Origin of the sequence: Thauera sp. GDN1, assembly GCF_029223545.1 — a bacterium.
In the GTDB taxonomy this organism is placed as follows: Bacteria; Pseudomonadota; Gammaproteobacteria; order Burkholderiales; family Rhodocyclaceae; genus Thauera.
In genome coordinates this window covers 451,263-508,933 of sequence record NZ_CP097870.1, presented here as the reverse complement: position 1 = coordinate 508,933, position 57,671 = coordinate 451,263, and the positions used below count along the sequence as shown (strand labels likewise).

General features: G+C 68.3%; 47 protein-coding genes (2 of these 47 cut by a window edge). 18 read left to right on the top strand and 29 right to left on the bottom strand.

The genetic code is table 11. The features are described from left to right. The 8 genes from CKCBHOJB_RS02215 to glyA form a co-directional block, all read right to left on the bottom strand. Nucleotides 1–465, bottom strand: partial view of a 2-hydroxychromene-2-carboxylate isomerase gene (locus CKCBHOJB_RS02215; protein WP_281050409.1) — the 5' portion only. The gene continues 159 nt to the left of window position 1, outside the view; 465 of the gene's 624 nt are visible here — the first part of the coding sequence; the start codon lies at nt 463–465; its stop codon lies beyond the left edge, outside the window. 61 nt (nt 466–526) lie between these two features. After that, the gene (folB, locus tag CKCBHOJB_RS02210; protein ID WP_281050408.1) at nt 527–976 is read right to left on the bottom strand and encodes a dihydroneopterin aldolase; all 450 of its coding nucleotides are present in this window, start codon (nt 974–976) and stop codon (nt 527–529) included. A 91-nt stretch (nt 977–1,067) separates the two neighbouring features. Beyond that, nucleotides 1,068–1,706 carry a sarcosine oxidase subunit gamma family protein gene (gene soxG, locus CKCBHOJB_RS02205; protein ID WP_281050407.1) on the bottom strand — a complete coding sequence of 213 codons (639 nt, stop codon included), beginning with the start codon at nt 1,704–1,706 and terminating at the stop codon, nt 1,068–1,070. Next, nucleotides 1,699–4,725, bottom strand: coding sequence for a sarcosine oxidase subunit alpha family protein (locus tag CKCBHOJB_RS02200; RefSeq protein ID WP_281050406.1), 3,027 nt, complete (start codon nt 4,723–4,725; stop codon nt 1,699–1,701). The genes soxG and CKCBHOJB_RS02200 overlap by 8 nt, the downstream gene beginning before the upstream one ends. Beyond that, nucleotides 4,722–5,057 (bottom strand): sarcosine oxidase subunit delta, encoded by a 336-nt coding sequence (locus tag CKCBHOJB_RS02195; protein WP_281050405.1) that lies wholly within the window; start codon nt 5,055–5,057, stop codon nt 4,722–4,724. The genes CKCBHOJB_RS02200 and CKCBHOJB_RS02195 overlap by 4 nt, the downstream gene beginning before the upstream one ends. A 15-nt stretch (nt 5,058–5,072) precedes the next feature. Next, nucleotides 5,073–6,323, bottom strand: coding sequence for a sarcosine oxidase subunit beta family protein (locus tag CKCBHOJB_RS02190; RefSeq protein ID WP_281050404.1), 1,251 nt, complete (start codon nt 6,321–6,323; stop codon nt 5,073–5,075). A 32-nt stretch (nt 6,324–6,355) separates the two neighbouring features. After that, complete coding sequence (locus CKCBHOJB_RS02185) at nt 6,356–7,735, bottom strand: L-serine ammonia-lyase (RefSeq protein WP_281050403.1); 1,380 nt, start codon at nt 7,733–7,735, stop codon at nt 6,356–6,358. 22 nt (nt 7,736–7,757) lie between these two features. Next, on the bottom strand, nt 7,758–9,020 hold the full coding sequence (gene glyA, locus CKCBHOJB_RS02180) for a serine hydroxymethyltransferase (protein WP_281050402.1): 1,263 nt from the start codon (nt 9,018–9,020) through the stop codon (nt 7,758–7,760). A gap of 329 nt (nt 9,021–9,349) precedes the next feature. Here glyA and nhaC point away from each other — a divergent pair, with 329 nt between their 5' ends. Together nhaC and CKCBHOJB_RS02170 are read left to right on the top strand one after the other, a co-directional pair. Continuing rightward, complete coding sequence (gene nhaC / locus CKCBHOJB_RS02175) at nt 9,350–10,858, top strand: Na+/H+ antiporter NhaC (protein ID WP_281050401.1); 1,509 nt, start codon at nt 9,350–9,352, stop codon at nt 10,856–10,858. A 70-nt stretch (nt 10,859–10,928) separates the two neighbouring features. After that, nucleotides 10,929–12,011 (top strand): GlxA family transcriptional regulator, encoded by a 1,083-nt coding sequence (locus tag CKCBHOJB_RS02170; protein ID WP_281050400.1) that lies wholly within the window; start codon nt 10,929–10,931, stop codon nt 12,009–12,011. A gap of 19 nt (nt 12,012–12,030) precedes the next feature. Here CKCBHOJB_RS02170 and CKCBHOJB_RS02165 read toward each other — a convergent pair whose 3' ends face one another. The 17 genes from CKCBHOJB_RS02165 to CKCBHOJB_RS02085 all read right to left on the bottom strand — a co-directional run bounded on the left by CKCBHOJB_RS02165 (nt 12,031) and on the right by CKCBHOJB_RS02085 (nt 32,530). Further along, nucleotides 12,031–14,391, bottom strand: a complete 2,361-nt coding sequence (locus tag CKCBHOJB_RS02165) for an ATP-binding protein (protein ID WP_281050399.1) — start codon at nt 14,389–14,391, stop codon at nt 12,031–12,033. Next, on the bottom strand, nt 14,375–15,163 hold the full coding sequence (locus tag CKCBHOJB_RS02160) for a transporter substrate-binding domain-containing protein (RefSeq protein WP_281050398.1): 789 nt from the start codon (nt 15,161–15,163) through the stop codon (nt 14,375–14,377). The genes CKCBHOJB_RS02165 and CKCBHOJB_RS02160 overlap by 17 nt, the downstream gene beginning before the upstream one ends. Further along, nucleotides 15,160–15,885: a response regulator gene (locus CKCBHOJB_RS02155; protein ID WP_348634855.1), complete on the bottom strand. Its 726-nt coding sequence runs from the start codon at nt 15,883–15,885 to the stop codon at nt 15,160–15,162. Before CKCBHOJB_RS02155 ends, CKCBHOJB_RS02160 begins: the two co-directional genes overlap by 4 nt. A 286-nt stretch (nt 15,886–16,171) precedes the next feature. Further along, the gene (locus tag CKCBHOJB_RS02150) at nt 16,172–17,905 is read right to left on the bottom strand and encodes a BCCT family transporter (protein ID WP_281050396.1); all 1,734 of its coding nucleotides are present in this window, start codon (nt 17,903–17,905) and stop codon (nt 16,172–16,174) included. A gap of 307 nt (nt 17,906–18,212) precedes the next feature. Continuing rightward, the gene (locus CKCBHOJB_RS02145) at nt 18,213–19,034 is read right to left on the bottom strand and encodes a hypothetical protein (protein WP_281050395.1); all 822 of its coding nucleotides are present in this window, start codon (nt 19,032–19,034) and stop codon (nt 18,213–18,215) included. 516 nt (nt 19,035–19,550) lie between these two features. Then, nucleotides 19,551–20,495 carry a methylenetetrahydrofolate reductase gene (locus CKCBHOJB_RS02140; protein ID WP_281050394.1) on the bottom strand — a complete coding sequence of 315 codons (945 nt, stop codon included), beginning with the start codon at nt 20,493–20,495 and terminating at the stop codon, nt 19,551–19,553. 47 nt (nt 20,496–20,542) lie between these two features. Beyond that, complete coding sequence (locus CKCBHOJB_RS02135; protein ID WP_281050393.1) at nt 20,543–22,003, bottom strand: hypothetical protein; 1,461 nt, start codon at nt 22,001–22,003, stop codon at nt 20,543–20,545. Nucleotides 22,004–22,354: 351 nt separating this feature from the next. Then, a complete protein-coding gene (locus CKCBHOJB_RS02130) occupies nt 22,355–23,125 on the bottom strand; it encodes a creatininase (RefSeq protein ID WP_281050392.1) in 771 nt (256 codons plus the stop codon). 153 nt (nt 23,126–23,278) lie between these two features. Then, a complete protein-coding gene (locus CKCBHOJB_RS02125; RefSeq protein ID WP_281050391.1) occupies nt 23,279–24,523 on the bottom strand; it encodes a M24 family metallopeptidase in 1,245 nt (414 codons plus the stop codon). A gap of 225 nt (nt 24,524–24,748) precedes the next feature. After that, on the bottom strand, nt 24,749–25,855 hold the full coding sequence (locus tag CKCBHOJB_RS02120; protein ID WP_281050390.1) for a GlxA family transcriptional regulator: 1,107 nt from the start codon (nt 25,853–25,855) through the stop codon (nt 24,749–24,751). A 79-nt stretch (nt 25,856–25,934) separates the two neighbouring features. Then, entirely contained in the window at nt 25,935–26,798 is an 864-nt protein-coding gene (gene purU, locus CKCBHOJB_RS02115) for a formyltetrahydrofolate deformylase (protein WP_281050389.1), read from the bottom strand. A gap of 135 nt (nt 26,799–26,933) precedes the next feature. After that, the gene (locus CKCBHOJB_RS02110; RefSeq protein ID WP_281050388.1) at nt 26,934–27,827 is read right to left on the bottom strand and encodes a DMT family transporter; all 894 of its coding nucleotides are present in this window, start codon (nt 27,825–27,827) and stop codon (nt 26,934–26,936) included. Between the two features lie 36 nt (nt 27,828–27,863). Beyond that, nucleotides 27,864–28,571, bottom strand: coding sequence for a DUF1043 family protein (locus CKCBHOJB_RS02105; RefSeq protein WP_281050387.1), 708 nt, complete (start codon nt 28,569–28,571; stop codon nt 27,864–27,866). Nucleotides 28,572–28,594: 23 nt separating this feature from the next. After that, nucleotides 28,595–29,590 (bottom strand): FAD:protein FMN transferase, encoded by a 996-nt coding sequence (locus CKCBHOJB_RS02100; RefSeq protein WP_281050386.1) that lies wholly within the window; start codon nt 29,588–29,590, stop codon nt 28,595–28,597. 86 nt (nt 29,591–29,676) lie between these two features. Continuing rightward, nucleotides 29,677–30,633, bottom strand: coding sequence for a glutathione synthase (gene gshB / locus CKCBHOJB_RS02095; RefSeq protein WP_281050385.1), 957 nt, complete (start codon nt 30,631–30,633; stop codon nt 29,677–29,679). A gap of 18 nt (nt 30,634–30,651) precedes the next feature. Next, nucleotides 30,652–31,953, bottom strand: coding sequence for a glutamate--cysteine ligase (gene gshA, locus CKCBHOJB_RS02090; protein ID WP_281050384.1), 1,302 nt, complete (start codon nt 31,951–31,953; stop codon nt 30,652–30,654). A 112-nt stretch (nt 31,954–32,065) separates the two neighbouring features. Next, a complete protein-coding gene (locus CKCBHOJB_RS02085; RefSeq protein ID WP_281050383.1) occupies nt 32,066–32,530 on the bottom strand; it encodes an Lrp/AsnC ligand binding domain-containing protein in 465 nt (154 codons plus the stop codon). Between the two features lie 194 nt (nt 32,531–32,724). On the opposite strand from CKCBHOJB_RS02085, the gene putA reads away from it, so the two are divergent. The 7 genes from putA to CKCBHOJB_RS02050 all read left to right on the top strand — a co-directional run bounded on the left by putA (nt 32,725) and on the right by CKCBHOJB_RS02050 (nt 43,100). Continuing rightward, entirely contained in the window at nt 32,725–36,549 is a 3,825-nt protein-coding gene (putA, locus tag CKCBHOJB_RS02080; protein ID WP_281050382.1) for a trifunctional transcriptional regulator/proline dehydrogenase/L-glutamate gamma-semialdehyde dehydrogenase, read from the top strand. A 183-nt stretch (nt 36,550–36,732) separates the two neighbouring features. Continuing rightward, complete coding sequence (locus CKCBHOJB_RS02075) at nt 36,733–37,827, top strand: branched-chain amino acid ABC transporter substrate-binding protein (protein ID WP_281050381.1); 1,095 nt, start codon at nt 36,733–36,735, stop codon at nt 37,825–37,827. A 239-nt stretch (nt 37,828–38,066) separates the two neighbouring features. Continuing rightward, a complete protein-coding gene (locus tag CKCBHOJB_RS02070) occupies nt 38,067–38,981 on the top strand; it encodes a branched-chain amino acid transporter permease subunit LivH (protein ID WP_020687908.1) in 915 nt (304 codons plus the stop codon). Then, nucleotides 38,981–40,312 (top strand): high-affinity branched-chain amino acid ABC transporter permease LivM, encoded by a 1,332-nt coding sequence (gene livM / locus CKCBHOJB_RS02065; RefSeq protein ID WP_281050380.1) that lies wholly within the window; start codon nt 38,981–38,983, stop codon nt 40,310–40,312. Before CKCBHOJB_RS02070 ends, livM begins: the two co-directional genes overlap by 1 nt. After that, the gene (locus CKCBHOJB_RS02060; protein ID WP_281050379.1) at nt 40,309–41,142 is read left to right on the top strand and encodes an ATP-binding cassette domain-containing protein; all 834 of its coding nucleotides are present in this window, start codon (nt 40,309–40,311) and stop codon (nt 41,140–41,142) included. The genes livM and CKCBHOJB_RS02060 overlap by 4 nt, the downstream gene beginning before the upstream one ends. Further along, complete coding sequence (locus CKCBHOJB_RS02055; RefSeq protein ID WP_281051733.1) at nt 41,142–41,855, top strand: ABC transporter ATP-binding protein; 714 nt, start codon at nt 41,142–41,144, stop codon at nt 41,853–41,855. Before CKCBHOJB_RS02060 ends, CKCBHOJB_RS02055 begins: the two co-directional genes overlap by 1 nt. A 342-nt stretch (nt 41,856–42,197) precedes the next feature. Beyond that, nucleotides 42,198–43,100: a DMT family transporter gene (locus tag CKCBHOJB_RS02050; protein WP_281050378.1), complete on the top strand. Its 903-nt coding sequence runs from the start codon at nt 42,198–42,200 to the stop codon at nt 43,098–43,100. A gap of 84 nt (nt 43,101–43,184) precedes the next feature. Here the strand turns inward: CKCBHOJB_RS02050 and CKCBHOJB_RS02045 are convergent, their stop codons facing one another. Then, the gene (locus CKCBHOJB_RS02045; protein ID WP_281050377.1) at nt 43,185–43,985 is read right to left on the bottom strand and encodes a DUF3750 domain-containing protein; all 801 of its coding nucleotides are present in this window, start codon (nt 43,983–43,985) and stop codon (nt 43,185–43,187) included. 241 nt (nt 43,986–44,226) lie between these two features. On the opposite strand from CKCBHOJB_RS02045, the gene CKCBHOJB_RS02040 reads away from it, so the two are divergent. The 3 genes from CKCBHOJB_RS02040 to CKCBHOJB_RS02030 are packed head-to-tail and all read left to right on the top strand — an operon-like array spanning nt 44,227 to nt 46,606. Further along, complete coding sequence (locus CKCBHOJB_RS02040) at nt 44,227–45,219, top strand: rhodanese-like domain-containing protein (RefSeq protein ID WP_281050376.1); 993 nt, start codon at nt 44,227–44,229, stop codon at nt 45,217–45,219. A gap of 15 nt (nt 45,220–45,234) precedes the next feature. Beyond that, nucleotides 45,235–46,428 (top strand): YeeE/YedE family protein, encoded by a 1,194-nt coding sequence (locus tag CKCBHOJB_RS02035; protein ID WP_281050375.1) that lies wholly within the window; start codon nt 45,235–45,237, stop codon nt 46,426–46,428. Between the two features lie 10 nt (nt 46,429–46,438). Next, complete coding sequence (locus CKCBHOJB_RS02030) at nt 46,439–46,606, top strand: hypothetical protein (RefSeq protein WP_281050374.1); 168 nt, start codon at nt 46,439–46,441, stop codon at nt 46,604–46,606. A gap of 43 nt (nt 46,607–46,649) precedes the next feature. On the opposite strand, the gene CKCBHOJB_RS02025 is transcribed toward CKCBHOJB_RS02030, so the two are convergent. Beyond that, nucleotides 46,650–47,924: an MgtC/SapB family protein gene (locus CKCBHOJB_RS02025; protein WP_281050373.1), complete on the bottom strand. Its 1,275-nt coding sequence runs from the start codon at nt 47,922–47,924 to the stop codon at nt 46,650–46,652. A 197-nt stretch (nt 47,925–48,121) separates the two neighbouring features. On the opposite strand from CKCBHOJB_RS02025, the gene CKCBHOJB_RS02020 reads away from it, so the two are divergent. The 5 genes from CKCBHOJB_RS02020 (at nt 48,122) to CKCBHOJB_RS02000 (ending at nt 54,914) form a co-directional block, all read left to right on the top strand. Beyond that, entirely contained in the window at nt 48,122–49,423 is a 1,302-nt protein-coding gene (locus CKCBHOJB_RS02020; RefSeq protein WP_281050372.1) for a nitrate regulatory protein, read from the top strand. Nucleotides 49,424–49,823: 400 nt separating this feature from the next. Further along, nucleotides 49,824–52,313: a nitrite reductase large subunit NirB gene (gene nirB, locus CKCBHOJB_RS02015; RefSeq protein WP_281050371.1), complete on the top strand. Its 2,490-nt coding sequence runs from the start codon at nt 49,824–49,826 to the stop codon at nt 52,311–52,313. Between the two features lie 47 nt (nt 52,314–52,360). Next, nucleotides 52,361–52,672: a nitrite reductase small subunit NirD gene (gene nirD, locus CKCBHOJB_RS02010; RefSeq protein WP_281050370.1), complete on the top strand. Its 312-nt coding sequence runs from the start codon at nt 52,361–52,363 to the stop codon at nt 52,670–52,672. Between the two features lie 141 nt (nt 52,673–52,813). After that, complete coding sequence (locus CKCBHOJB_RS02005) at nt 52,814–53,482, top strand: response regulator transcription factor (RefSeq protein WP_281050369.1); 669 nt, start codon at nt 52,814–52,816, stop codon at nt 53,480–53,482. Beyond that, nucleotides 53,472–54,914, top strand: coding sequence for a sensor histidine kinase (locus tag CKCBHOJB_RS02000; RefSeq protein ID WP_281050368.1), 1,443 nt, complete (start codon nt 53,472–53,474; stop codon nt 54,912–54,914). The genes CKCBHOJB_RS02005 and CKCBHOJB_RS02000 overlap by 11 nt, the downstream gene beginning before the upstream one ends. A 111-nt stretch (nt 54,915–55,025) precedes the next feature. Here the strand turns inward: CKCBHOJB_RS02000 and CKCBHOJB_RS01995 are convergent, their stop codons facing one another. Further along, entirely contained in the window at nt 55,026–56,744 is a 1,719-nt protein-coding gene (locus CKCBHOJB_RS01995; protein WP_281050367.1) for a cation acetate symporter, read from the bottom strand. Next, on the bottom strand, nt 56,741–57,049 hold the full coding sequence (locus CKCBHOJB_RS01990) for a DUF485 domain-containing protein (protein ID WP_281050366.1): 309 nt from the start codon (nt 57,047–57,049) through the stop codon (nt 56,741–56,743). The genes CKCBHOJB_RS01995 and CKCBHOJB_RS01990 overlap by 4 nt, the downstream gene beginning before the upstream one ends. A 342-nt stretch (nt 57,050–57,391) precedes the next feature. On the opposite strand from CKCBHOJB_RS01990, the gene CKCBHOJB_RS01985 reads away from it, so the two are divergent. Then, on the top strand, nt 57,392–57,671 hold the beginning of the coding sequence (locus CKCBHOJB_RS01985; protein ID WP_281050365.1) for an ATP-binding protein. The gene runs 1,499 nt beyond the window's last position; 280 of the gene's 1,779 nt are visible here — the first part of the coding sequence; the start codon lies at nt 57,392–57,394; its stop codon lies beyond the right edge, outside the window.

Below are 57,671 nucleotides of genomic sequence, written 5' to 3'. Positions count from 1 at the left end.
CTTGTTGGCGTCGGCCTGCGCCCGCGCCAGCAGCTCGCCCGCCGGCAGCGACAGCGTGCTCAGGATGTCCTCGATCACCGCCGCCTCGCCGATCTCCCGATCCTCGGCGAAATTGGCCGTCATCACCGCACGCGCGAAGGGCGCCACCCAACCGTCCTCGACCCCGATCAGCGCCACCCGCGCGGCAAGCAGGCCGTTGCGCGGGAAACGGGTCGGCCGCCGGAAAGGCAAGCCCTCGCGCGCACACAGGCGCTCGAGGTCGCGCCACATGTAGCGCCCCTTGGGCGGGTAGATGTTGAACGGCGAATCGTTCCAGCCCAGCGCCAGGAACACCGGCCCGAGCAGGAAGGGCTTCCACGCCACCTCCACGCCGGCCGCCTGCGCCGCGCGCTCGATGCGCATCACCGACAGGTAGGAATAGGTGCTGGCGAACTCGAACCAGAACTCGACGACGGGACGGGACATGGCGACGCTCCTCGTGGCACTGGAGTACCACTATAGTCCAGCGGCCCGGCCATTGGCCTGATCAGGCCGCGCGCACCGCGTCGCGGGCACGACGGCGGATCGAGACGCCCACCTGGTCGGTGCCCTCCAGGATCCCGGGCTTGCTGATGTTCACCGCAACACCGTTGAGCGCGAAATCGTTGATCAAGGTGTCGGCAAGATCCTGTGCGAACGCCTCCAGCAGCAATCGCCGGTTGAACAGCGCCAGCCGGTGCACGGCGGCCACGACGGCGGCGTAATCGACCGCGTCGCCCAGGTCGTCGGTGTGGCAGCAACGCGAACCGTCGAGTTCGAGCTCGAGGTCGATCAGCAGCGGCTGGCGCTGCTGGCGCTCGTACTCGTACACGCCAATCAGGGCGTCAACGCGCAAGCCGCGAACGAAGATGCGGTCGTCTCCCACCGTGCGCGAGCGCCCAGCGTCCGTCGCACACACGGCAATGCGTTCGAGAAACTCGATCGATCCGGTATTCATGCAGGGTCTCCTCGGCCAGTCAGTGCCGAGTTGAAGGTTGTTCGGTGACCGGCACGGCCGGGGCGATCAATTCCACCCCGGCCCGAGCCGATCAGCGCGCGACGTAGACGCCGAACTCCTCGCTGGCGTCGAGCAGCCAGCGGTACAGGTAGTCGGCGAAGCTGCGGCGGATGATCAGCTCCCACTGCGTGTCGCCGGTGCGCCGGATCACCGCCGTGCTCTTGGCAAGCGTCGTGCTGATCCCCTTGCCGACCGGGAAGCTGCTCGGATGGAAGTCGTAACCCGCCGACTTCATCAGCACCTGGCGGGCGTCCGGGCCGCTCAGCTCGAGCAGGGTCTGCGCGCCGCTGACGGTGATCACCGCATAGTGCCCGCTCAGCGCGCCGCGCAGGCTCAGCTCGGTGGCGTGGTCCTGGCCCTCGGGCACGACCACGAGCCACTCGTCGGGCGACATCCACTGCACGCTGACGCCGCGCCCATCGTCGCGGGACACCGTCCCCATCTTCAGCGGCAGCGGCACGCCGAGCGCAAGCTCGACCCCGGCGCGGAAGGCCTCGTCCGCGGCATTGCCACGCAGGATCAGATGACCCAGCAGGGCGCGCTCGCGGATGCACACCCCCGCGCCCTGCGCAGAAGCCTGCACGGCCACGCCGACTCGGTTGAAAGCGAGCGGAGACTCGGCCCGGACTGCCACCGTCGGGTGGGCATTGAAAGTTGCGACCTCAGACATGATGACGGGCTCCTTGGGGATCGTAGAACACGGGGCTGACCACTTCGGCGGCATGTACCTTGCCGTCCGCCATCGGCAGATAGACGGTCTGGCCGATGCGCTGGCTGCCGCCCTTCAACAGGGCGAGCGCAAAGCCGTGGCCCAGGATGGGACTGAAATAGCTCGAGGTGACGTGGCCGACCATCGGCATCGGGATCCTGATTTCCTTCTCGAGCACGATCTGGGCGCCTTCCTGCAACACCAGCTCGGGATCGAGCGGCTTGAGGCCGACGAGCTGCTTGCGGTCGTCACGCTTGGTGTCAGGTCGGGTCAGCGCACGCCGGCCGATCCACGAGTAGGGCTTCTTGTAGCCCACGCACCACTGCATGCCGAGGTCTTCCGGCGTCACCGAACCATCGGTCTCCTGGCCGATGATGATGAAGCCCTTCTCCGCGCGCAGCACGTGCATGGTCTCGGTGCCGTAAGGCGTCAGGTCGTACTTGGCGCCCTTCTCGAACAGCGCCTTCCACACGTGCATCGCGTAGTTGGCCTGGACGTTGATCTCGAACGACAGCTCGCCGGTGAAGGAGATGCGGAAGATTCGCGCCGGAACGCCGGCGACCTTCGCTTCGCGCCAGTCCATGTAGCCGAAGGCCTCGGCCGAGACGTCGATGTCGGCCAGCTCGGCGAGCAGCAGGCGCGCCTTCGGCCCGGTCACCGTCATCGCCGCCCAGTGGTCGGTGGTGGAGTTGAAGTACACCTCGAGATCCGGCCACTCGGTCTGGTGCCACATCTCCATCCAGTCCAGCACGCCTGCGGCGCCGCCGGTGGTGGTGGTCATGTGGAAGTGGTTCTCGGCCAGGCAGGCGGTCACGCCGTCGTCCATCACCATGCCGTCGTCCTTGCACATGAGGCCGTAGCGGCACTTGCCCGGCTCGAGCTTGGTCCAGGCGTTGGTGTAGAGGCGGTTGAGGAACTCGCGCGCGTCCTTGCCCTGGATCTCGATCTTGCCCAGTGTCGAGGCGTCGAGGATGCCCACGCCCTCGCGCACGGCGCGGCATTCGCGCTGCACGGCCTCGTGCATCGACTCGTTGCCGCGCGGGAAGTACCACGGGCGCATCCACTGGCCCACCTCCTCGAACTTCGCGCCACGCTCCACGTGCCAGCCGTGCAGGGCGGTGTAGCGGCGCGGGTCGAAGAACTCGTTGCAGTGGCGGCCGGCGATCGCACCGAAGGTGATCGGGGTGTAGTTCGGACGGAACACCGTCGTGCCGACTTCCGGAATCGACTGCCGGGTGACGCGCGCGGCGATCGCCATGCCGTTGATGTTGCCGAGCTTGCCCTGGTCGGTGCCGAAGCCCAGGCCGGTGTAGCGCTTGACGTGCTCGATCGACTCGAAGCCCTCGCGGGTGGCCAGCTCGATGCCAGAGGCGGTGACGTCGTTCTGCTGATCGACGAACTGCTTGGGCGCACGCATTGCCGGCTTGGTGTGCGGCACCTGGTACAGCGCCACCGGCTTGCCCTCGCGCACCGGGGCCACCGTCGGCAGCGTGAAGGTGCTGGCGGTCAGGCCGGTCTCGGCCGCCGCACGCACACCGACCTCGAAGCCGTCGGCGATCGCGTCGCGCAGCGTCCAGCGACCATTGACGCCGCCGGCCGGGATCTGACCGGGCACGCCGCCGGAGACGAAGCCGAGCAGGTCCTCGCGCCAAACCGGGCGGCGGCCGGTGTGAGCGGCCAGATGCACCACCGGGCTGTAGCCGCCGGAGCTGGCGATGGTGTCGCACGCCAGCTCGCTGGTGCTGCCCTTGACGCGGAAGCCGTCGATGTCGATCGCGGCCACGACCGCTGCGCTCACGCGCTTCTTGCCCTGCGCCTCGATGACGGCGCTGCCGGTGATGATGCGGATGTTGCGCGAACGTGCGGCGGCGACCAGGTCGCCATCCGGCCGTTCGCGGGCATCGACGATCGCCACCACCTGGCGGCCGGCGTCGTGCCAGTCGAGCGCTGCGCGGTAGGCGTGGTCGTTGGTCGTGCTCAACACCAGACGCTGGCCGGGCACGACGCCATAGCGGCGGACGTAGGTCGACACCGCCCCCGCGACCAGGTTGCCGGGCACGTCGTTGCGGGCATACACCAGCGGGCGCTCGTGCGTGCCGGTGGCGAGCACGACGCGGCCGGCACGCACCTTGTGCATGCGCGCCCGCGCCTGGCGACGGCCGGCGGCAGCCGGCGCCAGGTCGGCCAGATGTTCGGTGCGGCGCTCGTGCAGGGTGACGAAATTGTGGTCGTGATAGCCGTTGGCGGTGGTGCGCGGCAGGAGCAGGACGTCGGGCAACGCGGCCAGCTCTGCGATGATCGTGCCCACCCATTCGGCAGCAGGCTTGCCATCGATCAGCTCACGGCTGTCGAGCAGCGAACCGCCCATCTCCTCCTGCTCGTCGCACAGGATCACGCGCGCCCCGCTGCGTGCCGCGGCGAGCGCGGCGGCCAGGCCGGCGGGGCCGGCACCGACGACCAGCACGTCGCAATGGTGGTGCATGTGGTCGTAGATGTCGGGATCGGTCTCGACCGGGCTGCGCCCCAGGCCGGCGGCCTTGCGGATGTACTGCTCGTACTTCGGCCACGCCGAGGCCGGCGACATGAAGGTCTTGTAGTAGAAGCCCGGCGGCATGAACTGGCCGCCGAGCTGGCCGAGCACGCCCATGACGTCACGATTGACGTTCGGCCAGCCATTGGTGCTCTTGGCGACCAGGCCGTCGTAGAGGGCCTGCTGGGTGGCACGAACGTTCGGGACCTGGCCGGCTTCGGTGGCGCCGAGCTGGACGATGGCGTTCGGCTCGTCGGCACCGGCCGTCACCACACCGCGCGGACGGGCGTACTTGAAGCTGCGGTTCAGCACGTCGACGCCGTTGGCGAGCAGCGCCGAGGCCAGGGTGTCGCCGGCGTAGCCCTGGTAGCCGACGCCGTTGAAGGTGAAACGCAGCGGGCGCTTGCGGTCGATGCGGCCGCCGGTGGCGAGACGGTTGCGTTGGCTCATTTTGCCGCTCCCTGGTTGGAGGCCTGTGCGGAGGCCTTGGCCTTGCGCGACTCGGCGGTGATCGCCGGTTGCTGGCCAGGCTTGTAGGTTTCGAGGATCTCGTAGGTGACGGTGTCGCGCGTGGCGTTGAAGAACTTGCGGCAGCCGGCGGCATGGAACCACTGTTCGTGGTGCAGCCCGCGCGGGTTCTTGCGGAAGAACAGGTAATCGCCCCAGTCCTCGTCACTGGTGTTCTCGGGATCGGCCGGGCGCGCGATATGCGCCTCGCCCTTGGGCCGGAACTCCTCTTCCTCGCGATACTCTTCGCAATGCGGGCAGTAGATGTGCAGCATGGTGTCCTGCTCCTGTCAGTGCGCGACGCCGGCAGCGCCGTGCTCGTCGATCAGCTTTCCGGAGATGAAGCGATCGATGGTGAAGGGGGCGGCGAGCGGATGGGCCTTGCCTGCGGCCAGCGTGGCCGCGAACACGTGACCCGAACCCGGCGTGGCCTTGAAGCCGCCGGTACCCCAGCCGCAGTTGAAGAACAGGCCGCCGACCGGCGTGGCCGAGATGATCGGGCAGGCATCGGGCGTGGTATCGACGATGCCGCCCCACTGCCGGTTCATGCGCACGCGCGAGAAGATCGGGAACAGCTCGACGATCGCCTGCAGGGTATGCTCGATCGTCGGATAGCTGCCGCGCTGGCCGTAGCCGTTGTAGCCGTCGATACCGGCGCCGATCACCAGGTCGCCCTTGTCGGACTGGCTGACGTAGCCGTGCACGTGGTTCGACATCACCACGGTGTCGAGGATGGGCTTCATCGGCTCGGACACCAGGGCCTGCAGCGGGTGGGATTCCACCGGCAGCTTGAAGCCCGCCATCTTCGCCAGCACGCCGGAGTTGCCGGCGGCCACGCAACCGACCGTCTTCGCGCCGATGAAGCCGCGGTTGGTCTCGACGCCGAGCACCTTGCCGCCGCTGATGCGGAAGCCGGTGACCTCGGTCTGCTGCAGCAGGTCGACCCCCAGCGCGTCGGCACCGCGGGCGAAGCCCCAGGCCACCGCGTCGTGGCGGGCGACCCCGGCGCGCGGCTGCCAGGATGCGCCCAGCACCGGATAACGGCGGTTGGCCGAGCAATCCATGTGCGGCACGATCTCCTGGATCTGCTTCACGTCCAGCACTTCGCCATCGATGCCGTTGAGGCGGTTGGCGTTGACCCGGCGGTGGATGTCGCGCATGTCCTGCAGGGTGTGACCGAGGTTCATCACGCCACGCTGCGAGAACATCACGTTGTAGTTGAGGTCCTGCGACAGGCCTTCCCACAGCTTCATGGCGTGCTCGTACAGCCAGGCCGCCTCGTCCCACAGGTAGTTCGAGCGCACGATGGTGGTGTTGCGCGCGGTGTTGCCGCCGCCCAGCCAGCCCTTCTCGACCACCGCGATGTTGGTGATGCCGTGCACCTTGGCGAGGTAATAGGCCGTGGCCAGGCCATGGCCGCCGCCGCCCACGACGATGATGTCGTACTCGCGCTTGGGCTCGGGATTGCGCCACATGCGCTGCCAGTTCTCGTGGTAGCTCAGCCCGTGCTTGACGAGCCCGAAGCCGGAATAATGTTGCATGACACTCCTCCTTGTGCTGTCTGGCCGTGCTCTCAGCACTCGACAACATTCACGGCTAGCCCGCCGCGGGATGTTTCCTTGTATTTGTCCTTCATGTCGCGACCGGTGTCGCGCATGGTCTTGATGACCTTGTCGAGCGACACGAAATGCTTGCCGTCGCCGCGCAGGGCCATGCGTGCCGCATTGATCGCCTTGATCGCACCCATCGCGTTGCGCTCGATGCAGGGCACCTGCACGAGACCGCCGACCGGGTCGCAAGTCAGGCCGAGGTTGTGCTCCATGCCGATCTCGGCGGCGTTCTCGACCTGTTCCGGCGTGCCGCCCAGCACCTCGGCGAGCGCACCGGCCGCCATCGAGCAGGCGACGCCGACCTCGCCCTGACAGCCCACCTCGGCCCCGGAGATCGACGCGTTCTCCTTGAACAGGATGCCGATGGCCGCCGCGGTCAGCAGGAAGCGCACCACACCGTCCTCGTTCGCACCGGACACGAAGCGGTAGTAGTAGTGCAGCACCGCGGGGATGATGCCGGCCGCGCCGTTGGTGGGCGCGGTGACGATGCGGCCGCCGGAGGCGTTTTCCTCATTGACCGCCAGCGCATACAGGTTGACCCAGTCCATCGTGGTCAGCGGGTCGCGCAGCGAAGCCTCGGGCGCGCCGGACAGGCTGCGATAGAGCTCGGCCGCGCGGCGGCGCACCTTCATGCCGCCGGGCAGCACGCCCTCGACCTCGCAGCCCCGCCGCACGCAGGCCTGCATCACCTTCCAGATGTGGAGCAGGCCGTTGCGGGTTTCCGCCTCGCTGCGCCAGGCCTTCTCGTTCTCCAGCATCAGCCGGCTGATGGAGAGTTCATTCACTGCACATTGCGTCAGCAGCTGGTCGCCGTTGCGGAAGGGATAGGGCAGCTCGGTGCTGTCGTGCACGATGCGGTCGGCACCTGCCGCCTCCTCATTGACGACGAAGCCGCCGCCCACCGAGTAATACACCCGGTTCGCGATCTCGACCTCGCCCTCCCCGTAGGCGATCAGGCGCATGCCGTTGGGGTGGTAGGGGAGGCTCTGGCGGCGCAGGAAGACGAGATCGGTCTTCTCGTTGAATTCGACGGCCTGCAGGCCGAGCAGCGAGAGCTTGCGCGCATCGCGGATGCGGGCGAGCCGGCCGTCGATCGTGTCCGGATCGACGAGGTCGGGCGCCTCGCCCTCGAGGCCGAGCATGACCGCCTTGTCGCTGCCGTGCCCCTTGCCGGTCGCGCCGAGCGAGCCGTAGAGCTCGGCACGCACCCGCCGCACGCGGGGCAGCACGCCCTCGTCCTGCAGCCGGGTGACGAAGGTCAGCGCGGCGCGCATCGGTCCCACGGTGTGGGAGCTCGACGGCCCGATGCCGACCTTGAACATCTCGAATACGCTGATGGCCATCTCGGTTCTCCGGTGACGCGGATCAGCGGCTGGCCGGATAGACGGGGAAGCGCGCGCACAGGGCCTTCACCTTCTCGCGCACCGCGGCGATCACCGATTCGTCGTCGATGTCGTCGAGCACGTCGCAGATCCAGTGCGTCAGCTCCTTCGCCTCGGCCTCCTTGAAGCCGCGGCTGGTGATCGCCGGCGTGCCGATGCGGATGCCGCTGGTGACGAAGGGCGACTGCGGATCGTTGGGCACGGCGTTCTTGTTCACCGTGATGTGGGCGGTGCCGAGCGCGGCGTCGGCGGCCTTGCCGGTGATGCCCTTGGCGACCAGGTCGACCAGGAACAGGTGGTCGTCGGTGCCGCCGGAGACGATCTTGTAGCCGCGCTCGATGAATTCGCCCGCCATCACGCGCGCGTTCTTCAGCACCTGCGCCTGGTAGGTCTTGAACTCGGGCTGCAGCGCTTCCTTCAGCGCCACCGCCTTGGCGGCGATGACGTGCATCAGCGGACCGCCCTGGATGCCGGGGAAGACGATCGAGTTGAGCTTCTTCTCCAGATCCGGGTTGGCGCGCGCCAGGATCAGGCCGCCGCGCGGGCCGCGCAGGGTCTTGTGGGTGGTGGTGGTGACCACATCGGCGAAGGGCACCGGGTTGGGGTACAGGCCGGCGGCGACCAAGCCGGCGACGTGCGCCATGTCCACGAACAACCAGGCACCGACGGCGTCGGCGATGTCACGGAAGCGCTTCCAGTCGATGACGCGGGAGTAGGCGGAGAAGCCGGCGACGATCATCTTCGGCTTGTGCTCGCGCGCCAGCGCCTCGACCTGCGCGTAATCGATCTCGCCGGTGGTTTCGTCGAGGCCGTACTGCACGGCGTTGTAGATCTTGCCCGAGAAGTTGACCTTGGCACCGTGGGTCAGGTGACCGCCATGGGCCAGGCTCATGCCGAGCACGGTGTCGTGCGGCTCGAGCAGCGCCATGTACACCGCGGCGTTGGCCTGGGAGCCGGAGTGCGGCTGCACGTTGGCGTAGTCGGCGCCGAACAGCTCCTTGGCACGGTCGATCGCGAGTTGCTCGACCACATCGACGTGCTCGCAACCACCGTAGTAGCGCTTGCCGGGATAGCCCTCGGCGTACTTGTTGGTGAGCACGCTGCCCTGCGCCTCGAGCACACGCGGGCTGGTGTAGTTCTCGGAAGCGATGAGCTCGATGTGCGATTCCTGGCGCTCGAATTCCGCGTCCATCGCGGCCTTGAGTTCGTCGTCGAAACCGGCGATGCGGTCGGTCATGGCAAACATGTCGGGTTGTCTCCTGGTTGGTCTGGTATCCCGCCCGCAGGCGGCAGGTGCGTCGGTTCGCGACCTGTTGGAGCCAGATGTTAGGAAGTTCGCCCCGCGGCCTTTTGCCTGTACCCGTCACACGTTTGTCCGAGATGGACACAATTCCCATCACTGTTCCAGACCCGACATGTCATGTCGGTTTTGCTTTTCGAGCTCGATATAAACGATGTAAATGAACCCATGACAGACTTGCACAACATTGCACAAATCGCCGAAACGCCATTTACACAGCCTCCCTAGTCTGTGCATCGACCGCAAAGGTCACGATCAAAAGACCAGGAGACACCATGAGCACCAAAACGATAAAACGGCCGACCCTCGGCATGGCCCTGCTTCCCATCGCCCTGACACTGGGCGTACTGGGCATCCAGCTCTTCTATTTCAAGGACTTCACGCCCCACATTCCGCTCGCGTTCGGCCTGGCCATCACCGCCGCCATCGGCTGGCTGCAGGGTCACCGCTGGCACGACATGGAAGCAGGCGCATTGCGCGTGGTCACCATCGGCCTGCAATCGGTCGCCATCCTGATGGTGGTGGGCATGATCATCGGCACCTGGATCGCCAGCGGCACCGTGCCGTACATGATCCACGCCGGCCTCCAGCTGCTCACCCCGGCCTGGTTCCTGGCCGCCGGCATGCTGCTGTGCTCGGTGGTGTCGGTTTCGCTCGGCACCTCGTGGGGCACCACCGGCACCGTCGGCCTGGCGCTGATGGGCATCGGCGCAGGCTTCGAGATCCCGATGTACTGGACCGCCGGTGCGGTCGTGTCGGGCGCCTTCTTCGGCGACAAGATCTCGCCGCTGTCGGACACCACCAACCTGGCGCCTGCGGTGACCGGTACCAATCTGTTCGATCACATCCGCAACATGCTTCCGACGACGATCCCGTCGATGCTGATCGCCCTCGTCCTCTACATCATTGCCGGCTACAGCCTGATCGACGGCCGACCGGTGGACTTCGCCAAGATCACCGCGATCACCCAAGGCATTGAAAGCCAGTTCAGCCTGAGCTGGATCGTACTGCTGCCGGCGGTGCTGGTCCTGGTGCTGGCCCTGAACAAGATGCCGGCCATCCCCTCGCTGTTCGCCGGCGCCGTGGCCGGTGGCGTCGTGGCCATCTTCGTGCAGGGTGCGGATCTGCATCAGGTCTTCACCTACATGCACAGCGGCTTCAAGATCGAGTCGGGCATCACGGAGATCGACAAGCTGCTGAACCGTGGCGGCATCGAATCGATGACCTGGGTGATCACCCTGGTCATGATCGCGCTCGGCTTCGGCGGCGCGCTGGAGCACACCCGCTGCCTGGAAGTGATCGTCGATGCGGTGCTCAAGCGCACCCGTAGCTTCGGTTCGATGCAGGCGGCCGCCACCGGCACGGCCATCGCCACCAACCTGGTCGCCGGCGACCCCTACCTGTCGATCGCCCTGCCCGGCCGCATGTACGCACCGGCGTATCGTGGCCGCGGTTATTCGACGCTGAACCTGTCGCGCGCACTCGAGGAAGGCGGCACCCTGGTCTCTCCGCTGGTGCCCTGGAACGCAGGCGGCGCCATCGTCATCACCGCACTGGGCCTGGGGGTGTCGGACGGCAACTTCGAGAACCTGCTCTACATCCCGCTTTCCTTCGCCTGCTGGATGTCCCCGGTGATCGGCATCGTTTATGCTTACCTCGGTTGGTTCTCCCCCAAGGCCAGCGCCGCAGAACAGCAGCGTTGGCGCGACATGGGCGAAGCCATCCAGACCATCGACACCACCCCTGGCACGACGACGCTGAAACCCGGCTACGCGGCCAGTTGATCCGCCATCCGCGGCCCGGGGCCTTGTGCCCCGCGGCCCCGCGGCCGCGGAACGGAGCACGAGACGCGGCATGAGCAACGGAGAGCCGTTCAAGGCCCCCCTCGACCCCCACGGCGGACGCCGAGATTTCAACAGCCGCCTGCGCCACAGCAACCAGGCCTACCTGCGCGCCCGCGACAGCGACAGCGACCATCCGCCGATCAGCCGGCGGATCGGTTTCGTACTGCTCGAACACTTCTCGATGATGGCCTTCACCGGCGCAGTGGACGCCATCGTCACGGCCAACCTGCTGGCCCGCAACCCGCTCTATCGGTTCCAGGCCGTCAGCCTCGAAGGCGGCTCGGTACTCAGTGACCTCGGCATCAGCATCGCCGCCGACTGCGAACTGTCGGCCCTCGATGCCACTGAGCTCGACATGTTGATCGTGTGCGGCGGCTACCGCTCCGATCTGAACCCTCCGCGCACAGTCCTTGACCGCCTGCGTACCATCGCACGCAAAGGGACGACCATGGGCGGGTTGTGGAACGGTAGCTCGGTGCTGGCGCTGGCCGGCCTGCTCGACGGCTACGCCTGCACCGTGCATCCCGAAAGCCGGGCGGGCCTCGAGGAGAGCAGCCCACGCGCCAAGCTGCTCCCAATCCCTTTCGTCATCGACCGCGACCGCATTTCCTCCGCCGGCGCGAACAGCGCGCTGGGCATGATGCTGGCGGTGATCCGCCACCAGCACGGTGACGACGTCGTGCGCGGCATCGAGGAAATCCTCGCCTGCGACCGCGGCACAGAGGACATTCCCGACCGCCCGATGCCGGTGATCGAAGGCAGCACTACCCTGCCCGACGCCTTGCGCGCCATCCTCAAGCTGATGGAGAGCAACATCGAAGAGCCGCTGTCGATCGACGATCTTGCGCACTACGCGCAGGTATCGCGGCGCCAGATCGACCGCCTCTTCCATCGCCACATGAAGACGACGCCGTCGCGCTATTACCTCGAGCTGCGCATCACGCGCGCACGTCGGCTGCTGCTGCAGACCAACGCCCCGATCACGAACATTGCGATCGCCTGCGGCTTCACCGGCGCACCGCACTTCAGCCGCTGCTACCGGGACTTCTTCGGCGTCTCGCCCTCCAAGGCGCGTTCGACCCAGCGCCTTTGAGCACAGCCGCGGCGCAGGTTCAGGCGGGGGCCATGGCTGCGGCGTAGTCGCGCCCCGCAGCGATGTCCGGCTCGATACGGCCGTTGAACTGCTCGAGCAGGCTGCGGCAGGCGGACAGATCGTCGGCGGCCGCCGTCCTCTCCAACGCACGCAAGATGCGGCCGCATTCCCCCAGGCCCAGCAGCTCGCAAGCGCCGGCAAGCCTGTGCGCAACCGCCTCGGCCTCGTACAGATCCTCGCGCTGCAGCGCCTCGGCCAGCTGAGCGGCGCCGCTTTCCGCCTGCACCGCAAGTTGCGCCAGCATCGCCAACAGGCGCGCCGGGCCGAACACCGAGGCGTGCATCGCCAGCAGACGTCCATCCAGCGGACCATCCTGCAACGGGGCGCTCACGAGCGCCGGCGCGCACTGGCCACGCACCACCTTGGTCAGGGTCTGACGCAGGTTGTCGAGTCGGATCGGCTTGGCGACCACCGCGTCCATGCCGCTGTCGAGGTAGTGGCGGACATCTTCCGGCGCGACGCTCGCCGTCAGTGCCACGATGGGCGCGCCCGCATTCAGGCTGTCGGCGTCGCAACGGATTCGGCGACTCACCTCCGCGCCGCTCATGCCGGGCAGATGCATGTCCATCAGGATCGCATCGAAACCCTGCTGGCGACACATCTCCAGCGCCTGCACACCGTCCTCGGCGCTGAACACCAGGTGGCCGGCGTTCTCCAGCAAGCCGACCAGCACCTGGCGGTTGATGGCGACATCCTCCACCAGCAGCAGGCTCAGGCTAGGCCCGTCGGCCGCGGCATCGTCGCGCATGCCATCGACGACGCTTTCCGATCCGGTCGTGCGTTCGACGGCTGCGCGCTGCAGCGGTACGTCGAACCAGAAGCGGCTGCCCACCCCGGCGGTGCTGGATACATCGAGGGTCCCGCCCATGCCTTCGACCAGCTTGCGGCAGATCGCAAGGCCCAGCCCCGTCCCGCCGAAGCGGCGGGTGATGCTTTCATCGGCCTGGGTGAAGCGGTCGAAGATGCGCTCGATCTGCGCAGCATCGATGCCGATGCCACTGTCCTCGACCTCGAAACGCAGCCGCCCCGTGGCCTCCCCCGGCGCGAGGTGTACGCGCAGCGTCACCTGCCCGGCCGGGGTGAACTTGATCGCGTTCGACAGCAGGTTGGCGATCACCTGCCGCAGCCCGCCGACACTGCCGCACCATGCATCGGGCAGCGCCTCTTCCACCTCGGCCACCAGCGCCAGGCCCTTCTGGCGCGCGGCGGCATCCACCAGCCGGAGCTGACCGTCGACCAGCTGCCTGAGCGAGAACCCGACCGATTCGGGCAGGTAGGCACCCTCCTCCAGGCGCGCATAATCGAGCACGTGGTTCAAGGTGGCCAGCAAGGACTCGCCGGACTGATGCAGGACCTCCAGCTCGGCGCCGACCGGCGCCGGCAAGGGACGCTGGCGCAGGAGCTGGATCATGCCCAGCATGCCGTTCATCGGCGTGCGGATCTCGTGGCTCATGGTGGCGAGGAACTGCGATTTCGCGCGGTTCGCCGCCTCGGCCGCTTCCTTGGCCGCACGCAGGCTGCGGGTACGCTTCTCGACCCGGTCCTTGAGCTGGTCGCGACTGAAGGCAAGCTGCTCGTGGGCACGCTGGCGGCGACCGATCTCCTGGCGGATCGCCAGGCGCATGTCGTTGAGCGCGGCCACCACCGCATCCAGCTCGTCCGGCGTCTTCGCCGGAGCCCGGGCCAGCGTCAGCGGCGCATCGAGCTGCCCCTCGCCGAGCTGGCGGGCATAGCGCGCCATGCTTTCGAGGTGACGGGTCACCAGCCACTGGAAGATGACCACCAGCACGCCGGCGATCATCAGGAGGGTCAGGGTCTGGCTTAGGAAGATGGTGACGCCGCTCCATGCGAGGCGGCCGAGCACGGCGTCGAGGTCGATCTGCACCACCAGCCGCCCGAGTTCGCGCACACCTTCGGGGGCTGCGTGGCTGAGGATGAAGGCATGCTCGCGTGTCGACACCCGCGGCGCCTGCCCGGGCAGGCGCATCGCGCTCACCCCGGTGGCCTCGGTGCCTTCGAGTCGCAGTGCGCTCACGTCCGGGAAATACAGGATGCCCTGCATCTGCAGCCGCAGTTGCTCGTCGTCTACGTCCCACAGGCTGCGGGCCAGGCTGGCGACGTAGCCGGTGCGAATCAGCTCGAGGCGCTGCTCGATGAGGCGCATCTCGCGCCGATATTCGATTCCCAGCTGCAGCGCGGTCGAGAGCAGGGCGAACCCCAGGCTGCAGACGAGGACGTACATCGTCAGGCGGTGGGCGAGCGGGTGCTCCTGGCGATAGCCCGGCAAGCGGCGCAGAACGCGTTCAATCCAGCCTTTCATCGATGGCCTCCGCGTCCAGGGGCTCGGCCAGGTAGCGCTCCGCGTGCTCCTGCAACCAGCGGGCGATGCTGCCGTCGGCATGCAGTGCCGACAGGCGCAGGTCGATCTCGGGAAGCAGCACCTCCAGATCCGAGCCCTTGCGTACCGCCACATGGTAGTACTCGGTGACCAGCGCCTGCGGCAAGGCTTCGACCAGGTCGTCGTAACCCAGACGCCTGCTCTGCAAACGCCCGCTGTCACGCCCGATGGGCATGAAATCGATGCGTCCGAGCACGAGCTTGCGCACGTTCTGGCGGCCGGTGGACACGCGTTCTACCTTCAGCGCCGCCTCGGCGAAGCGGTCGAAACGCTCGCCGAAACTGTCCCCCAGCAGCAATCCGACGCTGCGGCCGCGCAGGTCTTCCCAGTCCTCGAAGGCGAAGCGGCGGTCTCGACGCACGAACAGCGCGATCGGGTCGGCGACGAGGTAATGCGCGGAAAACGCGAACTGCTGCTCACGCTCCCGGTTGCGGTAGGCCGCGACCACGATGTCGGCGCGCCCCGCGCGGACCTCCTGCAGACAGCGCTTCCAGTTGCCGAAGGCTTCGAGACGCACCCTCAGGCCGAGCTCACCGAACAGCTCGCGCACCAGGGTCGGCGCCAGCCCGCGCAATTCGCCGTCCGCGACCCAGGAAACCGGCGGATAGGCGGGGTGGCCGCAGGCGATCAGATCACGCGCTTGCGCCTGCGGCGCACAGACGGCGAGCAGGAGCAGCGCCAGCAGGCGCTTCATGCGCGCGCAGGCGCGGCGGGACTGAAGCGGTAACCAGCCCCGTGCACGGTGAGGATGATCCTGGGGCTGGCCGCATCGTCGCGCAGCTTGCGCCGCAGGCGACCGACGAGCACGTCCACGGTGCGATCGCTGGGCACCCATTCGCGATTGCGGATCTGGTCCATCAGCGCGTCGCGGCTCATCGTCAGCCCGGGGTGGGCCAGGAACGCGCGCAGTAGCTGGAACTCGCCCTCGGTGAGCGCCGTCAGCACACCGTCGGCATGGCTGAGCTGGCGGCCGTCCTCATGCAGGACACAGCCCTCGTACACCGGCAGGGCGGCACGCTCGCACACGGGGGCCGCCACCGCTGCATGACGCACGCGACGGATCAGGTTCTTCGCGCGCGCCAGGATCTCGCGCGGATTGAAGGGTTTGGTGACGTATTCGTCGGCACCGCATTCGAGACCGACGATACGCTCGACCTCGTCCTGCCGCCCCGACACCAGGATGATGCCGACCTCGGAGCGCACCCGAAGCTCGCGCGTCAGCGTCAATCCGTCCTTGCGCGGCAAGCGGATGTCGAGCAGCACCAGGTCGACCGACTCCCCGGCCAGTTGCCGCTCGGCGTCCTCGGCCGTCTCCGCTTCACGGACGTCGTAGCCCTCGGCCGCGAAGTAGTCGACCAGACACGCACGGGTCACGGCATCGTCGTCGACGACCAGCACCTTCGCATCAGCAGGCATGCACATTCACCCGGCCTCGAGCGTCTCGAGGCCCTAGAAAACCGAAAAATTCCTTATGGACGTTAACACGATTTCGATGCCCCGGTTTGTCCGGTCGGGACATGAAATTGACAGATGCGGACATCCGGGGCGCAGGGCGGCCAGCACGCCCCATCCCGGCGAAGCCAGAAAGCCCGGCAGCCACTTGACGTGACTGCCGGGCCGGACCGCGATCGACGCCGGTGCCGCGTCGATCCTGATCACGCCGCCGGATGCCAGGGGCCCGGCGGCAGCGTGCTCGGGGCGCTCAGCGGGCACCCGCCGCGACGGGCACCTGACCGCCGTCCTTTATGGTGAGGACATAGCCGTGCTCGTCGACCTTGATCTTCACGTTCGGGTCGGGGTTATTCACGACCTTCTCCAGGTCCCTGATCGCGCTGTCCCGCTTGAGCAGCCGCCGGATCGTATTGACGATCATCAGCAGGATCACGATCGAGAACGGGGCGCCGCCGATGATTGTGCCGGTCTGCACCGTATCGACCACGGCGGTACCACCCAGCGTCAGCAGCACGGTGGTGACCGACGCGATGCTGAACACGAGGACGACGCGGAAGCGCGCGCCCGAAGGTTTCGGCGCCGACACGAAGTCGGCCAGCGCGTAGGTGCCCGCATCCAGCGAGGTGATGTAGTAGGTCGCGACCAGCGCGGTCGCCACGATCATCAGCACGCTGCCGACGACAGGCATCGCATCCAGCATCACGAACAGGCCGCTGGAAACGTCCTTGCCAACCGCAGCGGACACCCCACGCGCGCTCAGGTCGTCATAGTAGATCGCGGCGGCCCCGATGACGGCGATCCACACCATGACGATCAGCGAGGGGATGACGGTGACGCCGATGACGAACTCACGCAGCGTGCGGCCGCGCGAGATACGCGCGATGAAGCCGGCGACGAAGGGCGAAAAAGCGATCACCCAGCACCAGATGAACACCGTCCACCAGCCGTTCCAGCTGTCCTTCCAGGACCCCAGCGCCTTGGCCGTGCTGGACGCATCCGTCCAGAAGCTCATGGCGACGAAATTCATCGCGTAGGCACCAAAGCTCTCGGTCATGTTGGACAGGATGAAGACCGTCGGGCCGAACACGAAGACACCGACGACCAGGACGATGCTCAGGATCGAGTTCATCTCGCTGAGCAGTCGCATGCCCTTGTTGATGCCGAAGAAGGCCGAGATCGCCGCCAAGGTGCCGAAGCCGACGATGACGAAGAGCCACAGTGCAGGCCCCGAAGTGAGCCCCGTGAAGGACGTGAGCCCGGAGGAGAACTGCATGGCAGCGAAGCCGAAGGAGGTGGACAGGCCGAGGATGGTGGCCATGATGGCCAGCAGCTCGATCACCACACCAGCGCCCCCGCGCGCCCACTTGGGCAACAGATCGACGGTGGCCTCGCGGAAGGTGAGGGTCTTGCCGAGGTTGTGGTGCGAATACGCCAGACACACCGCGACGACGCAGTACATGGCCCAGGCGGTGAACCCCCAGTGGAAGTAGGACCACACGAGGCCGTTGCCGGCAACATTGGCGCCCAGCGTCTGCACGACGGGGCTCTCGTCGCGCAGCATGATCGGCTCGGCCACCGACCAGAAGATCAGGCCGATGCCTTGGCCGCAGGCGAACAACATCGAGTACCAGGCGAAGTTGCTGTATTCGGGCTTCGCGTTGGGGCCGCCCAGGCGGACACGGCTGCCGACCTTGCTGAAGATGAGCCAGGCGCACACGGCGACGGCAAAAAGCGAATACACCACGAACAGCCAGGTGAATCCGCCGGTGACCAAGGTCCGCAGCTCGGAGATGACCGAGGCCACACCGTCCGGATTCATCAGCACCGTTGCGATGAGAAGGATGATGGCCAGCGGGGGAATGAACTGGATGAGGAATCGGCTCGCATCCGGCAGGTCGCGCCCGGTAAAGCGTGGAATCGTCACCGGTTCGAATGACGTTTCGTCACTCGACGGCCGGCTGTGGTGGGTTTCTCTGGTCGTCACTTTCGTCTACCTCTCGATTATTTAATTTTCTGCGTCCTGAACATCAGCGCGCTGCCAGCGCCCTTTCGATCGTCGTGCCCCGCTCTCGGGGATCCACGCTTCGCCGCGAGCGCCCTGCTCCTCCTTCGAACAAGTACCTCGGCGTATCTGACGATTTTCCCGCGATCAATCAATTATTCTTATTGATCGATAATCGAACGACCGTCAGGTGCAGTATGCAAATGCCGTCCAGGGGTAACTGTCCTGATGCCGCCAAATCTTTTCGCGTTATCGACACGGAACGCTCGCGGCGCCTGCTGCCTCAGGGTCAGAAGTTCCAGCGCACCTGCAAGGTCGGCATGTGACGGGAATAGCTGCCTCCCGCTTCGGCATCGGTCCTCTTGTATCTCGCGTACTCGTGGCGATAACCGATATCGAAGTGCGAATTGATCTTCAACCACAGATCGGGCTGGACGAAGACCGTGGTACCGCGATCCTCGTTATTGAAATTCACGAGCAGCAGGGGCGACCACGTGAACTGGAACCCGCCGACCTCGAACGGCAGGATCGCGAAGGTGCGCCAGAACAGCGTGTTGACCGCGTCCCCCCCATCGCCGGTGAATCTGGCACGACGGGCGTAGAAGTCCGTCTCGAAGAAGCTGAAGCCGGGCACGTCGAGATCCAGGGCGATGCCGAAGTTGTCCGCGCGGAAGTTCGCGTACGCTCCGCGCTCGAGGCGAGCAGCCAGATTCACGTCCTTGACGATCCCGAACGATAGATTCGCACCGGAGATCTTGGAAAGACTCAGGCGCGGATTCCACACGCCGAAATACTGGTTACTGGTGTCGACACCGAACGACCCGGCACCGTCCCCAAGATAGTTGCCGACGTCCTTGCCGTGATAGGTGTCGATGAAGAAGTAGTTGTCGCCGTACTCGTGGACGCCGAAATGCTCGAGACGCACGGTCGTCAGTTTCTCGTCCTCGGTGCCGGTGCCGAATACCGGGTCGAATTTCGACTGCGTCGTGTAACCGACGGTGACGTTCGTGTTCTGCCAGCTTTCCGTCGCGCTGGCATTCCCTGCGCTGACCGCCCACAGGGCAACGCAGCAAGTACTCAAAAGTGCGGTAAAGCTCTTCTTCGGAATCATGTCGCTCCTCATCCTCTTTACTTGTTTTCTTGAATCACCGTTTCAGCATGGGGATATGTCCGCCCGGACATTTATCCAGATCCAGCTGAATGCCTTGATCGATGACATGCATCGCATTGCGCATACCCTTCCCTGAAGCGGAAGATTGGTGCTACGGACTCTGCTGTTCGCCTCAGCTGATTCAGCCGCCTTATCCGCACATCAATTTGTATTTGCGGACTGAGTATGGGAATGTTCGGTCGATCCGCGTTGCTTGATCTCGACAGATCCTTTCGCGTTATCGACATGCTTTTGCGCGTCGGATGCAGTGAGGCGCGGGACTCGATTGGCGCGAAGGCACAGGGCTGCATCGACATGTGCGCAGGAGTAAGCCTCCCCTCCGCACGCTCGCGGAACGCGGACGAGATCGACTCAGCGCCGACTGCCGCCGAGAGGGAATTGCGAACGGATGGTCTAGGCCCGCATTGCGCGCGGCCCTAGCGAGACTCAGGTGGCGGATGCTGGGTCCGGCGCTGCTCAGCGTGTCAGCGCGGTGGTTGCACCGGCGCCCAACCTGGGGGGCAAGCCCAGCGCGCGCCAGATTTCGGCGACACGATCGCCGTCGTTGAGGCTGAAGAAGTGCAGGCCGGGCGCGCCCATCGCCAGCAACCGTTCGCACAGCCGCACCACCACCTCGATGCCGAAGGCGCGGATCGAGGCATTGTCGTCGCCGAAGGCTTCCATACGGCGACGGATCCAGCGGGGCACCTCGATGCCCCGCGCCTCGGAGAACTGCACCAGGCGCGCAAAACGACCGATGGGCATCACCCCGGGCACGATCGGCGCGTGGATGCCGGCCGCGGTGCAGCGCTCCAGGAAATCGGCGTAGGCGTCGGCATTGAAGAAATACTGGGTGATCGCCGAGTTGGCCCCGGCATCGAACTTCGCCTTGAAATGGGCGAGGTCCGCGTCGGCGGAGCGTGCCTGTGGATGGCACTCGGGGTAGGCGGCGACGTCGATGTGGAAGCGCCCGGCCGTCTCCTCGCGGATGAAGCGCACGAGGTCGGTGGCGAAGGTGAACTCACCGTGCGCGCGCAGCCCCGATGGGGCGTCGCCGCGCAGTACGACCAGCCGGCGCACGCCGGCGTCGCGGCAGGTGTCGAGCTGACTCCGCATGTCCTGCCGGCTCGCCCCGAGCGCCGACAGGTGCGGCACGGCGGCGATGCCTGCCGCCCGCAGGCGGTCCAGCGCGACCTGCGAAGTGCCGCGCGTGCTGCCTCCCGCGCCATAGGTCACCGACACGAAGTCCGGACCCAGTGCGTGCAAGGTTCGGACCGTCTGCTCCAGGCGCGCCAGGCCCGCAACCGTCTCGCTCGGAAAGATCTCGGCACTGAACTGCGGGACCGGACTCGTCATGACACCACCGCTGAAAAAGTAATGGAACGATGCTGACTCAGGCGTGACGAGCGCGTCTGCATGCACCCGCCACGCCCATGTCGATCAAGGGCACTGCGCGCCAGCGCGCTGCGTCACACGCGGCGCGCGGTTGCGTTCGCGCCTGCCGGCCGCCGTGTCGCCAGGGACACGACCACGTAGCACGCGGACGACGCCAGGCAGCCGATCAGCGGCCCTTCGACCCAACCCAGGCTGGTCAGCGTGAGCAGACCGGCACTGGTGAAGAAGCCCACCACCATCGCCGTCAGCGCACCGGCCACGTTGCCTTGCCAGAAGGTGGAGATGAAAACCGGCCCGATCATCGCCGCGAGCAAGGTGCCCGAGCCGAGAATGCCCAGCCAGGACAGCATGAAGGGCGGGGCGTACATCATCATCAGCAGCCCGAGCAGGCCAAGCACGACCACCGCCAGTCGGTTGATCGCCAGCGCGCCCGGCGAGTCGTGCTGCGCATGCTTGTTGAGCGCCAGGCGCAGATCGTGCGAAGTCGCGGAGGCCACGGTGTGCAGCATCGAGTTGGCGGTCGACTTCATCGCGAAGATGATGAACAGCGTGATCACCCCCTGGATGGCCGGATGCATGAAGGTCTGCAGGTACATCGGCATGGCCTGGTCGGCCTCGGCGAGCGCCGGACCGTAGGCGCGCATGTACAGGCCGACGATCGGGATCAGGCTCAACAGGCCGCCCATCACCGCCACATACACGCCCACATGGTGCATCCTCACGTCCGCCCGGAAGGCCAGGAAGCGCACCGCCATGTAGGGCAGCACGGCCGCGAACAGGAAGGCGTAGGGCAGCACGTAGAACACCGAAGCCTTGCTTTCGCCATAGGGCGCCGCGGTCTCGGGGTTGAGCAGGGACGGGTTGATCGCGTTGAGCTTGGCCGCCCATTCGCCGAGATCGACACTTAAGAACATCTGCGCGGTGATCACCAGCGCACCCAGCACCATGCCGCACACCATTACGGTGTCGGTCCACGCCACCGCCGCCAGGCCGCCCCACATCGTGTAGATGATGATGATCGAGATCATCAGCCAGGCGCTGGTGGTCATGTCGATGCCGAGCCACGACGCCCCCAGCATCCCCACCGCCTTGATCTGACTGACCAGGAAGACCATCAGCAGCACGATGGTGATGAAGGCGGCCACACCCTGCAGCAGGCGACCACCGTCTCCGCCGCCGTGGATCTGTGCGATGTACTCGGGAATCGTGTTGCTGCCCATCTTCAATGCGCGCTTGCGCATCGAGTTGGCGAAGAACAGCACCGCGATCATCATCGCCGGGGCAAAGAAGAAGTTGCCCAGCACTTCGATCGCACCGTACTCGTAGGTCACCCCGGGCGAGCCCATGAAACCCCAGCCGCTGAAGCCGGTGGCCACGATCGTGCTGGCGCCGACGAAGGGGCCGAGCGTCCGGCCGGCCAGCAGGAATCCGCCTTCATCGCTGTCGCTGACCTTGCGGGAGGACATTGCGCCGATACCGATCATCACGGCGAAGGTGACGATCATCAGCCCCCAGTTGAGCATGTTGTAGTCCATGGCTCACCTCCGGCCCTGACGACGCAGGCGCGACGAACGCACCCACGCTGTGCCGAACACGATGGCCAGCATCACGCCGTTGAGTAAAACGAATAGATCGAGTACCCATGAATTCATGTCTGTCTCCTCATTTTTCGGTTCGACGAAGGTTGATCCTTCTGTCGACCTGCCTGATGCCCGCCGCCACCAAGGGGAGAGTGTGGCGGCGGGCCCGGCGCAATAGCTCCCGCAATCGGGAGCGAACCTCGCTCATTCAGAACGGTATTGCTTGATCGTAGTGCGAGCCCTCCAGACGTGATGTCGCGGGACCTGCCGCGCGTCCGCGCGGCAGGCGGATCGCGAGCGCAGGCTTCAGTCGAAAGCAGTCGCCAGCTCGCGGCTGATGCCCTCGACGCAGACCTCGAGCAGGGTCTCGCCGTGCTCGGCCGAGGCGCGCTTGGCCGACGACAGGCAGCCCGAGGCGGGCGTCCATTCCGGCTTGATCGGAAAGAAGTCGTAGGGCGGGAACTGCGCGGGGGCGTGGTCGCACACCTTTTCCATGTCGACCAGTCGCGGATGCAGGTGCAGCATCAGCGAGGTCTCGAGCACGCCGCCGTGCTCCACAGCCCAGCCCGGAAATTCGCCCTGGTAGATGGCGTCGATCGCCTCCTGGGTGACGAAGTCCCAGTACGACAGGACCACGGTGGAGAAGTCCTTGATGCCGTCCCAACGCAGCTCGCGCTGCGCGAGGTCCACCCCTTCGACGATGAAGGCGGAATTCTCGTAGTGGCCATTGACCAGCACGGTCTTGCGCACCCCGTGGCGTGCGAGTTCCTTGAGGACATCCTTGATCGTCGAGGTCACGGTCTGGCCATCCAGGCTCGTCGTGCCCGGCATGTGGTTGCCGCCGCCGCTCTTTTGCTGCGACTTGTAGCCATAGGCGATGGGCGGCGCGACCAGCGCGTCGATGCGCTGCGCGACACGCTCCGAAATGGCCGTGGGCAGCAGCACGTCCGGGTTCATCGACATGTGGGGCCCGTGCTGCTCCAGCGCGCCGACCGGGATGAGCACCGGCGTCCTGCCGTCGCGGACCTTGACGTCGTAATCGGGCCAGGTCAGCTCGGAAATGTGCACACTTTTCATCTCTTGGTCTCCTCTTTCGATATTGGGCGGAGCGTATCCGGGCCGCCGCATGGCACCGACTTCAGCTTCCGTGCCTGCGGTGCACAAGACACTCCGTCATCGGAGCAAGGCTTGACTGGACCTTGTCCCGATGACGGAGTGTGCGGCTCGCGCTCAGCGCTTGATGATGTTGTGCGCGGGGCCGTACTTGAAGCCGGTGATGTTCTCGGCACCGTTCTCGGTCACGACCAGGATGTCGTGTTCGCGGTAGCCGCCGGCGCCCGGCATGCCTTCGGGCAGCATGATCATCGGCTCGATCGACACCACCATGCCCGGCTCGAGGACGGTCTCGATGTCTTCACGGAACTCGAGGCCGGCCTCGCGACCGTAGTAGTGCGACAGCACGCCGAAGGAGTGGCCGTAGCCGAAGGTGCGGTACTGCAGCAGGCCGTGCTCGGCGAAGATCTCGTTGAGCTGGGCGGCGACGTCGCAGCAGCGGATGCCCGGCTTCACCAGCGCCAGGCCGGCTTCGTGCACCTTGACGTTGACTTCCCACAGCTTCAGCGAGGCGTCGTCGCAGTGGTCGTAGAACATGGTGCGCTCGAGCGCGGTGTAGTAGCCCGAGATCATCGAGAAGCAGTTCAGCGACAGGATGTCGCCCTTCTGCACGCGGCGCGTGGTCACCGGGTTGTGGGCGCCGTCGGTGTTGATGCCCGACTGGAACCAGGTCCAGGTGTCCATCAGTTCCGAATCGGGGAAGCGCTTGGCGATCTCGCGGATCATCGCCTGGGTCGAGGCCAGCGCCACTTCGTGCTCGGGCACGCCTTCATGCACGGCCGCGGCGAGCGCAGCGCCACCGACGTCGCACACCTGGGCGCCGTGCTTGATGAGGGCGATCTCCTCGGCCGACTTGATCATGCGCATGCGCATGGTGCCGGCGCCGACATCGACGATCTGCGCATTGGGCAGCGCGGCCTTCAGCTTCTCCAGGCGCTCGACCGGGATGTGGTCGAACTCGACACCGACCCGACCCTTGTTGGGGATCTCCTGCTGAATCGCGCGGAAGTAGTTGTCACGGCGCCAGTCGGTGTAGACCACGTTGTAGTCGCCGAAGGTGCGGCGCCACGGCTGGCCACCGTCGATGTTGGCGCTGATCGACACCACCTTGTCCTGGGTCACGACCAGGGCGTAGGGGCGGCCGAAGGAGCAGTACAGGAAGTCGCTGTAGTAGTTGATGTTGTGCATCGACGTGAACAGCACCGCGTCGATGCTGTTGGCCGCCATGTAGGCGCGCAGCTTGGACTGGCGGTTGATGTACTCCTGATCGGAGAAGGTGTGCTTCACCTTCTCGCCGTTCTCGATGCGCAGCAGGTCCTTCATTTCGGTCATGGACTTGATGTCGCCAGCCAGATTCGTCATGTCTTCGCTCCTCGGTGTCGCGGATGGGTCGGGTTGCACGGTTACCGCCTGCGCGCAGGCATAAGTAACGTGGATCCAATGATAAGAAGGCCTGGAAGAACCCGATTTCCGCCTGCCGACGAGCGCTTTCGTGAAAACGACTTTGTCGGAAACAGACAAATTCCGCCGTCGGAATTCGGAAACCGACCGCCCGCAACAGGCGGTCATGTCGATGACGAGGAATGCTCAGGCGCGCGAACCAGGGACGTCGTCGGCCACTCTTACGGGCAGAAGCTCCGAGGACGCGCGGGCGTCGGCGGTGACGTTGGCGAAACGCTCACCTTCCGCATTGTGGCGGCGCCGGTCGGCACTCGGCGAAATGCCGAAGCCGGCGTGATAACGATGGGAAAAATGTGCAAAGGAGACGAAACCGCAGGCCATCACGATGTCGGCAATCGGGCGGTTGGTGCGGGTCAACAGCTGGCGGGCGCGCTCCAGGCGCAGCTGCAGGTAATACTGGCGCGGCGTGCAGTGCAGGGTTTCACGAAACAGGCGCTCGAGCTGGCGGGCGGAGAACTGCATGTGCGCAGCGACCTCTTCCATGGTCAGCGGCTCTTCAATGTTGCACTCCATCAACTTGATCGCCTCGACCAGCTTCGGGTGAGAGCTCGCCGCCACGTCGCGCAGCGCTGTCCTTTGCCGTTCTTCTGGCCCCCTGCGTTCGTAGATCATCAATTCCGCGACCGCGGAGGCGATCTTGTGCCCGCCACCGCCCAAGCCGATGAGGTGGATCATCATCTCCACCGGCGCGATGCCGCCGCTGCACGAAGCTCGGTCGCGGTCCACCTCATAGAGCTTGGTTGACACCACGAGCCGCGGAAAGCGGTCGAGCAGTGCGTCCATGTCTTCCCAGTGGATGGTGCTGCGGTACCCATCGAGCAACCCGGCGCAGGCGAGAAAGTAGCTGCCGGTGTCGACGCCACCGAGCGCCACCCCCTTAGCGGCCAGCGCGCGTAACCACCGCAGGATCGGCTCGCTGCCGGAGACGGGCAGCGGATTGGGACCGATGACGAACACCGCATCGAGCTCCATGGCGTCAGCGGCGGCGCAGTCGGGCGTGACGCACACACCCGCGCTGGAGCGCACCGGCGCACCATCCAGGGTCAGTGTGACGCACTGGTACAGTGTTCGCCTCGCCACCATGTTGGCGAGGCGCAAAGGGTCTACCGCCGCACCGAAACCGACCAGGGTGAACCCCGGCACCAGCAGGAAACCGAAGCGAGTCGGCTCGTCACCGCCCCGCCCCGACCAATGATTGACACCGCGGTCCGGGGCTAGCCCACCACTTTTCACCTGCGTCTCCTCACGTTCTTGTTGCCCACCGTCGATCTCGGGGGCGAGCGCGGCGAGTCATGGCTGAATACTGCCCATTTTAGGTCAGGACGACCGTACGTGCTCCGTTGAGGAACACCCTGCGCTCGACGTGGTAGCGCACTGCTCGAGCAAGCGCCTGGCACTCCATGTCACGGCCGACCGACAGCAGTTGCTCGGGACTGAAGGCGTGATTCACACGTTCGACGACCTGCTCGATGATCGGTCCCTCGTCGAGGTCGGTGGTCACGTAGTGCGCGGTCGCGCCGATCAGCTTGACGCCGCGGGCGTGCGCCTGGTGGTAGGGCTTGGCCCCCTTGAAGCCGGGCAGGAAGGAGTGATGGATGTTGATCGCGCGCCCTTCGAGCTGGCGGCACAGGTCCTCGGACAGCACCTGCATGTAGCGCGCCAGCACGACCAGTTCGGCGCCGGTCTCATCCACGATCCGCATCAGCTTCGCCTCCTGCTCGGCCTTGGTCGCCGCGCTGATCGGCAGGTGGTGGAAAGGCAGGCCGTCGACCTCGGCGAGGAAGCCGAGGTCCGGGTGGTTCGACACCACGCCGACGATGTCGATCCTGAGCTCGCCGATGCGCCAGCGGTACAGCAGGTCGCGCAGGCAATGGTCGAGCTTCGACACCATGATCAGGACCTTCGGCCGATCGGAGAGCGCATGCATGCTCCACTCCATCCCGAAGCGTTCCGCAAGGGGCCGGAAATCGTCGCGCAGGGTGGCCGGAATGCCGCGCCTGTCCGAACCGGGGCGGAACACGGCGCGTACGAAGAAGCGGTCGCCGCAATCGTCGTCGAAGCAGGAGAACTCGTTGATGTAGCAGCCGTGGCTGTCCAGAAACCCCGAAATCGCCGCCACCTGGCCCGACTCGCTCGGACACGCCACGGTCAGCACCCAGCGCTGGTCTTCACTCATGATCCTGTCTCCTTTTTTTATGGACGGATCAAGTTAAGCCAGTTGCAGGACAGTCACTTGTCTGAGCGCGACAGCTACGAGCGAAAATCGGACACGCTGCGCAGGGCGGGAAGGCGCGAGCGCACTCCAGCGCGATCAGCGCCGACGGGCAGGCCAGTTGGCCACGCCGATGCCGGTGCCGACCAGGGCGAGCGCGACGAACACGGTGCGGGACAGCGCCTCGTCGAGGATGAATCCGCCCGCCAGCACCCCCATCACCGGGGTCAGGAAGGAGAAGGTGGACAGGCGCGTGGCCGGGTAATGCCTCACCAGCCAGAACCAGCCCAGATAGCTGACGCCGGCCACGATCGCGGTCTGGAACAGGAGGCTCGCCCAAACGACCTTCGTCGCCGCGAACACGCCCGGCTCGCCGAGCGCCACGGACAGGACGGGCAGCACGACGGCGGACACGCCGAGTTGGTACAGCAGTGTCTTTTCCACGCTGCTGCGTGCCAGGCAGGTGACCTTCACCGTGAGCGTGGTCGCCGCCCAGAACATCGCCGCCAGCACGATCATCAGGTCGCCGATCCAGGCCCCGTCGGCGGACGTGAACAGGTGCTCGCCGAACAGCACCAGGATACCGGCGAAGGCGAGCGCCATGCCTGCCCACTGCGACCGCCGCATGGGTTCCTGCGGTAGCAGCCAGACCGCGCCGAGGGCGACGAAGAAGGGCGCGGTGTAGAGGAAGATCACCCCGCGCGAGGCGGTGGTGTGTTCCAGGCCGAGGAAGATCAGTGCGAACTCGATGGCGAACAGCAGGCCGGCGAGCAGGCCGGGCAGCAGCGTGCCGTCGCGCTCGAACAGCCGCACGCCGCGCAGCCAGGACCACAGCAGCACGATCACCGTGGCGCCGATCGAGCGCAAGCCCGCCTGCCACACTGGCGAGATCCCCGCGCTGGCGAGCTTGATCGCCACCTGCTGCAGGCCCCAGATGGTGCAGAACAACACCATCAGGCCGATGGCGAGGCGGTCGAGTTCGTTCTTGTGCATGGGATGCGGCCGGGCGGCACGCGCCCGGCCGGTTTCTCAGATGGCGTCGATGCGGGATTCGTGGCTGCGGGGCTTGGTGTCATCGACGTCCGGATCGAAGGCGATGCCTTCGGCCTTGCGCACGCGCTCGTCGGACTCGTCCACGGCGGACGAGTCCGACGCTTCCGCAGCGCCTGCGGCGGGCTCGGGCCGGGACACGGGAGCGGCCTCCGCCGTGTCCCCCGCGGGCATGGACTCGGTCGATCCGGGCATCGGTTCGATCTTGGCGGCCGGGTCGGCAGTCACGCCCGCTTCCGATGTCTCGCCGGCCGCAGCCGGAGCGGAGGTGGCGGCATCGGCCGTCGCCGCGCCCGCCGCGGCTGCCGCTGCGCCACCCGCCAGCAGCTTGCCGGCCTCGTCCCCGCTGCTCGCGCCGCGTGCGGAACCGATCAGCAGCGCATCCACGCGCTGCTGGAAGAGCTCGCGCGCCGAGCCGGTGGACAGCTTCTCGTAGCCCGAGGACAGGTGCTCGAACAGCTCCTTGTACGAGCCCGCCATCGACACGAACAGCGTCGCCGTCTTGTCGAAGTGCTGCTCGACCTCCTTGCGGTAGCCCTCGACCTCGGCCCGCCTGGTGCTCAGCTCGGCCTCCAACTCGTCGATGCGCGCCTTGGTGCCGGCAGTGCCGCGGCCGATGAAGAAGGCCACGACGCCCACGATGACGACGGCGAAAATGGCGACCAGCCAGGCGGTTTGCGGTGTCATGTCCATGATTCCCTCCCTTGGTTTCAATCGACGACCGTCACCTCGATCGGTGCCGGGAACTGCAGCCGCGCGCGCAGCGCACGGGTGACCTCGACGCGGCCGTCGGCCGCGACGCGCAACACGTGTTCGATGCCGAATCGGCGCGTGTGTTCGCGCCACTGCTCGCCGGCGAGGTAGGCCGGCTTGCTGGGCGCGTCCGACAGCGTGCCGGCGCCCGCGCGCGGCGTGATCAGGATGGTCAGCGACTGCGTGCCGCGCGCCGGCTGGCCGGTGCGCGGATCGAGGAGGTGGGCGTAGCGCTCGCCGTCGAGTTCGAAGTAGCGCTGGTAGTCGCCCGAGGTGCCGACCGCCTCGCCGTCGTAGAGCGGCAGCGTGGCCAGCGGCGCCGGCGTGCGCGGATGCTGGATGCCGATGCGCCACGGCTGGTCGCCCTTCTTCCCGAGCGCCATGACGTTGCCGCCGATGTTGATCAGCGCGTTGGCCACGCCGTTCTCGCGCAGGATGGCGGCGGCGCGGTCGAGCGCGTAGCCCTTGGCGTAGCCGCCGAGGTCGAGCTGGACCGCAGGGTTGCGGCTGCTCACCCGGTTGCCGTCGATGACGAGGTCGGCCATCGACGGCCGGGCATCGAGCAGCGCCTGCAGCTGCGCCGGGTCGGGGCGCTGCGGCACGAAATTGTCGGTATGGAAGCCCCACAGCGCGATCAGGCCGCCGAGCGCGGGGTTGAAGAGCTGGTCGCCGGTGGCGGCGATCTGCTGCGCGTCCTTCAACATCGCCGCCAGCTCGTCGGACACGGTGGCGGTCTCGCCGCGCGCGAGCGCTGCGTTCAACACGGTGAGTTCGGACGGCTCCCAGGCGTGGTAGGCGCGATGCAGGCGGTCGAACTCGCGCAGCACCGCCCCGGCGGCCGCATCGGCCTCGGCCTGGCTGTCGCCGTACACCGCGACGTCGACCCGGGTGCCGAACACGAAGGCCTCGTGGCGGAAGACCTCGGCGCGCGAGCACGCCGACAGCAGGAGCATGGCACACACCGCCAGAAGGAAATGGGGGACGGACCCCAATTTCAAGGGAATAGGGGTCCGTCCCCCATTCCCCCTGTTTCCCATCCCTAGCCGCACGCCTGCTCCAGCTTGTCGATCACCAGCCCGGCGACGTCGAAGCCCTGCTGCGCGGCGATCTCGACCATGCAGGTCGGACTGGTGACGTTGATCTCGGTGAGATGACCGCCGATGACGTCCAGGCCGACGATCAGCAGGCCGCGCGCCCACAGGATCGGGGCGAGGTACTCGGCGATCTCGCGCTCGCGCGCGGTCAGCGCCATCGCCACGCCACGGCCGCCGGCGGCGAGGTTGCCGCGCGTCTCGCCGGCCTGCGGGATGCGCGCGAGCGAATAGGGCACGACCTCGCCGCCGATGATCAGCACGCGCTTGTCGCCCTCGGCGATCTGCGCCAGGTAGCGCTGCGCCATGATCGTGCGCGCCCCTTCCTGGGTCAGCGTCTCGATGATGACGTTGCGGTTGGGGTCGTCCTTCCTGACGCGGAAGATCTGGCTGCCGCCCATGCCGTCCAGCGGCTTGAGGATCACGTCGCCGAGCTCGTCGATGAAGGCCTGGATGTCGACCGCATCGCGCGCGACCAGCGAGGTCGCCATGAACTGCGGAAACTCGGTGATCGCCAGCTTCTCGGAATGGTCGCGGATCGCGCGCGGGTTGTTGAACACCCGCGCCCCGGCCTGGGCCGCGTCCTCCAGCAGCCAGGTCGCGGTGACGTACTCGAAGTCGAAGGGCGGGTCCTGGCGCATCAGCACCGCGTCGAAGGCCGCCAGCGCCTGCGACTGCTCCGGTCCGGCCGCGGCGTACCATGGCGCGTCGCCCGCCAGCAGATGGATCTGCAGGGCGCGCGCGCTCACCGCGCCGTCGCGCCAGGTCAGCGCGGCGCGCTGCGTCGTCCACACCTCGTGCCCGCGCGCGGCGGCCGCGCGCATCATCGCGATGCTGGAATCCTTGTAGGCCTTGAGCCCGGCGAGCGGGTCGAGGATGAAGAGGAACTTGAGCTTGCGGGTCATGGCTGCGTCACCGTTCCGTCACGCCGCCAGCGCGTCCTCGTCCTCGACCGGGGCGGTCTCCTCGATCTCGACCGAGGCCGCCAGCAGCGCCAGGCGCGCGACCACGCCGTAGGCGTAGAAGCGGTTCGGCGGCGCATCCGGGCCCTGGGCGGCGTCGGGCATGGTGCCGCTGGTGTCGAAGGCGAGCGGCTTGAAGTGCATGCCCGGGGCGTTGAGGTTCTCGTCGCGGCCGCGCTCGGTGTGCACGCGGTAGAAACCGCCCACCACGTAGTGGTCCATCATGTAGACGACCGGCTCGGCGACGCCGTCCTCGACCGTCTCGAAGGTATGCACACCTTCCTGGATGATGACCTCGTGCACCTGCAGGCCCTCCTTCACCACCGCCATCTTGTTGCGCTGGCGGCGGTTGAGGCCGACCACCTCGGAGGCGTCCTTCACCGTCATCACGCCCATGCCGTAGGTGCCGGCGTCGGCCTTGACCACCACGAAGGGCTCGTCGGTGACGCCGTATTCCTTGTACTTGGCGCGGATGCGGGTGAGCAGCGAATCCACCTGCGCCGCCAGGCACTCCTCGCCGGTACGCTCCTGGAAGTTGATCTGGCCGCACACCCCGAACTCGGGGTTGATGCGCCACGGGTCGATGCCGATTTCTTCTGCGAAGGCGCGCGCGACGCGGTCGTAGCACTCGGCGTGCTTCGACTTGCGGCGCTTGTGCCAGCCGGCGTGCAGCGGCGGGATCAGCCACTGCTCGTCGAGCCCCTTCAGCACCTGCGGGATGCCGGCCGACAGGTCGTTGTTGAGCAGCACCGCGCACGGGTCGAAGTTGTCCAGGCCGATGCGGCTGCCGCTGCGGCGCAGCGGCTCCAGCGTCAGCGCGGCGCCGTTGGCCAGTTCGAGCACGGTCGGCTCGGCGATCTCGGGCAGCAGGCTGCCGATGCGCACGTCGAGGCCGGTCAGGCGCAGGATGGACACCAGCTTGGCCACGTTCTGCAGGTAGAACTGGTTGCGGGTGTGGTTCTCGGGGATCAGCAGCAGCTTGCTGGCGTCCGGGCAGATGCGCTCGATCGCCGCCTGCGCGGCCTGCACGCACAGCGGCATGAAGGCGTCGTTGAGGTTGTTGAAACCGCCGGGGAACAGGTTCAGGTCGACCGGCGCGAGCTTGAAGCCCGAGTTGCGCAGGTCGGTCGAGCCGTAGAAGGGCGGCATGTGATCCTGCCACTGGGTGCGGAACCACTTTTCGATATCGCAGGCGTTGTCGAGGAACTGGCGCTCGAGCTCGAGCAGGGGGCCGGTGAGTGCGGTGGTGAGGTGCGGGACCATGAATGTCTCTCGGGAGTACCGGCTGCCGGACTGGCAGCGGCGAATGCTTTGGCCGGAATGTTACACCAAGGGCGCCTGGCGCCGCCTGCGCGGCACCGCGCGCCCTGGCGTGTCAGACGGGCGGGCGCACCGGCAGGCTGCGCTCGTCCTTCACCACCTCCATCACCACGTAGGTGTGGGTCTGCTTGACGCAGGGCAGGCCGGAGATCTGCTCGCCCATCACGCGCCGGTACTCGTTGATGTCGCGCGTGCGCACCTTGAGCAGGTAGTCGAAGTCGCCGGCGATCATGTGGCAGGACTCGATCTCGGGGATGCGCCGCACCGCCTCGTTGAAGCGGCGCAGGTCCTGCTCGGTGGTGCTGGTCAGCAGCACCTGGACGACGACGATGTGACCGGCACCGACCGCGTCGGGGTCGAGGTCGGCGTGGTAGCCGCGGATCACGCCGCTCTTTTCCAGCCGGCGGACGCGCTCGGCGCAGGGTGTCTTGGTCAGGCCCACCCGGCGCGACAGCTCGACGATGGACAGGCGGGCGTCGGCCTGCAGCTCGAGGAGAATCTTCTGATCGATGCGATCCATTGCAGTGCAACAGACGTTCTGTCTGCAAAATAATTTCAGTACAGGAATTATGGCTCTATAAACGCAAACTTTGGAGCCATTAACTGCGGTTTTTGGCGAAGAATTCGGCCGTTCGGGCGGATGTCCCGCCCCCCTTCAACCGCTCGCCGCGGTGCGCCCGCAAAGCGCGCCTCCGTGCCCAGGAGTGCCCGGCCGTGACCGACCCCATCCCCTCCAGCGCCCCTGCCGCCTTCGACGCCGCAACCGCGGCCCTGCCCGCCACGGCGCGCAGCGCGCTCCGGTGCGCGATCGACGCCGCCTGGCGCACGCCGGAACCGGTGTGCGTGCCGAAGCTGGTCGACGCCGCGCGCCTGCCCGACGCCCTGCGCGAACCCGTCCGCAGCCTCGCCCACGAGCTCGTCAGCGGCCTGCGCGCCACCCGCTCGCGCTCATCCGGCGTCGACGCGCTGATGAAGGAGTTCTCGCTCTCCAGCCAGGAAGGCGTGGCGCTGATGTGCCTGGCCGAGGCCCTGCTGCGCGTGCCCGACAAGGCCACCGCCGACCGCCTGATCCGCGACAAGCTCGCCGACGGCGACTGGCGCGCGCATATCGGCAACAGTCCCTCGCTGTTCGTCAATGCCGCCACCTGGGGCCTGCTGATCACCGGCCGGCTGGTGTCGACCAGCAGCGCCGAGGGCCTGTCCTCGGCCCTCACCCGCCTGGTGGCGCGCGGCGGCGAGCCGCTGATCCGCAAGGGCATGGACCTGGCGATGCGCATGCTCGGGGAACAGTTCGTCACCGGCCGCGACATCGATGAAGCGCTGAAGCGCGGCCGCGAGCACGAGAAGCAAGGCTACCGCTACTCCTTCGACATGCTCGGCGAGGCGGCGATGACTGCGGCGGACGCCGAGCGCTACTTCCGCGACTACGAACGCGCGATCCAGGCCATCGGCGCGGCCTCGAAGGGCCGCGGCGTGGTCGACGGCAACGGCATTTCGGTGAAGCTCTCCGCCCTGCACCCGCGCTACACCTGGTCGCAGCGCGAGCGCGTGCTCGCCGAGCTGCTGCCCAGGCTCAAGACCCTGTGCCTGCACGCCAGGCGCCACGACATCGGCCTCAACATCGACGCCGAGGAGGCCGACCGCCTCGACCTCTCGCTCGACCTGCTCGAGGCGCTCGCCCTCGACGACGCGCTCGCCGGCTGGACCGGCCTGGGCTTCGTGGTGCAGGCCTACCAGAAGCGCGCACCGCAGGTGCTCGACTTCGTCATCGACCTCGCCCGTCGCAGCGGCCGGCGCATGATGGTGCGCCTGGTCAAGGGCGCCTACTGGGACGCCGAGATCAAGCGCGCGCAGATCGACGGCCTGGCCGGCTACCCGGTGTATACGCGCAAGGTGTACACCGACGTCTCCTACCTCGCCTGCGCGAAGAAGCTGCTCGCCGCGCGCGACGCGATCTATCCGCAGTTCGCCACCCACAACGCGCACTCGCTGGCGGCGATCTTCCACCTCGCCGCCGCCGACGGCCGCGCCTGGCAGCCGGGCGACTACGAGTTCCAGTGCCTGCACGGCATGGGCGAGCCGCTCTACGACCAGATCGTCGGCCGCGCCGACCGCCACCGCCTGGTGCGCATCTACGCCCCGGTGGGCAGCCACGAGACCCTGCTCGCCTACCTGGTGCGCCGCCTGCTCGAGAACGGCGCCAACACCAGCTTCGTGAACCGCATCGTCGACGAGCGCGTGCCGGTCGAGGAGCTGATCGCCGACCCGGTCGAGCAGGCCGCGCCGCTCGCCGGCGCGCCGCATCCGAAGATCGCGCTGCCTTCCGAGCTGTTCGGCGCACAGCGCATCAACTCCGCGGGCCACGACCTCGCCAGCGAGCCGGTGCGCGCGCGCATCGCCGCGGCACTCGCCGCGACCCACGGCAGCCCCTTCACCGCGGGCCCCATCGTCACCCTGCCCGCCGCAGCCGGAGCCGGAACTGGAGCCGAGGCTGAGCAAGGAGCCGGGACCACCGCCGCGCACGATCGCTCAGTCGGCACTGCGGCACACGATGCAAGCGCACCGCAGGAACCGGCGGCTGCGCAAGTGGTGCGCAACCCGGCCGACCACGGCGACATCGTGGGCAGCGTCGCCGAAGCGCAAGCCGCCGACATCGAGTACGCCCTCGCCGCCGCCAACGCCGCAGCGCCCGAATGGGCTGCCACCCCGGCCAGCACGCGCAGCGACGCGCTCGTCCACGCCGCCGCCCTGTTCGAGCGCGAGGCCGACACCCTGCTGGCGCTGGCCGTGCGCGAGGCCGGCAAGTCGTGGGCCAACGCGGTCGCCGAGCTGCGCGAGGCGGTCGACTTCCTGCGCTACTACGCCCAGCAGGCGCGCGGCTTCGACGCCGCCAGCCACGTTCCGCTCGGCCCGGTCCTGTGCATCAGCCCGTGGAACTTCCCGCTCGCCATCTTCACCGGCCAGGTCGCCGCCGCGCTCGCCGCCGGCAACCCGGTGCTCGCCAAGCCGGCCGAGCAGACCCCGCTGATCGCCGCCTTCGCGGTGCGCCTGCTGCACGAGGCCGGCATCCCGCCCGCCGCGCTTCAGCTGCTGCCCGGCCGCGGCGAAACCGTCGGCGCCACGCTGGTGGCGGATGCACGCGTGCGCGGGGTGATGTTCACCGGCTCCACCGAGGTCGCCGCGCTGATCAACCGCAGCCTCGCCGCGCGCGGCGGCAACGTGCCGCTGATCGCCGAGACCGGCGGCCAGAACGCGATGATCGTGGACTCCACCGCGCTCCCCGAGCAGGTGGTGACCGACGTGCTCGCCTCCGCCTTCGACTCCGCCGGCCAGCGCTGCTCGGCGCTGCGCGTGCTGTGCCTGCAGCAGGACATCGCCGACGGCGTGCTGCACATGCTGCAGGGCGCGCTCGCCGAGCTGCGCGTGGGCAACCCGGCGGACGTCCGGGTCGACATCGGCCCGGTGATCGACGCCGATGCGCGCGACGGGCTGGAAGCCCACGTGGCCGCGATGCAGGCGAAGGGCGCCCGCGTCACCCGCCTGCCGCTGCCGGCCGCATGCGCGCACGGCACCTTCGTCGCGCCGACGATCATCGAGATCGGCGCGCTGTCCGAACTCGGCCGCGAGCAGTTCGGCCCCATCCTGCACGTGCTGCGCTACCGCGCGTCCGAGCTCGACGGCCTGATCGACGCGATCAACGCCAGCGGCTATGGCCTCACCATGGGCGTGCACACCCGCATCGACGAGACCGTCGAGCGCGTCGCCGCGCGCGCCCATGTCGGCAACCTGTATGTGAACCGCAACATCATCGGTGCGGTGGTCGGCGTGCAGCCCTTCGGCGGCGAGGGCCTGTCCGGCACCGGGCCGAAGGCGGGCGGCCCGCTCTACCTGCATCGCCTGCTCGCGCGCACGCCGGGCCCGGTGCTGGCCGACGGCGCGCTCGCGGTGACCGAGGGCGACGAGACACGCGCCGCCGATGCCGCCCTGGCCGACTTGCTCGAATGGCTGGACGGCGCCGGTCGCGGCCTGCTCGAGGGCGACGAGCTCGCCGTGCTGCGCGACCGCGCCGACGCCTGCCGCGCGCGCCGCATCAGCGGCCTGCGCCTGGCCCTGCCCGGCCCCACCGGCGAGGACGACAGCCTGCGCTTCACCGCGCGCGGCACGATTGCCGGCGTCGCGGACAGCGCCGCCGCCGTGCTGCATCAGCTGATGGCCGCGCTGGCCAGCGGCAACCGCCTGCTGCTCGCCGACCGCGACGCTGCGCGCAAGGTGCAGGCGGCGCTACCCGACGCGCTGCGTGCGCACGTCGCGGTGGATGCGGCCTGGTTCGACAGGGCGCTCGGCGCGGTGCTCCTCGACGGCAAGGACACCGAGGCCGACGCGCTGCAGCAGCGCATCGCCGCACGCGGCGGCCCGCTCCTGCAGCTGCTGCGCCCCACACCCGAATACGACCTCGGCCGCCTGGTGCACGAGCGCACGCTGTCGATCAACACCGCCGCCGCCGGTGGCAACGCCAGCCTGATGGCCATGGGGGCGTAGTCGCGACGCAACACCACCATGCCGGCCCGGAGGCGCCCCGATCCGGACCGGAATCACCCAGCTAGGGGCATCACGGATGGCAAGACTGAAAAATTCGCTTACCTTTGCCGGGCGCTGACGGCCCCGTATGGCGCCATCGGCCCCGTCCAAGGCACAAAACCACAGCCACGAAGGAGACGTTTCATGAAAAAAACCCTGCTCGCCACCGCCGTCCTCGCCCTCGGCGGCCTTTCCACTTCGGCCCTGGCCGACCTGTCGGTCGCCATCGCCGGCCCGATGACCGGCCAGTACGCCTCGGCAGGCGACCAGATCCGCAAGGGCGCGGAGATGGCGATCGCCGACATCAACGCCCGCGGCGGCGTGCTCGGCGAGAAGCTCAAGCTCGAAGTCGGCGACGACGCCTGCGACCCGAAGCAGGCGGTGTCGGTCGCCAACACCATGGTCAACAAGGGCATCGTGTTCATGCACGGCCACTGGTGCTCGAGCTCGACCATCCCGGCCTCCGAGGTCTATGTCGAATCCGACATCCCGATGGCCACCGTGTCCACCAACCCGCAGGTCACCGAGCGCGGCCTGAAGAACATCTTCCGCATCATGGGTCGGGACGACCAGCAGGGCCTGGTGGCGGGCAACTACATCGCCGACAACTTCAAGGGCAAGAAGGTCGCCGTGGTCGACGACAAGAGCGCCTACGGCAAGGGTCTGGCCGACGAGATCGCCAAGGCGATGGAAGCCAAGGGCGCCAAACCCGCGCTGCGCGAGTCGATCACCGCCGGCGAGAAGGACTACTCGGGCATCGTCACCAAGCTCAAGCAGGCCGGCGTCGAGGTCATGGCCTACGGCGGCTACCACACCGAGGTCGCGCTGATCCTGCGCCAGGCCCAGGCCGCCGGCCTGCAGCTCACGGTCATGGGCGGCGACACGATGACCAACTCCGAGCTCGTCACCGCTGCCGGCCCGGCCGCGGACAACGTGATGTTCACGTTCTCGCCCGACCCGCGCAAGAACCCGGACGCCGCGCCGGTGGTGGAGAAGTTCCGCGCCGCCAAGACCGAGCCGGAAGGCTACGTGCTCTACGCCTACGCCGCGATGCAGCTCTTCGAGCAGGCCGCCACCGCGGCCAAGAGCACCAAGTACGCCGACCTCGAGAAGGCGATGCGCGGCGGCAGCTTCAAGACCGTGATCGGCGAGCTCGCCTTCGACGCCAAGGGCGACCAGAAGGCGCCCGGCTTCGTGGTCTATCGCTGGCAGGGCGGCAAGTACGACTACGCGAAGTAAGCCTCCGGCTCCGCGGCGCCCACGACGGCCCTGAACAGAGGGCGGGCGCCGCACCGTGGGCGGTCATCGTGGGAGCGGGCTTGCCTGCGAAGCAGGCCTTCAAGCTCCGCTTTCGCGGGCAAGCCCGCTCCCACGGTGCCCGCGCTCACTCGCTCCCTCATCCGCGGCTTCCGCCGCTCCTACAGGGCGCGGCCCCGCGCGGGGTCCGCGCCGTCCGCACCGCCACAGCAGGAGACATCGTGGCCTACGCACTCCAGCAACTGATCAACGGGCTCACGCTCGGCGCCATGTACGGCCTCATCGCCATCGGCTACACGATGGTGTACGGCATCATCGGCATGATCAACTTCGCCCATGGCGACATCTTCATGGTGAGCGCGTTCATCGCGGTCACCGCGTTCACGATCCTCGCCGCGGCCGACGTGACCTCGATCCCGCTCGCGCTGACCTTCGTGCTGATCGTGTCGATCTTCTTCACCTCGGCCTACGGCTGGGCGGTCGAGCGCACCGCCTACCGTCCGCTGCGCGGCTCGACCCGGCTGGCGCCGCTGATCTCGGCGATCGGCATGTCGATCTTCCTGCAGAACAGCGTGCAGCTCACCCAGGGCGCGCGCGTCAAGCCGATCCCGCCGGTGCTGGAAGGCGGCATCGTGCTGTGGGACGCACCGGGCTTCACGGTGCAGATCGGCTGGAGCCAGATGCTGATCATCGTCACCACGGTGATCCTGATGAGCGCCTTCACCTGGATGATCACCCAGACCCCCTTCGGCCGCCAGCAGCGCGCCTGCGAGCAGGACCGCACCATGGCCTCGCTGCTCGGGGTCAATGTGGATCGCACGATCTCCTACACCTTCATGCTGGGCGCGGCGCTGGCCGCGGTGGCCGGAGTGATGGTCACGGTGTATTACGGCGTGGTCGACTTCTTCATCGGCTTCCTCGCCGGCATCAAGGCCTTCACCGCGGCGGTGCTGGGCGGCATCGGCTCGCTGCCGGGGGCGATGCTCGGCGGGCTGCTGATCGGATTGATCGAATCCTTCTGGGCCGCCTACCTGTGGGCGGAATACAAGGACGTCGCCACCTTCGGCATCCTGTGCCTGGTGCTGATGCTGCGCCCCTCCGGCCTGCTCGGCCGTCCTGAAGTGGAGAAAGTGTGATGAGCGCCGTCGTCTTTGCGCGTCATGCGATGACGCCTGCCGAGCGCCTGCGCGACGCCGGCTGGGTGGCCTTCGTCGGCCTCATCCTGGGCATCCCGCTGGTCGGCCTCACCACGGTGGACGTGGGTGGCCGGCTGGGGGTGGAGACCCGCTTCGGCCTGCTCGCCGCCGCCGTCGCCGCGGTGTTCGCCGGCCGCCTGCTGCTGCGCTGGGCGATCGACCAGGCGCGCAACCGCAAGCAGGACCGCGACCGCGCCAGCACCGCCACCGCCGCCGACCGCGCCCACGGCGCGCAGCGTGTGGTCAATGTGCTCGGCTGGGTCGCGCTCGGCGCCTCGATCGCGCTGCCGATCGTGTTCTCCGACAACCGCTACGTGGTCGACACCGCCACCACGGTGCTGATCTACGTGATGCTGGGCTGGGGCCTCAACGTCGTCGTCGGCCTGGCCGGCCTGCTCGACCTCGGCTACGTCGCCTTCTACGCGGTGGGCGCCTACTCCTACGCGCTGCTGTCGACCCAGTTCGGGTGGAGCTTCTGGGAAGCGCTGCCGGTGTCGGGCGCGATGGCGGCGAGCTTCGGCATCCTGCTCGGCTACCCGATCCTGCGCCTGCGCGGCGACTACCTGGCGATCGTGACCCTGGGCTTCGGCGAGATCATCCGCATCATCCTGGTGAACTGGACGGATTTCTCCAACGGCCCCAACGGCATCAGCTCGATCCCGCGCCCGAGCTTCTTCGGCCTCGACTTCACCCGCAGCGCGCCGGAAGGCAGCCAGACCTTCGCCGGTTTCTTCGGTCTCGAGTTCTCGCCGATGCACCGCCTGATCTTCCTCTACTACCTCATCCTCGTGCTGGCGCTGCTGACCCACGCCTTCGTTTCACGCCTGCGCAAGCTCCCCGTCGGCCGGGCCTGGGAGGCGCTGCGCGAGGACGAGATCGCCTGCCAGGCGATGGGCATGAACACCACCAACATCAAGCTCTCGGCCTTCGCCATCGGCGCCATGCTGGGTGGCTTCGCCGGGGTGTTCTTCGCCGCGCGCCAGGGCTTCATCTCGCCCGAGAGCTTCACCTTCACCGAGTCGGCGATCATCCTCGCCATCGTGGTGCTCGGCGGCATGGGCTCGCAGATGGGCGTGGTGCTGGCGGCCACGCTGCTGGTGCTGATCCCCGAGTTCGGCCGCAACTTCGCCGAATACCGCATGCTGCTGTTCGGCTTGGCGATGGTGCTGATCATGGTGTGGCGCCCGGGCGGCCTGCTCTCGCACCGCGAGGCGACCGTGCGCCTGAACGCGCTCGGCAAGGGCGCCGCAACGAAGGAGGCCACGCGATGAATGCACCCGCCACCCTGCTGTCGGTGCGCAAGCTGACCATGCGCTTCGGCGGCCTCACCGCGATCGACGACCTCTCGCTGGAGGTGCCGGCCGGCAGGATCACCGGCATCATCGGCCCCAACGGCGCGGGCAAGACCACGCTGTTCAACTGCCTGACCGGCTTTTACAAGCCCACCACCGGCACCCTGCGCCTGGCCCATCCGAGCCGCGGCGAGATGCGCCTGGAAGCGCTGCCCAGCCACCGCGTCGCACGCGACGCCCAGGTGGTGCGCACCTTCCAGAACATCCGCCTGTTCCCGAAGATGACGGTGCTGGAGAACCTGATCGTCGCCCAGCACAACGTGCTGCAGCGCGCCTCGCAGTTCTCCATCGCCGGGATCTTCAAGCTGCCCGGCTACCGCAAGGCGGAACGCCAGGCCATCGAACGCGCGGCGATGTGGCTAGCGCGCCTCAAGCTCACCCACCTCGCCGACCACGCCGCCGGCGACCTGCCCTACGGCATCCAGCGCCGCATCGAGATCGCGCGCGCGCTGTGCGTCGATCCGGTGCTGCTGTGCCTGGACGAGCCGGCCGCCGGCCTCAACCCGCGCGAATCGGCGGAATTGAACGAGCTGCTGCTCTACCTGTGCGGCGAGCTGGGCATCGCCATCCTGCTGATCGAGCACGACATGAGCGTGGTGATGAACGTATCCGACCACATCGGCGTGATCAGCTACGGGCGCAAGATCGCCGAGGGCACGCCGGCACAGGTCAAGCACGACCCGCAGGTGATCAAGGCCTACCTGGGCGAGGACGAGGAAGAGGAAGTGACGGGAGGGGCCGCGGCATGATGCTCAAGATGGAGGGCGTGCACGCCCATTACGGCCACATCCACGCGCTGCGCGGCATCGACGTCGAGGTCCAGGTCGGCGAGATCGTCACCCTGATCGGCGCCAACGGCGCCGGCAAATCGACGCTGATGATGAGCCTGTTCGGCAACCCCAAGGCCAGCGCCGGGCGCATCGTGTTCGACGGCGAGGACATCACCCGCGTGCATACGCACGAGATCGCCCGCCGCGGTATCGCGCTGGTGCCCGAAGGCCGGCGCATCTTCCCGCGCATGACGGTGATCGAGAACCTGCAGATGGGCACCGCGCACGCCGATCCGGCCAACTACGCCGCCGACATCGTGCGCGTGTTCGCGATGTTCCCCATCCTGCAGGAACGCCAGACCCAGCGCGCCGGCACGCTGTCGGGCGGCGAGCAGCAGATGCTGGCGATCGGCCGCGCGCTGATGAGCCGGCCCAAGCTGCTGCTGCTCGACGAGCCCTCGCTCGGCCTGGCGCCGATCTACATCCGCAAGATCTTCCAGATCGTCAAGGAGCTCAACCGCGACCACGGCATGACCATCCTGCTGGTGGAACAGAACGCCAACCAGGCCCTGCGCGTGGCCGACCGCGGCTACGTGCTGCAGCACGGCGAGATCACCCTCGCCGGCACTGGCGCCGAACTGCTGGCCAGTCCCGAAGTGCGCGCCGCCTACCTGGAGGGCGGCCACGCCTGAACACCGACAAGACACAGCCGTCAAAACACCCCCTGCCCAAGGCCGGGCGGCGGGGCGGGTGGTGCCAACTTCATGAGCGCCGAGGCGAAAGGCGGCGCGGGGGAAACAAGGCGACGCATGTCCGAGGCGCGCAGCGCCGAGTTTGCGTCGCCGCCCCCGCGCCGTCTTTCGCCGAGGGCAGCCGCAGGCCGCGAATGCAGGCGGCGCCACCCGCCCCGCCGCCCGGCCGAACCGTAGCCGCGCACACGTTCGAAGGCGCCTCATGACGGGTCGAAGCAACCCACCCGACTACCCGACGAGATCGCAATAAGCGCTCCTCCCCCATCCATCCCGCGTTACTCGATGCCCCACACCGCCCAACCCGCCCGCTGGCTCCCCTTCGTCGTCCTCGGCATCGGCCTCGTCGCAATCTCCTTCAGCGCCATCTTCGCCCGCCTCGCCCAGGCCGAGGGCGTCAATTCGCTCGCGGTGGCCACCTGGCGCCTGGGCCTGGCGGCGCTGATCGTCACCCCGGTCGCCCTCCTGCAATCGCGCCACGAACTCGCCCGCCTGACCCCCAGGCAGATCGGCATGGCGCTCGCCGCCGGCTTCCTGCTCGCCCTGCACTTCGCCACCTGGATCAGCTCGCTCGAATACACCTCGGTGGCCTCCAGCACCGCGCTCGTCACCACCAACCCGCTGTGGATCGGCCTGGCCTCCTTCCTGATCTTTCGCGAGACGCCGACGAAGATGATGATCGGCGGCATCGCACTGTCCTTCGCCGGCAGCCTGTTCATCTTCTGGAGCGACAGCCAGACCGCCGGCGCGGGCAGCGACCCCATGTTCGGCAACCTGCTCGCGCTCATCGGCAGCTGGTGCTTCTCCGCCTACCTGCTGATCGGCCGCCGGCTGCGCGCCGGACTGGGGCTGCCGGCCTACATCTGGCTGGCCTACGGCGCGGCGGCGCTGTTCCTGTTCGCGGCCAGCGGCGCGGGCGGGGTGGAGCTCTTCGCCCTGTCGAACACCGCCTGGCTGGTGCTGCTGGCGATGGCGCTCGGCCCGCAGCTGCTCGGCCACACCGCCTACAACTGGTCGCTGCGCTACGTCTCGGCCACCTTCGTCGCGGTGGTCACGCTCGGCGAACCGGTGGGCAGCGCGCTGATGGCCTTCATCATCTTCGGCGAAGGCTTCGCGCCGCTGCAATTCGTGGGATTCAGCCTGCTGCTGGCGGGGATCTACCTGGCGGCGAAGGGCGAGCGGAGCTAGGCCGACGCGCTCGCCGGCATCGGCCTCGTCCCGAAACGGCGCTTCCGGGATCGGCACCATACCGACGCCAGCTGATCGAGACACTCACGGGCCGCTTGCCGCGCCACGGTGCGACACCACCGCATCGTCCAGCCCGATACGTCCGATCGCCGGCAGGCGCAGGCCGGGGCTGTTCAGGTCGAGGCCGAAGTTGAGGCCGAGCAGGTTCAACTCGATGCCCTCCTGCACGCCGACGCTCAGCCCCAGCAGGCCGAGCAGCGAGAACTGCAGGCCCGAACCCGACGGCGAAACGCCGAGCGGCCGCGTCACCGGCCGGTAATCCTTGCCGATCGCGTTGGCCGGCAGATCGAGCCGCAGCGCCGGCACCTCGCGGCCGATGTGGGCGAGGAAGGTGTTGCTGTTCGGGCCCGGATAGCTGCGGTACTCGTCGGCATGAGGGTAGCTCGCGATCGCCGCCTCGATGTCCTCGATCATCGCCTCCACGCCCGCGCCGCGATGATCGACCAGCACCCGCGGCATCGCGCCGAACCACAGCCCGTCAGGCAGCGCGTAGTTGCGCCGCACCACCGTGCCGCGTCCCCAGCCGATCACGTCGTAGCGGGTGTAGGCGGTGTCGCCGGCGCGCTTGTAGATGATCCACGGGTGCACCGCGAAGTAGCCGCGCCAGCCGTAGGTCGCCGCCGCATAGACCTGCACGATCGCGGTGTCGGCCAGCGCCGTCGGGTCGGGCGCGATGCCGGCGGAGTGGCGTGCCGCGCTGCGCCAGCCGCCCTCCCCGGTGGCGGCGGGCGGACGGGGGTCGTTGGCCAGGCTCAGACCCACCGACAGCAGCAACAGGGTGGCGAGGCCGCGGATCGCGAGCGGGACGGTCTTGAAGGTGTTCACGCGCGGGGCGCCGCTTAGGCGGCTGAAAGATGTCGTTCCTTGCCGTTCGGATTGCCGGCGGCGGACGGAGTTCAATCGCCGCCGATCACCGCGGGACAAATTTCGATTCGTTATAAGCAAGTGATCCGACAGACCTTCAGAGTATTTCAGTTTTCCCGTATTCTGCGTCGCACCATTACAAGGCCCGCGGCATCGACCCGGCGCCCTGCCCCGACCAGCGAACTCGAAGGAAGAACCGACCATGTTCAAGCGACTCGCCCCCCTGCCCCTCGTCATCGCCCTGACCGCCGGCGGCCTCGGCCTCGCCGCCCCGGCCTTCGCCAACACCACGACGCCCGCCAGCGCCCAGGCCCTGTCCGTCGCGCCTGCGCCGCTGCTGCAGGCCGCCGAACTCAAGGCCCTGATCGGCCAGCCCGGCGTGCGCGTGCTCGACATCCGCGCCGACAAGGACTATGCCACCGGCCACATCCCGGGCGCGGTCAACACCCCTTACGGCAAGTACCGCGGCCCGAAGGAAAACCCCGGCCAGCTGCCTTCCGAAGCCGCGCTGAGCGCGCTGCTGCAGGCCGCCGGCGTCGACCGCGACAGCCACGTGGTCGTGGTCCATGCCGGCACCGACCACACCGACTTCGGCGCCGCCGCCCGCGTGTACTGGACGCTGAAGGTCGGCGGCCTCACCCGCCTGTCCATCCTCGACGGCGGCACCAAGGCCTGGAAGAGCGCCGGTGGCGCGCTGGAGACCACGACGCCGCAGGTCGCCGCCAGCCAGTTCGCCTACCGCTACGACCAGGAGCAGATCGTCAGCGGCGAGGAGCTCGCCGCCGCGCTCGAGGCCGGCAAGGCGCCGCTGCTCGTGGACGCCCGTCCGCCGAAGTTCTTCGCCGGCGAGGCGCGCACCGACGCTGCCGCGCGCTATGGCACGCTGCCGGGCGCGAAGTCCTTCGACAACGCGCAGTTCTTCCCCAAGGACGGCACCACGCTGAAGCCGGCGAGCGAGCTGAAGGCGCTGGTCGCGCTGTCCGGCGCCGACAAGGCGCCCGCGGTGTCCTTCTGCAACACCGGCCACTGGGCGGCGACCAACTGGTTCGTGATGTCCGAGATCGCCGGCAACAAGGCGGTCAAGCTGTACCCGGCCTCGGTCGTCGAGTGGAGCCAGTCCGAGCGCCCGATGGAGAACCAGCCCTCGCGCGTCACCGCGCTGGTGCAGGACGTCAAGCGCGCCTTCGACAAGTAAGACGGAGGCCCATCGATGCGCTGGCTCAATCGAACCTTCCTGATCACCGGCGGCCTCGCCGGCGTGCTCGCGGTGACGCTCGCCGCCGGCCTGCGCCAGGGCCTGCTCGCGCTGCTGGGCATCGGCTTCGGCGTGGTGCTGCAGGGCGCACGCTTCGGCTTCACCACCGGCTGGCGCGACTTCATCGAGCGCCGCGACCCGCAGGGCCTGTGGGCGCAGATGCTGCTGATGGTGCTCGCTGCGGCGCTCACGCTGCCGCTGATCGCCGGCAGCGGCGGGGAGCTCGTCGGCGCGGTGGCGCCGCTGACCATCAGCCTGGTGCTCGGCGCCTTCCTGTTCGGCGCCGCGATGCAGCTCGCCGACGGCTGCGGCTCGGGCACGCTGTACAAGGCGGGCGCCGGCTCGCCGCTGTCCTTCGTGGTGCTGCCGACCTTCGCCTTCGGCAGCTTCCTCGGCGCCTCGCACCAGCCGGCGTGGATCGCCGCCGGCGGCCTGCCGGCGGTCGATCTGCTCGCCTTCGGCTGGCCCACCGCGCTCGCCATCACCGTGGCCGGCTGCGGCCTGGTCGCCTGGCTGGCCGGACGCGCCGCGCGCAACGCACGGGCCGCTACGGCGCAGGATGACGCCGCACCGACTTCACCGCAGGCGGTCGCGCAGCAGCTGGTGCGCGCCGGCACCGCGAGCTTCGTCACCACCGCAGCCGCCGGCAAGGCGACGCGCTGGGCGCGGCGCTGGTGGCTGGGCGCACTGCTGCTGGCGGTGCTCTACCTGCTGCATCTGGTCGTCGCCGGCCAGCCCTGGGGCATCGTCTATGGCATGGGGGTGTGGGGTGCGAAGGCGGTGAGCGCGCTCGGCTGGGACCTGTCGGGCGACGCCTTCTGGGGCGTGGCACCGCACGCGCAGCGTCTGGTCGATCCGATCCTCGCCGACGTCACCTCGGTGACCAACATCGGCCTGATCTACGGCGCCATCGCCGCCTCGCGCTGGAACGGCGCGGCCGACTTCAGCCTGCCCTCGGGCAAGCGCCTCGCCGCCGCCGCGATCGCCGGCCTGGTGATGGGCTACAGCGCGCGCATGGCCTTCGGCTGCAACGTCGGTGCCTACCTGGGCGGCATCGCCTCGGCCAGCGTGCATGGCTGGGTGTGGTTCGCGCTCGCCTTCGCCGGCTCGATCGTCGGCGTGCGCATCCGTCGCCGCGTCGGCGCCTAAGGAGGACGACATGGACAACAAGAAGGCTTTCCGCGTCGGCTTCGCGCTGTTCTGGCTGGTCGCCCTCGGCCTGCTGGTGCTCGACACCGCGCGCAGCAGCGGCGTGCGCGTCGAGCCGCCGCCGATCGCGCTCGGCAGCGGCCAGGCAGCCTCCGGCGGTCACTGCTCGGGACGCTGATTCCGCAGCGACGGCCCGCCGGCGGGCCGTCGCCCCCCTGCCCTCACCCGGCGCCGTTGCGGGCCCCGATCCACAGCACTCCGGCGACCAGGCCCAGCCCGACCGCGCCCATGCCCACCGCCGCCTTCAGGGCGAGCTCGCGGCCGCCGATCACCGCCGCCATGCCGAGCTTGAAACCCAGGTTGGCGAGCATCGCGATGCCGATCGCAGTCACCGTCACCCCCATCTCCAGCCGCTCGAGGGCGAACAGGCGCAGGCTGGACAGCGTGATCGCATCCACGTCGGTGAGGCCCGACACCAGCGCCAGCACGTACAGCCCGCGGCTGCCGGCGAAGTCCGACAGCCACGCCGCGGCGAGCAGCACGACAGCGTAGAGCGCGCCGAAACCGAGCGCGGTCTTGAGTTCGGTCGGGTTGGAGGTCGCCGGCAGCACCGGCTCGGCGCGCTCCAGCAGTCGCCGCCAGTGCCAGACCACGGCCAGCACGCCGAACACGATCGCCGGGGCGGCGACCTGCGCCAGCGTGACTGCCACCGCGGGCGCGACCAGGACGGCGATCACCCCCACGCGCAGCACCATCACCAGGTTGGCGATGACGATGACCAGCGCCGCCATCGCGGTCATGGCGGGGAATTCGCGCGCCTGGCGCGCGTACAGCATGGTGGTCGCGGTGCTCGAGGCCAGGCCGCCGAACACGCCGACGAAAGCCGCACCGTAGCGCACACCGGCGATCTGCAGCGCAGCATAGCCGGCGAGCCCGACGCCTGCGATCAGCACCACCATCCACCACACCTGGTGCGGGTTGAGCGCGCCGTAGGGCCCCATCTCCTCGTTGGGCAGGATGGGCAGGATCACCAGCGACAGCACCCCGAACTGCAGGATCGAGATCCAGTCGCGCGCGCCGAGCCGGCTCGCCATGCCGCGCAGCTGGGCCTTGAAGTACAGCAGCACCGTGGTCGCCACCGCCAGCATCACCGCCAGTTGCGCGTGGCCGAGCCAGGTCGCCGCACCGAGGCAGTAGCAGACGACGAGCGCCGCCACCGAGGTGGTGCCGGGATCCGAGGGGTCGGGATGGCGCAGGTAGGCGGCGACGATGGTCAGCGCGACGATGACCAGGCCGGCGACGAAGGGCGCGAAGCTGGCGAGCTGCTGGCCCAGCATCGCCACCAGGGCGCCGAACATGCCGACCAGGGCGAAGGTGCGCAGGCCGGCGCGCGCCGAGGGCACGCGTTCGCGTTCGAGGCCGATCAGCAGACCGATGCCGGTCGCGATCAGGAAGGCCTCGATCTGTTCGGCATCGAGCGGCTGGCTTTCGGGCATGGCGGCAGGCCGGGCGCGAAAGCCCGGAGGGCGGAACGAGGACCGGCTCATGATACGCCGATGGCCGGCGGCGATGCGCGCACCGGCCGCCATCGGCAGCCCCTTCCTTGCGCCGACGCGCCCCTTGCACGGCTCTTGCTTCGTTTCCTGCGACGGCCCGTCCGGCCGTCGTCGCGAACACCCCGCTGGAGCCCCGCATGGAATCGACGCTCGCCTTCCTGGTCGCCGCCCGCCGCTGCGAAATTCACGATCTCGAACAGCTCGCGCGCGCCTGCGAGCTGGTGCAGGCGGTCAGCGCGCTCGTCCACCGCCTGCAGGACGAACGCGGCGCCACGAACCTTCATCTCGCCTCCGGCGGCGCCCGCTTCGGTGCCGAGCGCGCGGCGCGCGCCTCCGCCAGCGAGGCCACCGAGCTTGCGGTGCGCGCCTGGCTGGCGCAGCCCGCAGTCGGCGATCCGGCGCTGGCGATGGCCGGCGGCACACGGCTGTTCACCCGGATCGCACTCGCGCTGCATGCGCTCGACGGGCTGGTGGCGCTGCGCGCGGAGATCGCGACCCGGGGCTGCAGCGCCGAGGCGGCGACGCGGCGCTTCACGCACGCGATCGCCGCGCTGCTGGCCCTGGTCTTCGAGGCCGCCGACATCGCGACCGACCCGGCGGTGTCGCGCCTGCTGGTGGCGCTGTTCAACCTGATGCAGGGCAAGGAGCTGGCCGGCCAGGAGCGCGCCGCGGGGGCGGCCGCGTTCGCCGCCGGTGCGCCCGGGCCGGCGGGCGAGCACGCCCTGCTGCACCTGATCGAGGCGCAGGAGGCCTGCTTCCAGCGCTTCGCCGCCTTCTGCCCGCCGGACACGCTCGCCGCCTGGTCCGCGGCGCAGGCCGCGATGCCGCTGGCCGAGCTCGAGCGCCTGCGCCGCAAGCTGCTCGCCGCGGGGCCGGGCACCGCGTTTGTGCCGGCGCTGGCCGAGACCTGGTTCGCCTGCTGCTCGCAGCGCCTGGACCGCATCCGCGAGCTGGAGGCCGCGCTCGCCGGCGGGCTGCGCGCGGCCTGTGCTGCGCGCATCGCCGCGCTGCGGCGCGATCCCGACGACCCGCAGAGCCTGATGCAGGCGCTCTCCGGGCTTGCCGACACGGTCGCGCTCCCCGGCGCCGCGCTGCCCGCCACGGCGCTGGAGGGCACCCCCACGTCCGCGCAGGCCGACGCGCCGGCGAGTGCAGCCGGCCCGCTCGGCCCCCAGCTCACGCGCTCGATCGTCGACCTGCTGCACGCGCAGTCGTGCCGGCTGCAGGCGATCGGCGACGAGCTCGCCGCGGTGCGCGCGACCCTCGACGAACGCAAGCTGGTCGAGCGCGCCAAGGGCGTGCTGATGCGCCACCAGGGGCTGAGCGAGGACGAGGCCCACCGCCTGCTGCGGCAGACCGCGATGAACCAGGGCCGGCGGCTGGTGGAGGTGGCGCAGGCCGCGCTGGCGATGGAAGCCTTCCTGCCGCCGCACGGCTGAACGCGCGCCGCGGGAGTCGCGCCGGGCGCCGTCCGCACGCCGCTGGTGCAGCGCGTCCCGATACTGCACTGCAGCAGTGCATGCGCGCACGGCGCCGCCACCGCGCGGAACGGCACTGACACCCGCACGGCCTTGTGGCGCCGGGGATTCCCGGTACCTGGCACGCTTGATGCATTACTGCGATCGAGTCCGGACCAAAGGCGGTCCGGCAGGCATCGACATCGGCCCCGCAGAATCCGCGGGCGAGGACAACGGCGTCCATCTGCACGGCGCGCGCTTGCGGCGCGTCCGGCGCAGTGGGCGCCGTTCGTCTTTCCGGCATCGCCCGCGAGGGCGGCAGGAGCGGGGATGAGGGCCTGAAGAATCGTTTTCGGTAGCGGTGTTCCCGAGGAGCAAGACCATGAAGAAGATGAAACTCGTACTCGTCGGCAACGGCATGGCCGGCGTGCGCACGATCGAGGAGCTGCTCAAGCTCGCCCCCGACCTGTACGACATCACCGTGTTCGGCGCCGAGCCGCACGGCAACTACAACCGCATCCTGCTGTCGCCGGTGCTGGCGGGCGAGATGAGCCTGCCCGAGATCATGCTCAACGATCTCGACTGGTACCGCGACAACGGCATCACGCTGCACGCCGGCAGCAAGGTAACGAAGATCGACCGCGTCAAGCGCAAGGTGATCGCCGAGGCCGCCGACGGCAGCCTCACCGCGGCCGACTACGACCGCCTGCTGCTCGCCACCGGCTCCACGCCCTTCATCCCGCCCATCCCCGGCAACGACCTGCCCGGCGTGCTCGGCTACCGCGACATCGCCGACACCGAGGCGATGATCGAGGCCGCCGGCAGGTACCGCCACGCGGTGGTGGTCGGCGCCGGCCTGCTCGGCCTGGAGGCCGCCAACGGCCTGATGCTGCGCGGCATGGACGTCACCGTGGTGCATATCGGCGACTGGATCATGGAGCGCCAGCTCGACAAGGCCGCGGCCGACATGCTGCAGGCCTCGCTCGAGGCCAGGGGCATGAAGTTCCTGCTCGCGCGCCACACCGAGGCGCTGCTGCCGGCGCGCAATGCCCACGGTGAAATGGCCGAGCGTGTCGGCGCGGTGCGCTTCAAGGACGGCATGGAGATCCCCGCCGACCTGGTGGTGGTCGCCGCCGGCATCCGGCCCAACTATGCGCTCGCCGAGTCCGCCGGGCTGTATTGCGGCAGCGGCCGGGTGCGCGGCATCCATGTGTCCGACACCCTGCAGACGGTGACCGACCCGCGCATCTACGCGGTGGGCGAGTGCGTGGCCCACCGCGGCGTCGCCTACGGCCTCGTCGCGCCGCTGTTCGAGCAGGGCAAGGTGTGCGCCAACCATCTCGCCAACTTCGGCATCGGGCGCTACGAGGGCTCGGTGACCTCGACCAAGCTCAAGGTCACCGGCATCGACGTGTTCTCGGCGGGCGACTTCGGCGGCGGTCCGGGCACCGAGGAGATCGTGCTGCACGACAGGCAGGGCGGGGTGTACAAGCGCGTGGTGCTCAAGGACGACCGCATCGTCGGCTCGGTGCTGTACGGCGACACCGCCGACGGCGCCTGGTACTTCCAGCTCATGAAGGACCGCCAGAGCGTCGCCGAGATCCGCGACCACCTGATGTTCGGCCAGAACAAGCTGGGCGACGCCGGCCACAAGGGCGAGAACCGCGCCGCCAGCATGCCCGACAGCGCCGAGGTGTGCGGCTGCAACGGGGTGTGCAAGGGCAGCATCGTCAAGGCGATCAAGGAGCAGGGGCTGTTCACCCTCGACGAGGTCAAGAAGCACACCAAGGCGGCCTCCTCCTGCGGCTCCTGCACCGGCCTGGTCGAGCAGATCCTCGCCTCCACCGTCGGCGGCGCCTACCAGGCGGTGAGCGCCAGCGACAAGCCGGTGTGCGCGTGTACCGAGCATTCGCACAAGGTGGTGCGCGAGGCGATCTTCAAGCACCACCTCACCGGCAAGCAGGCGGTGTTCGAGACCCTGGGCTGGCGCACGCCCGACGGCTGCGACAAGTGCCGGCCGGCGATCAACTACTACCTGATCTCGTCGTGGCCGCACGAGGCCAGGGACGACCCGCAGTCGCGCTTCATCAACGAGCGCGCCCACGCCAACATCCAGAAGGATGGCACCTACTCGGTGGTGCCGCGGATGTGGGGCGGGCTGACCACGCCTTCCGAGCTGCGTGCGATCGCCGATGCCGCCGAGAAATACCAGGTGCCCACGGTCAAGGTCACCGGCGGCCAGCGTATCGACCTGCTCGGCGTCAGGAAGGAAGACCTGCCCTACATCTGGGCCGACCTCAACGCCGCCGGCATGGTCTCGGGCCACGCCTACGGCAAGTCGATCCGCACCGTGAAGACCTGCGTCGGCGCCGAGCATTGCCGCTTCGGCACGCAGTTGGCGATGGACATGGGGGTCAAGCTCGAGAAGATGCTGTTCGACATGTACGCGCCGCACAAGGTGAAGCTCGCCGTGTCCGGCTGCCCGCGCAACTGCGCCGAGGCGGGCATCAAGGACGTGGGCGTGATCGGCGTCGATTCCGGCTACGAGCTCTACGTCGGCGGCAACGGCGGCATCAAGACCGAGGTCGCGCAGTTCCTGTGCAAGGTCGGCAGCGACGAAGAGGTCATGGAGTACGCCGGCGCCTTCCTGCAGCTCTACCGCGAGGAAGGCTGGTACCTGGAGCGCACCGTGCATTGGCTGGCCCGCGTCGGGCTCGACCATGTCAAAGCGAAGGTGGTCGAGGACGGCGACAACCGCCGCCGCCTGCACGCCCGCCTGCTCGACGCGCTGAAGGACGCCCGCGACCCCTGGCAGACCAGCCGCGAAGGCGAGGCCGTGAAGCAATTCATCCCGATCCGGGTCGAGGCCTGATCCGCCGCATCCCTCACCCCATCCATCACGCCCAAGGACCGATCACCATGACCGACTGGACACGCATCTGCCCGCTCGACGACATCCCGCGCCTCGGCGCCCGCGTGGTGCAGCGCACCGGCGGCGCCGACATCGCCGTCTTCCGCACCGCCGAGGACGAGGTGTTCGCGCTCCACGACAAATGCCCGCACAAGGGCGGGCCGCTGTCGCAGGGCATCGTCCACGGGCGCAAGGTGAGCTGCCCGCTGCACGGCTGGAACTTCGACCTGCAGGACGGCGAGGCGGTGGCGCCCGACGTCGGGCGCTGCGCTCGCCTCGCGGTGAAGCTCGAGGACGGCCAGGTCTTCCTCGCGCTCTGAGCCCGCGCCCTCCGCTCCGATCGCTGCCGACAGGCGCGGGCGCACGCCGCTCGCGATAGCATTGCGTACTCGCGCGCGAACGGCCGCATCCGGCCGCGCAGCGCGCTCGCACGCCGGCACGGCGGAGATCGAGAGGACGACATGAAGCTTCTGCTGGTTGAAGACGACCCGACCCTGGCCGAGGTCATCGCCGAGTTCCTGCGCGGCCAGGGCGACGAGGTCACGGTCGAGAACGACGGCATGCGCGCCGACCGCCTGCTGCAGGAGGGCGCCTTCGACTTCGTGCTGCTCGACCTCGGCCTGCCCGGACTGGGCGGCTACGAGGTGGTGCGTCGCGTCCGCAAGCGCGGCCAGCGCATGCCGGTGATCCTGATCACCGCGCGCGACGCGCTCGACGACCGCATCTACGGGCTCGACCTCGGCGCCGACGACTATCTGGTCAAGCCTTTCGAGCTCGCCGAACTGAGCGCGCGCATGCGCGCGGTGCTGCGCCGCGGCGGGACGAGCGCTGAAGCCGCGCTCGGCTTCGGTCCGCTGGTGCTGGACATCGACGGCCGGCTCGCCGAGCTGGCGGGCGAGCCGCTCGCCCTCAGCGGCCGCGAGTGGGAGGTGCTCGAGGCCCTGGTGCGCGCCGACGGCCGCACCGTCGCGCGCGAGCGCCTGCAGGGCGATGGCAGCAGCAATGCGCTCGAGGTCTATATCTCGCGCCTGCGCCCGCGCCTGCAGGCAGCCGGGCTGGTGATCCGCACCGTGCGCGGCTTCGGCTACCGGCTCGAACGCGTCAAGGAGCGCCGCGACGGTGCAGATTAGCCTTCGCCGCAAGCTGCTCAGCGCGCTTGCGGCGCCGTCCGCGGTGCTGCTGGTCACCGCCGGCGCGGTCGCCTACAGCAGCGCGAAATGGGTGGTGGGCAACGCCTACGACGGCAACCTGCTGAACCTCGCCCAGGCCATCGCCACCCATGTGCATGCCGCACCCGACGGCCTGACCCTGGCCCTTTCGCCCGAGGTCGAGGCGGTGCTGCGCACCGACAGCGTCGACCGCATCTACTTCCGCGTGCGCGACGCACAGGGTCGGCTGCTCGGTGGCGATGCCGAGTTGCCGACCCTGGACGAGACGGACGCCCTGTCCAGCCTGCCCGTGCCCTACACGCCCGTGGGCCGGGAAACCCCGTCGCGGCCGCCGATACCGGCGGGCCGCCCGCTGTTCCGCGACCTCGCCCACGCCGGCCAGCCGATCCGCGCGGTCCGCCTGTACCGCGAGAACGGCGCCGGCGGCTTCTACGTCACGGTCGCCGAAACCCTGGGCAAGCGCGACGCGGCGATGGACAGCCTGGTGACCGGCTTTGCCTGGGCCGGCGCGCTGCTGCTGATTGCCGCCGCCGTGGCGGCGCGCTTCGGCATCCCGAGCGGGCTGGCTCCGCTGCAGCGCCTGGAGGACTCGCTGCGCGCGCGCTCCGGCACCGACCTGTCGCCGATCGATCCGGCCAGGGCGCCGCGCGAGGTGCGCGAGGTCGTCGCCGCGCTCAACGGCCTGCTCGAGCGCCTGCGCGCCGCCAACGCCCAGCAGCGCGAGTTCCTGCAGGATGCCGCGCACCAGTTGCGCACCCCGCTCGCCGGCCTGCAGATGCAGCTCGAGCTGCTCGAGGCGCAGCCCGCGGACGCCAGCGCGCGTGTCCGCCTGCGCCAGTCGGTCGCCCGCGTCACCCGACTCGCCAACCAGCTGCTCGCCCTGGCCCGCGCCGAGGCCGGCGAGCGCCTGATCGCCGACGCGACCGAGGTCGACCTCGCCGCGCTGATCGACGCCATGGTCGAGGACTGGGTGGACCGCGCCGACGCGCGCGACATCGACCTCGGCATCGAGCGCGAGCCGCTGCGCCTGCACGGCGATCCGACCCTGCTGCAGGAGCTGATCGCCAACCTGATGGACAACGCCCTCAAGTACGGACGCAGCGGCGGCGTGGTCGGCCTGCGCTGCGTACTGCAGGGCGGGGAGGTGCTGATCGAGGTCTGCGACGACGGCCCCGGCATTCCGCCGGCGGTGCGCGAGCAGGTCTTCGAGCGCTTCTACCGCCACGCAGACAGCCAGGCGAGCGGCAGCGGGCTCGGGCTGTCGATCGCGCGCGAGATCGTGCGCAGCCACGGCGGGCAGATCGCGATCGACGACGGCGGGGACAATGGCCAGGGCGGCCGCGGCACCTGCGTGCGCGTGCGCCTGCCGCTGAACCACGGCGCGCACGCCTGAGCGCTCCCCGGCACGGAAAGACCGCGGGGCGGTGAGCCTGCGCCCACCGCCCCGCGGTGCCTTGCGCCGCCTGCCGGCACCCTAGCGGATGCCGGCGGACAGGCTTGCTGCTTAGTGCGACGAGGCCGCAGCCGCGCCGATGCCGGTCTCCGAGCGCACCTTCTGCGCCATGTAGCCGGCACGGTCGGCCTTGGCACGCGCGCTGTTGTCGAGGATCGAGAACAGCCAGATGCCGATGAAGCCCGCGGCCATCGAGAACAGCGCCGGCGAAGCGTAGGGGAACAGCGCCGAACCCTTCGGGTTGCCCAGCGTGGCTTCCCACACCGAGGGCGACACGATGGTCAGCACCACCGCGGTGATCAGGCCGATGAAGCCGCCGATGGTCGCGCCGCGGGTGGTGCAGTCCTTCCACAGCACCGACATGAACAGCACCGGGAAGTTGGCCGAGGCGGCGATCGCGAAGGCCAGCGACACCATGAAGGCGATGTTCTGCTTCTCGAAGGCGATGCCCAGCACCACCGCGATCATGCCCAGCACCAGGGTGGTGATGCGCGACACACGCAGCTCCGAAGCCGAGTCGGCGTTGCCCTTCTTGAACACCGTGGCGTAGAGGTCGTGCGACACCGCCGAGGCGCCCGACAGGGTCAGGCCGGCCACCACCGCGAGGATGGTCGCGAACGCCACCGCCGAGATGAAGCCGAGGAACACGTTGCCGCCGACCGCGTTGGCGAGGTGGATCGCCGCCATGTTGCTGCCGCCGATCAGGCCGCCCTTGGCATCGAGGAAACCCGGGTTGGTCGACACCAGCACGATCGCGCCGAAGCCGATGATGAAGGTCAGGATGTAGAAGTAGCCGATCCAGGTGGTCGCCCAGAACACCGACTTGCGGGCTTCCTTGGCGTCCGGCACGGTGAAGAAGCGCATCAGCACGTGCGGCAGGCCAGCGGTACCGAACATCAGCGCCATGCCGAAGGAGATCGCCGAGATCGGATCCTTGATGAAGGAGCCCGGGCCCATGATCGACTGGCCGATGGTGGAGGCCTCGGCCGCGCTCTTGCCGGCAGCGGTCGCCACTTCGGTCTTCACGCGCACCGCGTCGGCGAACATCGCCTCGGGCGAGAAGCCGTAGTTCAGCAGCACCATGAAAGCCATGAAGCTCGCGCCGGCGAGCAGCAGGCAGGCCTTGATGATCTGCACCCAGGTGGTCGCGGTCATGCCGCCGAACAGCACGTAGACCATCATCAGCGCGCCGACGATGACCACCGCCATCCAGTACTCCAGGCCGAACAGCAGCTTGATGAGCTGGCCGGCACCGACCATCTGCGCGATCAGGTAGAAGGCGACCACGACCAGGGTGCCCGAGGCCGCGAAGGCGCGGATCGGGGTCTGCTGGAAGCGGTAGGCCGCCACGTCGGCGAAGGTGAACTTGCCGAGGTTGCGCAGGCGCTCCGCCATCAGGAAGGTGATCACCGGCCAGCCGACCAGGAAGCCGATCGAGTAGATCAGGCCGTCGTAGCCGCTCGCCATCACCGCCGCCGAGATGCCCAGGAAGGACGCCGCCGACATGTAGTCGCCGGCGATCGCCAGCCCGTTCTGGAAGCCGGTGATGCCGCCGCCGGCGGTGTAGAAGTCGGCCGCCGACTTGGTCTTGGAGGCCGCCCACTTGGTGATGTACAGCGTGCCGAGGACGAACACGCCGAACATCATGATGGCCGTCCAGTTGGTGGCCTGCTTCTCGGCCTGGCCGAGGTCGCCGCCCGCGGCGAGTGCCAGCGAGGACAGCAGGGCGAGCGCGATGCCGCCCGCGAGTTTCACGTTCGTGCCGCTCATTTGCCGGCCTCCTCGACGATTTCACGGGTCAGCCGATCGAACTCGGAGTTCGCACGGCGGACGTAGAAGCCGGTGATCAGGACGGTGAAGAAGATCACCCCGAGACCGACCGGGATGCCGACCGTCATCACGCCCTCGCCCAGGCGGGCGGCGAGCACTTCCTTGTTGAAGGCGATGATCGCGATGTAGCCGTAGTACACGACCATCATGATCGCGGTCAGGATCCAGCCGAAGCTGGAGCGCGTACCCACCAGTTTCTGGTACTTGGGGTTGGCGGCGATTTTTTTCGCCAGATCGTTTTCCATATCTCCCTCCTTCAGCGGTGAAAGGACCGGACGCCTGCCCGGTTAGGGCGAACCTTAGGTCGGGAGACTTACGTTCTGCTTACGCGTGCAGTAAAATAATTCTTTATTTACCGACACTTAATGAAACATTAAGGAAACCTGAACCGCCAGCACGCCGCCCATGCGACGCAAAGCCATCGCGACAGGAGAGCCGAGCGAGAGGCGCCCCCCTGTACCCGGGATTGGTCGTGGGCTAACGTCGAGCACTCAGCGAAGGACAGCCTTCCTCAATTCGGACCATGACCTCGAACCGTCCGTTGATGACGACTGGCCAGAACGCACTGATCGAAACCCTGGAAAAGCATGACGACCGTCTCCCCACTTGAACGCCCGAGACGCATCAAGACCAAGTTCATCGCGCCCTACGCGCTGGTGCTGCTGGTCGTCCTCTGTGTCTTCGTGGCCGCCTTCTACGCGGTCGAGACGCGCGTGCGCGACCGTGACCTCAGTGAGCGCTCGGCGGCGGTGTCGCAGCTTTTCGAACAAAAGCTCGCCAAGGACACCAACCTGATGATGGCGACCACGCGCGCCCTGATGACCAACGCGGCGATGGAGTCAGCCTTCGAGCGCGGCGACCGCGAGG

What these genes read in the sequence shown, in the direction of transcription:
- folB (WP_281050408.1), bottom strand. Translation starts at nt 976, where the DNA reads ATGAATACCGGATCGATCGAGTTTCTCGAACGCATTGCCGTGTGTGCG.
- soxG (WP_281050407.1), bottom strand. Translation starts at nt 1,706, where the DNA reads ATGTCTGAGGTCGCAACTTTCAATGCCCACCCGACGGTGGCAGTCCGG.
- CKCBHOJB_RS02200 (WP_281050406.1), bottom strand. Translation starts at nt 4,725, where the DNA reads ATGAGCCAACGCAACCGTCTCGCCACCGGCGGCCGCATCGACCGCAAG.
- CKCBHOJB_RS02195 (WP_281050405.1), bottom strand. Translation starts at nt 5,057, where the DNA reads ATGCTGCACATCTACTGCCCGCATTGCGAAGAGTATCGCGAGGAAGAG.
- CKCBHOJB_RS02190 (WP_281050404.1), bottom strand. Translation starts at nt 6,323, where the DNA reads ATGCAACATTATTCCGGCTTCGGGCTCGTCAAGCACGGGCTGAGCTAC.
- CKCBHOJB_RS02185 (WP_281050403.1), bottom strand. Translation starts at nt 7,735, where the DNA reads ATGGCCATCAGCGTATTCGAGATGTTCAAGGTCGGCATCGGGCCGTCG.
- glyA (WP_281050402.1), bottom strand. Translation starts at nt 9,020, where the DNA reads ATGTTTGCCATGACCGACCGCATCGCCGGTTTCGACGACGAACTCAAG.
- nhaC (WP_281050401.1), top strand. Translation starts at nt 9,350, where the DNA reads ATGAGCACCAAAACGATAAAACGGCCGACCCTCGGCATGGCCCTGCTT.
- CKCBHOJB_RS02170 (WP_281050400.1), top strand. Translation starts at nt 10,929, where the DNA reads ATGAGCAACGGAGAGCCGTTCAAGGCCCCCCTCGACCCCCACGGCGGA.
- CKCBHOJB_RS02165 (WP_281050399.1), bottom strand. Translation starts at nt 14,391, where the DNA reads ATGAAAGGCTGGATTGAACGCGTTCTGCGCCGCTTGCCGGGCTATCGC.
- CKCBHOJB_RS02160 (WP_281050398.1), bottom strand. Translation starts at nt 15,163, where the DNA reads ATGAAGCGCCTGCTGGCGCTGCTCCTGCTCGCCGTCTGTGCGCCGCAG.
- CKCBHOJB_RS02155 (WP_348634855.1), bottom strand. Translation starts at nt 15,885, where the DNA reads ATGCCTGCTGATGCGAAGGTGCTGGTCGTCGACGACGATGCCGTGACC.
- CKCBHOJB_RS02145 (WP_281050395.1), bottom strand. Translation starts at nt 19,034, where the DNA reads ATGATTCCGAAGAAGAGCTTTACCGCACTTTTGAGTACTTGCTGCGTT.
- CKCBHOJB_RS02135 (WP_281050393.1), bottom strand. Translation starts at nt 22,003, where the DNA reads ATGGACTACAACATGCTCAACTGGGGGCTGATGATCGTCACCTTCGCC.
- CKCBHOJB_RS02130 (WP_281050392.1), bottom strand. Translation starts at nt 23,125, where the DNA reads ATGAAAAGTGTGCACATTTCCGAGCTGACCTGGCCCGATTACGACGTC.
- CKCBHOJB_RS02125 (WP_281050391.1), bottom strand. Translation starts at nt 24,523, where the DNA reads ATGACGAATCTGGCTGGCGACATCAAGTCCATGACCGAAATGAAGGAC.
- purU (WP_281050389.1), bottom strand. Translation starts at nt 26,798, where the DNA reads ATGAGTGAAGACCAGCGCTGGGTGCTGACCGTGGCGTGTCCGAGCGAG.
- CKCBHOJB_RS02110 (WP_281050388.1), bottom strand. Translation starts at nt 27,827, where the DNA reads ATGCACAAGAACGAACTCGACCGCCTCGCCATCGGCCTGATGGTGTTG.
- CKCBHOJB_RS02105 (WP_281050387.1), bottom strand. Translation starts at nt 28,571, where the DNA reads ATGACACCGCAAACCGCCTGGCTGGTCGCCATTTTCGCCGTCGTCATC.
- CKCBHOJB_RS02100 (WP_281050386.1), bottom strand. Translation starts at nt 29,590, where the DNA reads ATGCTCCTGCTGTCGGCGTGCTCGCGCGCCGAGGTCTTCCGCCACGAG.
- gshB (WP_281050385.1), bottom strand. Translation starts at nt 30,633, where the DNA reads ATGACCCGCAAGCTCAAGTTCCTCTTCATCCTCGACCCGCTCGCCGGG.
- gshA (WP_281050384.1), bottom strand. Translation starts at nt 31,953, where the DNA reads ATGGTCCCGCACCTCACCACCGCACTCACCGGCCCCCTGCTCGAGCTC.
- CKCBHOJB_RS02085 (WP_281050383.1), bottom strand. Translation starts at nt 32,530, where the DNA reads ATGGATCGCATCGATCAGAAGATTCTCCTCGAGCTGCAGGCCGACGCC.
- CKCBHOJB_RS02075 (WP_281050381.1), top strand. Translation starts at nt 36,733, where the DNA reads ATGAAAAAAACCCTGCTCGCCACCGCCGTCCTCGCCCTCGGCGGCCTT.
- livM (WP_281050380.1), top strand. Translation starts at nt 38,981, where the DNA reads ATGAGCGCCGTCGTCTTTGCGCGTCATGCGATGACGCCTGCCGAGCGC.
- CKCBHOJB_RS02060 (WP_281050379.1), top strand. Translation starts at nt 40,309, where the DNA reads ATGAATGCACCCGCCACCCTGCTGTCGGTGCGCAAGCTGACCATGCGC.
- CKCBHOJB_RS02055 (WP_281051733.1), top strand. Translation starts at nt 41,142, where the DNA reads ATGCTCAAGATGGAGGGCGTGCACGCCCATTACGGCCACATCCACGCG.
- CKCBHOJB_RS02050 (WP_281050378.1), top strand. Translation starts at nt 42,198, where the DNA reads ATGCCCCACACCGCCCAACCCGCCCGCTGGCTCCCCTTCGTCGTCCTC.
- CKCBHOJB_RS02040 (WP_281050376.1), top strand. Translation starts at nt 44,227, where the DNA reads ATGTTCAAGCGACTCGCCCCCCTGCCCCTCGTCATCGCCCTGACCGCC.
- CKCBHOJB_RS02035 (WP_281050375.1), top strand. Translation starts at nt 45,235, where the DNA reads ATGCGCTGGCTCAATCGAACCTTCCTGATCACCGGCGGCCTCGCCGGC.
- CKCBHOJB_RS02030 (WP_281050374.1), top strand. Translation starts at nt 46,439, where the DNA reads ATGGACAACAAGAAGGCTTTCCGCGTCGGCTTCGCGCTGTTCTGGCTG.
- CKCBHOJB_RS02025 (WP_281050373.1), bottom strand. Translation starts at nt 47,924, where the DNA reads ATGCCCGAAAGCCAGCCGCTCGATGCCGAACAGATCGAGGCCTTCCTG.
- CKCBHOJB_RS02020 (WP_281050372.1), top strand. Translation starts at nt 48,122, where the DNA reads ATGGAATCGACGCTCGCCTTCCTGGTCGCCGCCCGCCGCTGCGAAATT.
- nirB (WP_281050371.1), top strand. Translation starts at nt 49,824, where the DNA reads ATGAAGAAGATGAAACTCGTACTCGTCGGCAACGGCATGGCCGGCGTG.
- nirD (WP_281050370.1), top strand. Translation starts at nt 52,361, where the DNA reads ATGACCGACTGGACACGCATCTGCCCGCTCGACGACATCCCGCGCCTC.
- CKCBHOJB_RS02005 (WP_281050369.1), top strand. Translation starts at nt 52,814, where the DNA reads ATGAAGCTTCTGCTGGTTGAAGACGACCCGACCCTGGCCGAGGTCATC.
- CKCBHOJB_RS01995 (WP_281050367.1), bottom strand. Translation starts at nt 56,744, where the DNA reads ATGAGCGGCACGAACGTGAAACTCGCGGGCGGCATCGCGCTCGCCCTG.
- CKCBHOJB_RS01990 (WP_281050366.1), bottom strand. Translation starts at nt 57,049, where the DNA reads ATGGAAAACGATCTGGCGAAAAAAATCGCCGCCAACCCCAAGTACCAG.